Annotated in this window: 59 protein-coding genes, 1 pseudogene and 1 riboswitch (2 of these 61 only partly in view); of the genes and pseudogenes, 18 read left to right on the top strand and 42 right to left on the bottom strand. The window is 37.1% G+C overall.

Annotated features, from left to right (window positions below; genetic code table 11):
• The 6 genes from MLOOGBEN_RS11875 to MLOOGBEN_RS11850 all read right to left on the bottom strand — a co-directional run.
• Window positions 1-985 carry the 5' portion of an MDR family MFS transporter gene (locus tag MLOOGBEN_RS11875; protein WP_179158449.1) on the bottom strand. 524 nt of this gene lie to the left of the window's left edge, so only the first 985 of its 1,509 coding nucleotides appear in the window; it begins with the start codon at window positions 983-985; its stop codon lies beyond the left edge, outside the window.
• Between the two features lie 51 nt (window positions 986-1,036).
• Window positions 1,037-1,489: a cyclic-di-AMP-binding protein CbpB gene (gene cbpB / locus MLOOGBEN_RS11870; protein WP_179158448.1), complete on the bottom strand. Its 453-nt coding sequence runs from the start codon at window positions 1,487-1,489 to the stop codon at window positions 1,037-1,039.
• Window positions 1,490-1,626: 137 nt separating this feature from the next.
• A complete protein-coding gene (locus MLOOGBEN_RS11865) occupies window positions 1,627-1,863 on the bottom strand; it encodes a YkuJ family protein (RefSeq protein ID WP_045515459.1) in 237 nt (78 codons plus the stop codon).
• Between the two features lie 180 nt (window positions 1,864-2,043).
• The gene (locus MLOOGBEN_RS11860; protein WP_179158447.1) at window positions 2,044-2,547 is read right to left on the bottom strand and encodes a DUF3993 domain-containing protein; all 504 of its coding nucleotides are present in this window, start codon (window positions 2,545-2,547) and stop codon (window positions 2,044-2,046) included.
• Window positions 2,548-2,729: 182 nt separating this feature from the next.
• Window positions 2,730-2,969 (bottom strand): hypothetical protein, encoded by a 240-nt coding sequence (locus MLOOGBEN_RS11855; RefSeq protein WP_179158446.1) that lies wholly within the window; start codon window positions 2,967-2,969, stop codon window positions 2,730-2,732.
• A gap of 68 nt (window positions 2,970-3,037) precedes the next feature.
• Complete coding sequence (locus MLOOGBEN_RS11850; RefSeq protein WP_179158445.1) at window positions 3,038-4,249, bottom strand: EAL domain-containing protein; 1,212 nt, start codon at window positions 4,247-4,249, stop codon at window positions 3,038-3,040.
• A gap of 158 nt (window positions 4,250-4,407) precedes the next feature.
• Here MLOOGBEN_RS11850 and MLOOGBEN_RS11845 point away from each other — a divergent pair, with 158 nt between their 5' ends.
• From MLOOGBEN_RS11845 to MLOOGBEN_RS11835, 3 genes and pseudogenes are all read left to right on the top strand, one after another.
• The gene (locus tag MLOOGBEN_RS11845) at window positions 4,408-5,226 is read left to right on the top strand and encodes a C39 family peptidase (protein ID WP_256989056.1); all 819 of its coding nucleotides are present in this window, start codon (window positions 4,408-4,410) and stop codon (window positions 5,224-5,226) included.
• A 328-nt stretch (window positions 5,227-5,554) separates the two neighbouring features.
• Window positions 5,555-5,916: pseudogene (locus tag MLOOGBEN_RS11840) on the top strand (transposase); the annotation flags it as partial.
• 406 nt (window positions 5,917-6,322) lie between these two features.
• Window positions 6,323-7,201, top strand: coding sequence for a metallophosphoesterase (locus tag MLOOGBEN_RS11835; protein ID WP_179158444.1), 879 nt, complete (start codon window positions 6,323-6,325; stop codon window positions 7,199-7,201).
• A 32-nt stretch (window positions 7,202-7,233) separates the two neighbouring features.
• Here the strand turns inward: MLOOGBEN_RS11835 and MLOOGBEN_RS11830 are convergent, their stop codons facing one another.
• A complete protein-coding gene (locus tag MLOOGBEN_RS11830) occupies window positions 7,234-9,363 on the bottom strand; it encodes an EAL domain-containing protein (RefSeq protein ID WP_179158443.1) in 2,130 nt (709 codons plus the stop codon).
• Between the two features lie 240 nt (window positions 9,364-9,603).
• On the opposite strand from MLOOGBEN_RS11830, the gene MLOOGBEN_RS11825 reads away from it, so the two are divergent.
• The 3 genes from MLOOGBEN_RS11825 to MLOOGBEN_RS11815 all read left to right on the top strand — a co-directional run bounded on the left by MLOOGBEN_RS11825 (window position 9,604) and on the right by MLOOGBEN_RS11815 (window position 11,773).
• Complete coding sequence (locus MLOOGBEN_RS11825; protein ID WP_218781149.1) at window positions 9,604-10,080, top strand: YkyB family protein; 477 nt, start codon at window positions 9,604-9,606, stop codon at window positions 10,078-10,080.
• A gap of 166 nt (window positions 10,081-10,246) precedes the next feature.
• Window positions 10,247-10,447 carry a hypothetical protein gene (locus MLOOGBEN_RS11820; RefSeq protein ID WP_179158442.1) on the top strand — a complete coding sequence of 67 codons (201 nt, stop codon included), beginning with the start codon at window positions 10,247-10,249 and terminating at the stop codon, window positions 10,445-10,447.
• 168 nt (window positions 10,448-10,615) lie between these two features.
• Window positions 10,616-11,773, top strand: coding sequence for an aminotransferase A (locus tag MLOOGBEN_RS11815; RefSeq protein WP_179158441.1), 1,158 nt, complete (start codon window positions 10,616-10,618; stop codon window positions 11,771-11,773).
• Window positions 11,774-11,905: 132 nt separating this feature from the next.
• Here the strand turns inward: MLOOGBEN_RS11815 and MLOOGBEN_RS11810 are convergent, their stop codons facing one another.
• From MLOOGBEN_RS11810 to MLOOGBEN_RS11770, 9 genes are all read right to left on the bottom strand, one after another.
• Window positions 11,906-12,085, bottom strand: coding sequence for a hypothetical protein (locus MLOOGBEN_RS11810; protein ID WP_095247833.1), 180 nt, complete (start codon window positions 12,083-12,085; stop codon window positions 11,906-11,908).
• A gap of 68 nt (window positions 12,086-12,153) precedes the next feature.
• Window positions 12,154-13,032 carry an NAD(P)-dependent oxidoreductase gene (locus tag MLOOGBEN_RS11805; RefSeq protein ID WP_179158440.1) on the bottom strand — a complete coding sequence of 293 codons (879 nt, stop codon included), beginning with the start codon at window positions 13,030-13,032 and terminating at the stop codon, window positions 12,154-12,156.
• Window positions 13,033-13,188: 156 nt separating this feature from the next.
• Complete coding sequence (locus tag MLOOGBEN_RS11800; protein WP_179158439.1) at window positions 13,189-13,662, bottom strand: hypothetical protein; 474 nt, start codon at window positions 13,660-13,662, stop codon at window positions 13,189-13,191.
• A 91-nt stretch (window positions 13,663-13,753) separates the two neighbouring features.
• Window positions 13,754-14,539 (bottom strand): SDR family oxidoreductase, encoded by a 786-nt coding sequence (locus tag MLOOGBEN_RS11795; protein WP_179158438.1) that lies wholly within the window; start codon window positions 14,537-14,539, stop codon window positions 13,754-13,756.
• Between the two features lie 112 nt (window positions 14,540-14,651).
• Window positions 14,652-16,364, bottom strand: a complete 1,713-nt coding sequence (gene ptsP, locus MLOOGBEN_RS11790; RefSeq protein WP_179158437.1) for a phosphoenolpyruvate--protein phosphotransferase — start codon at window positions 16,362-16,364, stop codon at window positions 14,652-14,654.
• On the bottom strand, window positions 16,364-16,630 hold the full coding sequence (locus MLOOGBEN_RS11785) for a phosphocarrier protein HPr (protein WP_179158436.1): 267 nt from the start codon (window positions 16,628-16,630) through the stop codon (window positions 16,364-16,366). Before MLOOGBEN_RS11785 ends, ptsP begins: the two co-directional genes overlap by 1 nt.
• Window positions 16,631-16,991: 361 nt before the next feature.
• Window positions 16,992-18,647 (bottom strand): glycerol-3-phosphate dehydrogenase/oxidase, encoded by a 1,656-nt coding sequence (locus MLOOGBEN_RS11780; RefSeq protein ID WP_179158435.1) that lies wholly within the window; start codon window positions 18,645-18,647, stop codon window positions 16,992-16,994.
• 35 nt (window positions 18,648-18,682) lie between these two features.
• A complete protein-coding gene (gene glpK, locus MLOOGBEN_RS11775; RefSeq protein ID WP_179158434.1) occupies window positions 18,683-20,173 on the bottom strand; it encodes a glycerol kinase GlpK in 1,491 nt (496 codons plus the stop codon).
• A 65-nt stretch (window positions 20,174-20,238) separates the two neighbouring features.
• Window positions 20,239-20,433, bottom strand: coding sequence for a hypothetical protein (locus MLOOGBEN_RS11770; RefSeq protein ID WP_179158433.1), 195 nt, complete (start codon window positions 20,431-20,433; stop codon window positions 20,239-20,241).
• A gap of 221 nt (window positions 20,434-20,654) precedes the next feature.
• Between MLOOGBEN_RS11770 and MLOOGBEN_RS11765 the strand changes: the two genes are divergently transcribed.
• Window positions 20,655-20,843, top strand: coding sequence for a YkvS family protein (locus MLOOGBEN_RS11765; RefSeq protein WP_090758199.1), 189 nt, complete (start codon window positions 20,655-20,657; stop codon window positions 20,841-20,843).
• Between the two features lie 43 nt (window positions 20,844-20,886).
• Here the strand turns inward: MLOOGBEN_RS11765 and MLOOGBEN_RS29205 are convergent, their stop codons facing one another.
• A complete protein-coding gene (locus MLOOGBEN_RS29205; protein WP_221820470.1) occupies window positions 20,887-21,006 on the bottom strand; it encodes a DUF6254 family protein in 120 nt (39 codons plus the stop codon).
• 154 nt (window positions 21,007-21,160) lie between these two features.
• On the opposite strand from MLOOGBEN_RS29205, the gene MLOOGBEN_RS11760 reads away from it, so the two are divergent.
• Window positions 21,161-21,769, top strand: coding sequence for a CPBP family intramembrane glutamic endopeptidase (locus tag MLOOGBEN_RS11760; protein WP_256989062.1), 609 nt, complete (start codon window positions 21,161-21,163; stop codon window positions 21,767-21,769).
• Between the two features lie 43 nt (window positions 21,770-21,812).
• Here the strand turns inward: MLOOGBEN_RS11760 and MLOOGBEN_RS11755 are convergent, their stop codons facing one another.
• The gene (locus tag MLOOGBEN_RS11755; protein WP_179158432.1) at window positions 21,813-22,865 is read right to left on the bottom strand and encodes a YkvI family membrane protein; all 1,053 of its coding nucleotides are present in this window, start codon (window positions 22,863-22,865) and stop codon (window positions 21,813-21,815) included.
• Between the two features lie 202 nt (window positions 22,866-23,067).
• Here MLOOGBEN_RS11755 and MLOOGBEN_RS11750 point away from each other — a divergent pair, with 202 nt between their 5' ends.
• A complete protein-coding gene (locus MLOOGBEN_RS11750) occupies window positions 23,068-25,215 on the top strand; it encodes an ATP-dependent Clp protease ATP-binding subunit (RefSeq protein ID WP_179158431.1) in 2,148 nt (715 codons plus the stop codon).
• Window positions 25,216-25,257: 42 nt separating this feature from the next.
• Here the strand turns inward: MLOOGBEN_RS11750 and MLOOGBEN_RS11745 are convergent, their stop codons facing one another.
• Both MLOOGBEN_RS11745 and MLOOGBEN_RS11740 read right to left on the bottom strand, forming a co-directional pair.
• Window positions 25,258-26,952 (bottom strand): M3 family oligoendopeptidase, encoded by a 1,695-nt coding sequence (locus MLOOGBEN_RS11745; protein ID WP_179158430.1) that lies wholly within the window; start codon window positions 26,950-26,952, stop codon window positions 25,258-25,260.
• A 96-nt stretch (window positions 26,953-27,048) separates the two neighbouring features.
• Entirely contained in the window at window positions 27,049-27,489 is a 441-nt protein-coding gene (locus MLOOGBEN_RS11740; protein ID WP_179158429.1) for a MarR family winged helix-turn-helix transcriptional regulator, read from the bottom strand.
• A gap of 354 nt (window positions 27,490-27,843) precedes the next feature.
• Here MLOOGBEN_RS11740 and MLOOGBEN_RS11735 point away from each other — a divergent pair, with 354 nt between their 5' ends.
• Window positions 27,844-29,082 carry an MFS transporter gene (locus MLOOGBEN_RS11735; RefSeq protein ID WP_179158428.1) on the top strand — a complete coding sequence of 413 codons (1,239 nt, stop codon included), beginning with the start codon at window positions 27,844-27,846 and terminating at the stop codon, window positions 29,080-29,082.
• A gap of 24 nt (window positions 29,083-29,106) precedes the next feature.
• On the opposite strand, the gene MLOOGBEN_RS11730 is transcribed toward MLOOGBEN_RS11735, so the two are convergent.
• Window positions 29,107-29,634 carry a hemerythrin domain-containing protein gene (locus MLOOGBEN_RS11730; RefSeq protein WP_483296389.1) on the bottom strand — a complete coding sequence of 176 codons (528 nt, stop codon included), beginning with the start codon at window positions 29,632-29,634 and terminating at the stop codon, window positions 29,107-29,109.
• 196 nt (window positions 29,635-29,830) lie between these two features.
• Here MLOOGBEN_RS11730 and MLOOGBEN_RS11725 point away from each other — a divergent pair, with 196 nt between their 5' ends.
• Entirely contained in the window at window positions 29,831-30,178 is a 348-nt protein-coding gene (locus MLOOGBEN_RS11725) for a hypothetical protein (RefSeq protein ID WP_179158427.1), read from the top strand.
• A gap of 133 nt (window positions 30,179-30,311) precedes the next feature.
• Here the strand turns inward: MLOOGBEN_RS11725 and MLOOGBEN_RS11720 are convergent, their stop codons facing one another.
• The 4 genes from MLOOGBEN_RS11720 to MLOOGBEN_RS11705 are packed head-to-tail and all read right to left on the bottom strand — an operon-like array spanning window position 30,312 to window position 33,775.
• The gene (locus MLOOGBEN_RS11720) at window positions 30,312-30,596 is read right to left on the bottom strand and encodes a ferredoxin family protein (protein WP_075685099.1); all 285 of its coding nucleotides are present in this window, start codon (window positions 30,594-30,596) and stop codon (window positions 30,312-30,314) included.
• Entirely contained in the window at window positions 30,596-31,891 is a 1,296-nt protein-coding gene (locus tag MLOOGBEN_RS11715) for an FAD-dependent oxidoreductase (protein WP_133369543.1), read from the bottom strand. The genes MLOOGBEN_RS11720 and MLOOGBEN_RS11715 overlap by 1 nt, the downstream gene beginning before the upstream one ends.
• Window positions 31,875-32,915 (bottom strand): electron transfer flavoprotein subunit alpha/FixB family protein, encoded by a 1,041-nt coding sequence (locus MLOOGBEN_RS11710; RefSeq protein WP_179158426.1) that lies wholly within the window; start codon window positions 32,913-32,915, stop codon window positions 31,875-31,877. Before MLOOGBEN_RS11710 ends, MLOOGBEN_RS11715 begins: the two co-directional genes overlap by 17 nt.
• Before the next feature lie 32 nt (window positions 32,916-32,947).
• Window positions 32,948-33,775, bottom strand: coding sequence for an electron transfer flavoprotein subunit beta/FixA family protein (locus MLOOGBEN_RS11705; protein WP_179158498.1), 828 nt, complete (start codon window positions 33,773-33,775; stop codon window positions 32,948-32,950).
• Window positions 33,776-34,119: 344 nt separating this feature from the next.
• Between MLOOGBEN_RS11705 and MLOOGBEN_RS11700 the strand changes: the two genes are divergently transcribed.
• Window positions 34,120-34,851: a ZIP family metal transporter gene (locus MLOOGBEN_RS11700; protein ID WP_179158425.1), complete on the top strand. Its 732-nt coding sequence runs from the start codon at window positions 34,120-34,122 to the stop codon at window positions 34,849-34,851.
• 21 nt (window positions 34,852-34,872) lie between these two features.
• Here the strand turns inward: MLOOGBEN_RS11700 and MLOOGBEN_RS11695 are convergent, their stop codons facing one another.
• The 6 genes from MLOOGBEN_RS11695 to MLOOGBEN_RS11670 all read right to left on the bottom strand — a co-directional run bounded on the left by MLOOGBEN_RS11695 (window position 34,873) and on the right by MLOOGBEN_RS11670 (window position 39,878).
• Window positions 34,873-35,109, bottom strand: coding sequence for an aspartyl-phosphate phosphatase Spo0E family protein (locus MLOOGBEN_RS11695; protein ID WP_256989054.1), 237 nt, complete (start codon window positions 35,107-35,109; stop codon window positions 34,873-34,875).
• A gap of 266 nt (window positions 35,110-35,375) precedes the next feature.
• Window positions 35,376-35,909: a 1,2-dihydroxy-3-keto-5-methylthiopentene dioxygenase gene (locus MLOOGBEN_RS11690; protein WP_179158424.1), complete on the bottom strand. Its 534-nt coding sequence runs from the start codon at window positions 35,907-35,909 to the stop codon at window positions 35,376-35,378.
• A 26-nt stretch (window positions 35,910-35,935) separates the two neighbouring features.
• Complete coding sequence (locus tag MLOOGBEN_RS11685) at window positions 35,936-36,565, bottom strand: methylthioribulose 1-phosphate dehydratase (RefSeq protein WP_179158423.1); 630 nt, start codon at window positions 36,563-36,565, stop codon at window positions 35,936-35,938.
• Window positions 36,559-37,233: a 2-hydroxy-3-keto-5-methylthiopentenyl-1-phosphate phosphatase gene (locus MLOOGBEN_RS11680; protein ID WP_306430737.1), complete on the bottom strand. Its 675-nt coding sequence runs from the start codon at window positions 37,231-37,233 to the stop codon at window positions 36,559-36,561. The genes MLOOGBEN_RS11685 and MLOOGBEN_RS11680 overlap by 7 nt, the downstream gene beginning before the upstream one ends.
• A complete protein-coding gene (gene mtnW, locus MLOOGBEN_RS11675; RefSeq protein WP_179158422.1) occupies window positions 37,234-38,436 on the bottom strand; it encodes a 2,3-diketo-5-methylthiopentyl-1-phosphate enolase in 1,203 nt (400 codons plus the stop codon). It abuts the gene before it with no gap.
• A gap of 76 nt (window positions 38,437-38,512) precedes the next feature.
• Window positions 38,513-38,622: riboswitch (SAM riboswitch) on the bottom strand.
• Between the two features lie 77 nt (window positions 38,623-38,699).
• Complete coding sequence (locus tag MLOOGBEN_RS11670) at window positions 38,700-39,878, bottom strand: pyridoxal phosphate-dependent aminotransferase (RefSeq protein ID WP_179158421.1); 1,179 nt, start codon at window positions 39,876-39,878, stop codon at window positions 38,700-38,702.
• A gap of 116 nt (window positions 39,879-39,994) precedes the next feature.
• Between MLOOGBEN_RS11670 and MLOOGBEN_RS11665 the strand changes: the two genes are divergently transcribed.
• Entirely contained in the window at window positions 39,995-40,777 is a 783-nt protein-coding gene (locus MLOOGBEN_RS11665; RefSeq protein WP_179158420.1) for a carbon-nitrogen family hydrolase, read from the top strand.
• 37 nt (window positions 40,778-40,814) lie between these two features.
• On the opposite strand, the gene MLOOGBEN_RS11660 is transcribed toward MLOOGBEN_RS11665, so the two are convergent.
• The 3 genes from MLOOGBEN_RS11660 to MLOOGBEN_RS11650 all read right to left on the bottom strand — a co-directional run bounded on the left by MLOOGBEN_RS11660 (window position 40,815) and on the right by MLOOGBEN_RS11650 (window position 45,353).
• A complete protein-coding gene (locus MLOOGBEN_RS11660; protein WP_368737778.1) occupies window positions 40,815-41,891 on the bottom strand; it encodes an ATP-binding protein in 1,077 nt (358 codons plus the stop codon).
• 154 nt (window positions 41,892-42,045) lie between these two features.
• The gene (locus tag MLOOGBEN_RS11655) at window positions 42,046-44,340 is read right to left on the bottom strand and encodes a thiamine pyrophosphate-dependent enzyme (RefSeq protein ID WP_179158418.1); all 2,295 of its coding nucleotides are present in this window, start codon (window positions 44,338-44,340) and stop codon (window positions 42,046-42,048) included.
• Window positions 44,340-45,353: a 2-oxoacid:acceptor oxidoreductase family protein gene (locus MLOOGBEN_RS11650; RefSeq protein WP_179158417.1), complete on the bottom strand. Its 1,014-nt coding sequence runs from the start codon at window positions 45,351-45,353 to the stop codon at window positions 44,340-44,342. The genes MLOOGBEN_RS11655 and MLOOGBEN_RS11650 overlap by 1 nt, the downstream gene beginning before the upstream one ends.
• A 293-nt stretch (window positions 45,354-45,646) precedes the next feature.
• On the opposite strand from MLOOGBEN_RS11650, the gene MLOOGBEN_RS11645 reads away from it, so the two are divergent.
• Window positions 45,647-47,389, top strand: coding sequence for a B12-binding domain-containing radical SAM protein (locus MLOOGBEN_RS11645; RefSeq protein ID WP_179158416.1), 1,743 nt, complete (start codon window positions 45,647-45,649; stop codon window positions 47,387-47,389).
• 339 nt (window positions 47,390-47,728) lie between these two features.
• On the opposite strand, the gene MLOOGBEN_RS29200 is transcribed toward MLOOGBEN_RS11645, so the two are convergent.
• Both MLOOGBEN_RS29200 and MLOOGBEN_RS11640 read right to left on the bottom strand, forming a co-directional pair.
• The gene (locus MLOOGBEN_RS29200; protein WP_256989053.1) at window positions 47,729-47,860 is read right to left on the bottom strand and encodes a hypothetical protein; all 132 of its coding nucleotides are present in this window, start codon (window positions 47,858-47,860) and stop codon (window positions 47,729-47,731) included.
• Window positions 47,860-48,021 (bottom strand): hypothetical protein, encoded by a 162-nt coding sequence (locus MLOOGBEN_RS11640; protein WP_179158415.1) that lies wholly within the window; start codon window positions 48,019-48,021, stop codon window positions 47,860-47,862. Before MLOOGBEN_RS11640 ends, MLOOGBEN_RS29200 begins: the two co-directional genes overlap by 1 nt.
• A gap of 128 nt (window positions 48,022-48,149) precedes the next feature.
• On the opposite strand from MLOOGBEN_RS11640, the gene MLOOGBEN_RS11635 reads away from it, so the two are divergent.
• Complete coding sequence (locus MLOOGBEN_RS11635) at window positions 48,150-48,500, top strand: DUF3905 domain-containing protein (RefSeq protein WP_179158414.1); 351 nt, start codon at window positions 48,150-48,152, stop codon at window positions 48,498-48,500.
• 119 nt (window positions 48,501-48,619) lie between these two features.
• On the top strand, window positions 48,620-48,817 hold the full coding sequence (locus tag MLOOGBEN_RS11630; RefSeq protein WP_095251895.1) for an alpha/beta-type small acid-soluble spore protein: 198 nt from the start codon (window positions 48,620-48,622) through the stop codon (window positions 48,815-48,817).
• A 45-nt stretch (window positions 48,818-48,862) separates the two neighbouring features.
• Here MLOOGBEN_RS11630 and MLOOGBEN_RS11625 read toward each other — a convergent pair whose 3' ends face one another.
• From MLOOGBEN_RS11625 to MLOOGBEN_RS11600, 6 genes are all read right to left on the bottom strand, one after another.
• On the bottom strand, window positions 48,863-49,858 hold the full coding sequence (locus tag MLOOGBEN_RS11625) for an anti-sigma factor domain-containing protein (RefSeq protein WP_179158413.1): 996 nt from the start codon (window positions 49,856-49,858) through the stop codon (window positions 48,863-48,865).
• On the bottom strand, window positions 49,855-50,601 hold the full coding sequence (gene sigI / locus MLOOGBEN_RS11620; protein WP_179158412.1) for an RNA polymerase sigma factor SigI: 747 nt from the start codon (window positions 50,599-50,601) through the stop codon (window positions 49,855-49,857). Before sigI ends, MLOOGBEN_RS11625 begins: the two co-directional genes overlap by 4 nt.
• 126 nt (window positions 50,602-50,727) lie before the next feature.
• On the bottom strand, window positions 50,728-51,624 hold the full coding sequence (locus MLOOGBEN_RS11615; protein ID WP_179158411.1) for a DUF5667 domain-containing protein: 897 nt from the start codon (window positions 51,622-51,624) through the stop codon (window positions 50,728-50,730).
• Between the two features lie 127 nt (window positions 51,625-51,751).
• On the bottom strand, window positions 51,752-52,210 hold the full coding sequence (locus MLOOGBEN_RS11610; protein ID WP_179158410.1) for a hypothetical protein: 459 nt from the start codon (window positions 52,208-52,210) through the stop codon (window positions 51,752-51,754).
• Between the two features lie 100 nt (window positions 52,211-52,310).
• Complete coding sequence (locus tag MLOOGBEN_RS11605) at window positions 52,311-53,408, bottom strand: SDR family oxidoreductase (RefSeq protein WP_179158409.1); 1,098 nt, start codon at window positions 53,406-53,408, stop codon at window positions 52,311-52,313.
• Between the two features lie 133 nt (window positions 53,409-53,541).
• Window positions 53,542-55,122: a peptide chain release factor 3 gene (locus tag MLOOGBEN_RS11600; protein WP_179158408.1), complete on the bottom strand. Its 1,581-nt coding sequence runs from the start codon at window positions 55,120-55,122 to the stop codon at window positions 53,542-53,544.
• A gap of 185 nt (window positions 55,123-55,307) precedes the next feature.
• Between MLOOGBEN_RS11600 and MLOOGBEN_RS11595 the strand changes: the two genes are divergently transcribed.
• Together MLOOGBEN_RS11595 and MLOOGBEN_RS11590 are read left to right on the top strand one after the other, a co-directional pair.
• Window positions 55,308-57,044, top strand: coding sequence for an AAA family ATPase (locus tag MLOOGBEN_RS11595; RefSeq protein WP_483296388.1), 1,737 nt, complete (start codon window positions 55,308-55,310; stop codon window positions 57,042-57,044).
• A gap of 62 nt (window positions 57,045-57,106) precedes the next feature.
• Window positions 57,107-57,154 carry the beginning of a YkvA family protein gene (locus MLOOGBEN_RS11590; RefSeq protein WP_256989052.1) on the top strand. 357 nt of this gene lie beyond the right edge of the window, so 48 of the gene's 405 nt are visible here — the first part of the coding sequence; it begins with the start codon at window positions 57,107-57,109; its stop codon lies off the right edge, out of view.

Raw genomic sequence — 57,154 nt, 5'->3', positions numbered from 1 at the left:
GCATCCTTCCAGAAAGCGTCGAAGCAATTGGCCAGCCAATGGACATTGCTGTTAATGTAAATCCTGCAACGATTGGTGTTTGTTCCATTACCCCTTGAACAAATGTAGGAAGAAAACTTGAAATTCCTATCAACATTATACCGGTTGTTAAAGAGGTTACATTCGCAATAAAAATAGATCTTTCCTTCCAAATATTAAAGGGCATTACAGGTTCTTTTGCCCGTCCTTCGTGATAGACAAACAGACTAATCGTAATAATAAATAAGACAATTAAGCTGACAATTTGCCAGGAGCCCCATGACCAACGTCCTCCACCCTCCACTAACAAAAACATTAATGAGGAAATAGACAGTGTTAATAAGAATGCACCTATGTAATCAATTTTATGCTTTTTCTTTTCAACGTTCTCGTGAAGGTAAAATCCTATACCAATCAAAGAAAGAATCCCAAGTGGGATGTTTATCCAAAAAATATAATTCCAGCTTACGTATTGGACGAGTAATCCACCTACTGCTGGTCCTGTAACAGCAGAGATTCCCCATACACTTGCTAAATACCCCTGAACTTTTGCTCTTTCCTCAGCAGAGTAAATATCACCAACAATAGTGGTTGCAATCGGAGTAACCGCACCTGCACCAAACCCTTGGATTAATCGAAAAATAATAAGTGCTTCCATCGATGTTGCAAAACCGCAGAGGATGGATCCAATTAAAAAGATAATGATTCCAATAAAGAGAATAGGTTTTCTGCCGAATAAATCAGATAATTTCCCATAAATCAGGACCGTTACCGCATTCATTAATAAATACGCTGAAAAAACCCAGCTGTAAAGAGTAAAGCCACCTAAGTCAGCAACAATAGCTGGCATGGCCGTTGAAACGATCGTTGCTTCAATCGCTCCCATAAACATCGCTAGCATTACGGCTGCCAAAACAAGCGGTCTATTCGTCTTTCCACTCTTTGATTTAGAAAATGGATTAGCCATCACTACACCTCATGTTTCTCAATAAAATAATACAGCCCCCATATGGGAGCCTTATTTTTCACTTTTATTCATCTTGTTTACGTCCAAATTCAACTGCATTAACACTGTACTTCGAGGCAATATTCCTTCAAAATAACCATCTTCCGTATCAACACAAAGAAAAGGATGGTTTACTAAGAGCCTCAGACAGGTTTTGATTGAAGCAGTAATGTTTACTCGTGGAACAGATATATTCATAACCTCTTCCACTCTTTTTTTTTCTAATTGTTCAAATTCAATCCTTTCAAGTCCAAGAATTGAATCCATAATAATAGGTGTACTAATAAGACCATGTAGTTTATAATGCGGATCTAGTACGGGTATAGCCGTATATCCACTTTTAGTTAGGACTAATAATGCATGCTCGAGATTATTTCCAACCTGTACATGAGCAACACGCTCAGAAGGTATCATTAATTTTCGTATATCTATTTCTAAAAATTCACCACTGTGAAGACTAATCATCGCCGAAAACTCCTCAATGTTTGTTTTACCACATGTATATTCTACCATAGTTTTCGGAGAACTGGTTTTTTTTATGAAAAAGTAATAAATAAGAAATTTCGATATAAAAGAAAAAAATTAGGAACCGTTGCCGGCTCCTATTGAATTAAATCAAAAATTTCAATTGTAATCATGTCTACATTATCAAATTGATAGCGTTTTGGCTTTTCCTTTTCATTATATATTTCTAATTCAAATGTTTCTGTTTTTGGATGAAATGTTACTTGACACTTTCTTTCGCCATTTACTTCAAAATAGCGTTGTGCCGGCTCACCCCCATTAGACTGTTCCTGAAGGTTTTTTAACCGTGTTAATATCCCTTGAAGCTGTGACATATGCTCCGTCTCCTTTCAAACACAAGCAAACTTTCTACTGTTATGTTTCTCTTTTCGCATATTTCTATCCTTATGGATTTTTTCCAGCATAATTTCATCTGGTGAATATGCCAATATTAAAAGAATAAAATAACAGACAGCATCTGTCCATGTAAAAGTGAAAAAAGTGGAAACTTTTTTTTATTTATTTGAATTAGCTTTCTTCAAAATAGAATCAGGTATATTATTATACAAAAATTCATCCACCTTCCAGCCTCCATCGACTTTTCTTAATAAAACCCCCTCTAAATGATCTTCATAGCCAACTGGACCATCTGTAGCGGCAGGGAAAAATTCAAAAACATAAATGCTATCAGGAGAAAAGATTACTTTTGTCTTATCAGAATAGTGGAAAAAGGGAATATAAAAAAGTGCAAAATCTGAACCATATGTAACAAATTTCCCTTCTTCTTCAAAAACGTTCTCTTTCCAAAATAACTTTTGATAACCTTCAGAAAAGTAGGGATGTAATAAATCATTAATTTCTTCTTTTGTTCTAACCTGTTCACTCAAAGAGACCTGAACTTGAAAGGCTTCCTGAAGCATGCTAAAAATCTCTTTTTTAGTACTTAGATTTTCTTTTGCTGTTGGAGACAAAGGTATTAATAATAAAACGACAAGAAGTAATAGTAAAGTTTTCTTCATTTTCCTTTTCCTCCTCCCGGTAAAAGATTTAGGTTATTATTCATTTTAACAACAAATATTCCTGATAATTGCAAAAATAAATCGCAAAAAAACATCAGAAATAGACATTAACCCACAAATTATTAAAATTTCTAAGGTAACTCCCCGAAAAATCTTTATAAAAAATAGGCCTCAATGAGGCCCTATCGAAAAAAAGTGATTGCAACAAAAAGGATGATAAATAGAACTAGGGTAAAAAATATTCCATATGCCCAAAAAATCGGATTGCTCAAATAAATATGTCTTTGTACTGGCTCAGCTATTTTTGTATCCAGTTCTCCTTCAACTGCTTTTTTCTGTCTGGCCACTGACAATGTATAAATAAGCGAAACCGCAAGAATTCCAACAATAACTATTGAAAGAGCATTAACAAACAGATTCATGAGCGATTTCTCCTTTAATAATGTTTCTATTAAAATTCCACCGTATGAATTATTTTATACTCGTAAAGTTATAACAATTGGTCATTCTCGAATAAATACTGATAGGTAATATCAATAAATAAGTAATCACTTCCGTTTATAGGAATAGAGAAAGTTCGGATCGTCTCCCCAGTCTCGATATCACTGTATAAATCAGATAATATCCCCTTACGTTCATTTCTCATTTTAATGATATTTTCTAAAAAATAGGGACGCCAGCTCCAATTCTTTTCAATATATTCTTTTTGGGAATACCAGCCGCTCTCACCCTTAAAAATATTCGAGGATTTCTGAAAACCATCTTCATCACATACATACATCCGAAATGCAATTTGATCCATTTCTTTAATGAGCGAAGAAAACAACTCTTCATAATTAGCCTTTTTGTTCTTAATTAATATATCTTGTACTTTATTTTGAAAAAATTCTGCTGCTGAATATATTGCTTCCAGTTTCCTTTTCTCATATGCGATAAATTCATGGAATTTCCCTTTTAAACGCTGTTTTAGTAATTCACGCTCTATAAACTCCCGGGCAGGGGGATGCAGATAAAATCCTTGATAATATCTCCCGCCATTTTTCCATGCAAATTGAAGCTGATAACTCATTTCTATATTTTCAAAAAGTAATGTGGCTCCAATTTTCCTTGCTAATAATGATAAAGAAAACAAGACATCCGTAAAGCTTGCAGCCGTTGCATTTGATTTTAAAGCACGTAAATTTATTTTTATGATTTCAGGACCTAATTGGCCAATACGTTCAAAGAAATTTGTGTCACTATTTATACTTGCAATAGCAACTTTTATCCCATACGTTCGATAATATTGTAATAAATGATCTAGCTGACTAAAATCACCCTTATATTTACCTTCAGAAATTTCAAGGACTATTCTCTTTAAATTCAAGCCTCTTTTTTCAAAAGCCAGCAGTTCTTGTAAAAATGGCTCTCCATGTCGATACATGAGTAAATCGGCATCACGATTCAAATAGATACTAACATCATCTTCAAGATCAAATGCACGTTCTAACGCTTTTTGAACTAATAATTGGTCAACTTCGAATTTGTATTCGTCTGGAATACTATCATCATGGAAAAAGCTGCCCAAGCTGATGATGCTGCCCTCTGATTGATATCTACCTAAAACCTCATAAGCAATTACACGCTGCTCATCGGCACTAAAAATTGGTTGAAAATAAGGAATGACATTTTCAAGATCCGTTAGGATATCCAATGCATCCATTTATGCACCCTCCGCAAAAAAGATTTTCCTCATTATACCATAACCTTATATACAATACGCTCAACTTGCACATCATGTTCTTTTCCAAAAGAATACCATCATAGGCATTTCGAAACTGCCGAATGATAGTACCAAGTCCATAGAATGGAGGATAACAATTGAAAAAACTTTGCTTGTTAGTATCAATCCTTCCACTGTTTGGATGTAATAATGCATATGAAACAGTTTCTAAACAGCCAGATTCGCAAAACTACACAGAAATTTATGAACAAGTACCAAGACCTGAAATTCAAAAAACTAGAAATACCACCACTAATAGTGAAAATAAACCGAAGCCTATTACAAAAACAAACCAGCCAGTATCACAACCAGCTAAAAAGGATTCAATGATGCTGGATGTTGTCTTGATTAAACAAAATCCTGAGTTACGATATGGATGTGAAGTAACAAGCCTTGCGATGGTTTTAAACTTTGCTGGTGTGAAAACAGACAAAATGGATTTGTATCGCTCTATTCAGAAAGATCCTGACCCTATCAAAAGATCTTCTAATGGTGATATATTAAATTGGGGCAACCCTGCGGATGGTTTTGTAGGAGATATGACCGGTAAGCAGGCAGGTTATGCAGTATTTGATAAGCCAATGGAAGCACTTGTTAATCAAAAACTCCCAGGCAGAGCTGTTAACTTAACAAATCAGCCCTTTGAACGAGTTCTAGAGCATGTCTCTGCTGGTTATCCGGTAGTGGTATGGACAACAGGAGATTATCGATTACCCGATCGCTGGGAGTCTTGGTATCATGGACAGCAAGTTATTAAAACACCATTGGATTTGCATGCCGTTGTCCTAGTGGGTTATGATGCAAATTATGTTTATTTGAATGACCCTCTTTCTGGCAGAAAACAAGTAAGAGTTGGAAAAGAAAATTTTATCTCTTCCTGGAAAGCACTTCAAAGCAGGGCGGTAAGTTATAAATAGAAAAGTATCCAAAAGGCTGCTCAGACTGTCGAGAAACTCTCGACAGTCTTTTATTTTGGCTCTTCTATAATAGAATGTCGTTTTTTGTATACAAACGGACCGTTCCTTTCCGCTACAGGTGCTTGCTATCAATATTGATAATGGCACAATCTTTCAGAAAAGAAGACTTTATATCAACAACTTTTACGACTCACCGCGTTAATTTAGTACAATATAATTAATATTAATTGAACGGTGGATTAAATGTTTAAGCCAAAAAAAGAGATACAAAATGAAGCAGAATTTGTTTTTATTGATGATTTGGTGCCACAAGATCATCTTCTGAGAGGAATATAAATCTAATCCTAAAAAGTGTATCGACTGTCCACTCCTACAGGAGTGGACAGAGTCTAAAAATAAAACAAAAGTGGTTACAGACATGTTTGGGAGGAACATAAAGAGAAGGTTCGACTTAACCGACTTTCGAAGTCCGGTAAAATACTTTACAAATTTAGAAAAGAAAAAGTAGAGCGAAGCTTCGCAGATTCGAAAGAACTGCATGGGCTTCGCTATTGTAGGTTACGTGGGTTGCATAATGCGAGTGAACAAGTGTTACTCACCGCAGCATGCCAAAACATGAAAAAAATTGCCACACTCTTAACGAGGCTAGAGAAAGTGTGTGGCAATTCTAATTTAATGCTCCCCTGTTGATTGGAGCGGAAGGTGCGAAGACTCCTGCGGGAGTACGGGGCAGGGGGAGACCCCGCAGGCGCTTCAGCGCCGAGGAGGCTTCCCGGCACGCCCGCGGAAAGCGAAGCACCTGGAGTGGAAATTAACAGGCCATCTAGCAGGCACGAATTTTTTTAAAAATCGTAGGTTAGACTCTAATAAAATATAAAATTGCCGAGAAAAATACCCTTTCTCGACAATCTGAGCAGCCAAAAGGCTGCTTTTTATTAGGAATTTTTTATATATTTTAGAATATGAACTATTGTATACCTTTTTATCAAAAAATTCATTCTACCTTTTCGCTTGCAAAATTGTCCATTTTTAAAGAAAATACGAATGACTCTATTTTTACACAGAAAAAAATTGGAGATAGGTTGGTAATTAAATTATGCCTAAAAAAATGAAAAGGAGATCTTTCCTGAAAAGTACCTTTGGTACACTTCTTACAGTTTTCGGTCTTGGTTCAGGCGGTTACTTCTATGCCAATCGAATTGAACCTTCACTTCTTGAAATAAATCACCTTGAAATCAAGCACTCGTTAATTCCTGCAAGTTTTACTGGAGTAAAAATTGTTCAATTTAGCGACACACATTTAGGTTTTCATTACAATATAAACCAATTAAAGAAATTAGTTGACAAAATAAATCAACTACAGCCTGATTTGATTTTTTTTACAGGAGACTTATTGGACGAGCCAAATAAATATAATGAAATAAATAAAGTTCCTCCAATTTTGCAGCAATTAAAAGCAACAATCGGTAAATATTGTATTTATGGAAACCATGACCATGGTGGCTATGGTTCAGAAATTTATAAAAATCTTATGGAAATGTCTAATTTCACCCTCCTGTTAAACGAATCCCTCCCTATTAAGCAAATGGATGGAAGTTATATTTCTCTATTAGGTATAGACGATCGAATGCTGGGCAGACCTGATTTACAACTAGCAATGAAAAATGTACAAGAGAGCTCGTTTAAACTTCTTTTATCTCACGCCCCTGATGTTGCCGATGAAGCCTCCGCCTATCAAATACATTGGCAGTTAAGTGGACATAGTCATGGAGGTCAGGTGAAAATCCCTTTTGTGGGGGCTCTCGTCATTCCACCTTTTGCACAAAATTATCCCGAAGGGTACTATTCCATTGGTGAAATTAATCCATTGTCGTTATATGTTAATCGGGGTATCGGCACAACACGACTCCCATTTCGGTTCATGGCAAAACCAGAACTAACTGTATTTACCTTAATTTCAACGGAAACAGATTAAAAAATCCTTACCCAATAATCGGCAAGGATTTTTTAATTGCTTCTGCTATTTCCTTTAAGATTTTTTCTTGATAAAAACTTTTCCTCTAGCTCTTTTGCGGGGATTGGCTTTGAATAATAATACCCCTGAATCTTATGGCAATTTGCATTCTTAAGGAACTCCACTTGATCGCTATTTTCTACACCTTCAGCAATTACCTCTAATCCGAGGCTTCTCCCTAGGTGGATAATCGTAGACGTAATCGCTGCTGCTTTTTCATCATCAAGAATATCTCTAATGAAAGAACGATCTATTTTCAGCACATCTATCGGAAAGCATTTTAAATAGTTCAAGGAGGAATACCCAGTTCCAAAATCATCTACTGAAATGGTAATTCCAAGTTGCTTTAATCTCTTTAGAATGGGGATCGTTTCAGTTGTATCCTGCATAGCACCCTCTGTAATCTCAATTTCGAGTGAGGAGGCTGTAATACTATATTTCTTAATCATGGAACGAATAACATTAACAAGATTATGCTGTTGAAATTGGATTGCAGAAATATTTATAGCAACCCTGATATCATGATAGCCAAGGTTATTCCAATGTTGAATCTGCTTGCATGTTTTTTCAATTACCCAATGGCCAATCGAAATAATTAAACCGGTATCCTCTGCTAATGGGATAAAGAAACTTGGAGAGATCCACCCGAACTCTGCATTATTCCACCTGAGAAGTGCCTCAAAACTAGCTGTTTCACCAGAATTTATATCAATTTGAGGTTGAAATACCAAATGCAGTTCGTCCTTATCAATTGCTTTACGCAAATTTGTCTCTAATGTCACTATATTTGTGAAAACAGTATTCATATCACTTCGATAAAACTGATAATGTGCTTTTCCTTTCTCTTTAACCCTAAACATTGCCTCATCCGCATTTTTGATGAGCATTTCTGCATCCTTTCCATCATTCGGATACATGCTTATGCCAATGCTTGGTGAAATGTAATACTCCTGTGAATTGTAGTAAAAGGATTGGACAAATTGTGCAAAAACCTTTTGAACAAATTTAACTGTTGACTCACGGTTTATATTGACTAGAAGGATGCTAAACTCATCTCCCCCTTGTCGATAAACAAAACAGTTCTCATTTTGAAATTGTGCTAAGCGTTCTGAAACTCTTTTAAGAATTTCGTCACCAGCTATATGACCAAGTGTATCATTTAAGAATTTAAAACGATCCAAATCGATTGAAAGTAAGGCAAATTCCCTCCTTTTTGTTTCAGAACGATTGATGAGGTCATTTAGATGTTCTAGCAAGGCTCGTCTGTTTAACAATCCGGTTAACTGATCATGAAAGGCCATAAATTTAATTGTTTCCATGTTTTTTGCTTGCTCTGAAACATCTTTACACATAACGTAAACACCACTAATTTCACCATGAATAACAATGGGGACCGTTTTAAGATGTACAATGAGTAATTGGCCATTACTATGTAAGAGTTTATAATTTAAGGATTCTAAAGCATACCCTGTATATGTTTTTTCTAATTGGGCTTTAAATTCAACCATATCTCGTTCATTTATAAGGTTATAAATAGGCTTATTCATCATTTGCTGTTCTGCATAGCCTGTCATTTTAATTGCTGCGGGATTGGCCTCAAGAATTTGCCCATCAAGACTTATCATAAAAATAGCATCTAAATTATTATCCACAATGGAGCGGAATCGTTGTTCACTCTCGATAATCTTATTTTTCTCAATCGACCATGCTGTAACATCCCTTGTAACCGCTACCACATAGCTAATCCGTTTTTCCTCATTAAATATTGGGGTAAGGATGGTTTCCCCATAAATTTTTCTGCCATCTTCAAAATAAAAAACATCATCGAAGCAAATAATTTCTTTTTTTTGTGATAATTTTAGGTAATTTTTTTGTAGATTGATGGCGAATTCATAGGGAAGAACCTCTATCATCGTTTTACCAATAATATCTAATGGAAGGTTTGCTTTTTTCAAACCCGCCTCGTTAACAAACAGATAACGAAAAGAGGGACCCTCTTCTACCTTCATCACATAAACCATATCCTGGAGATGCTGAAATATTATATCAAAAATAATTTTTTGGATTTTCTTATTAACAGTATCCATTATTAATTCTTTATTAGATTCTTTTTTGAAATCCATTTTCTCATCCTTTAAACGTAAAAAGTTCTCATTTTTTACAATAATGTTTTTACTTTCTTGTATTTCTATTTTACAATTAAATCATAATAAAGATAAATAATTTAAAGAAAATAAAGACTATTTCACTAAAACTTCTAAATTGTCAATTATATCTTAAGTTGACCGTAAAAACCTAAAATAATATATGGAAATTATAGGAAATAGGTTTACTCTGTTTTTAATTAGAAAGGAGTACATATCTTGACTCACGAAAGGGAAATCCCCCATCCAAAGGGAAAGCTAACGATAGATAACCTCTCACAAGCTCTTTTTATTGTTAATCGCCATGCAAAAACAGCACCAAACCCCAAATATTTATATAAACTAAAGCATGAATCATTAAAAAAATTAATAGATGAAGGTAAGGCAAAAAAAATAGGACTTCATTTTTCGGAAAATCCTCGTAATAGCAAACAGCAGTCGGATGTCCTCGTTCAGTGCGGCCATTATACTTTTCATATTCCACCTTCTAAGTCTGATTTTGCTGAGCTTCCTCATTTGGGGAAATTAGATGGAAGTGTGAGAAATCCAAAAACCTCACTTTCTCTTAACCAAGCAAAAGGCATATTACAGCTATATACCGGCATTACAGAAATGGAACAGCCACCTTCAAATCATCGAAAAAACCGTCCATATCAAAAACCGATTTTTAAAAAGTTAGGAGAACGATATACGTAAAAAAGCCAAATTTAACTGGCTCTTTTACGTATTTTTATTTTGTACATAATTTCGCTACAGCTTATTGATAATTTTGTGAACTCACTCACAAGTCATAGACCCTTTTAACCAACAGGTTTACAATACAATCATAAGAAGACAAAAATCATAAAGAGGTGCCTTAGACATGAAAGGGACAGCGATTCTTTTTCAAGAGCAGAGGATTACATTTATTGAAGATGTTGAGCAGACAGTATTCGAAGAAATAAAAAACCAATGTGGCTGTGTTCAATGCAGCTGCAAGGTAGATAATAAAATTGTTACTTTCGATTCCGTCTCTCCCGTTTTCTGGCATGAAGATGAAGTTGATTGGGACTATGGTTATTAATAATACTCTATAATTTGATATAAACTCCCCCCCCTTTAAGAACAGCCTGATTATCATTCAGGCTGTTTTTATATTCTCACTGCACTCCCTTGTCCATTATTGTAGAATATTTCTATAAATCTGTTTATAATCAGAGTATTCATGAAAGCAATGGAAGGATGAACAAGGGTGGAGCATTTAATTAATACCAAAGTTCAAGGCATAGAAGTTTCAGGAATTAGAAAATTTTATAATATGGTAGCACACATAGACGATGTTATTTCATTTACAATTGGTCAGCCAGATTTTCAAACACCAGAGCATGTCAAGCTAGCCGGCATCCATGCAATAGAGGAAAATTTCACTTCCTATACACCTAATGCTGGAATCTCTGAACTACGAACTGCCGCGTGCGATTTTGTTAATAAGAAATATCGTCTTTCCTATGAACCAGATTCTGAAGTAATTGTCACAATGGGTGCAAGTGAGGCAATAGATATATCGTTTAGAACCATTCTAACGGAAGGTACGGAAGTCATCCTGCCAGGGCCTATTTATCCAGGATATGAACCGATTGTTCGTATGTGTGGAGCACTTCCAGTTCATGTTGATATAAGGAAGAATCAGTTCCGATTTACGTTAGAAATGATTAAGCCTTATATTACCGACAAGACACGCTGCATTGTTTTGCCATACCCATCAAATCCAACAGGAGTAAGCCTCACTGAGATTGAGTTAAAAGAAATCGCTGATTACTTGAAAGAGAGAGAAATCTTTGTCCTCGCAGACGAAATATACAGCGAGCTCACTTATGATCAGCACCATCTTTCGATTGCATCCTTTTTAAAAGAGAAAACAATCGTAATTAATGGATTGTCAAAATCTCATTCGATGACCGGGTGGAGAATTGGCTTCCTATTTGCTCCTAAAGATATTACCAAGCACATATTAAAGGTACATCAATACAATGTATCCTGTGCTAATTCAATTGCTCAGAAAGCAGCTTTAGCAGCATTAACCACGGGAATGGATGATGCTATCCCGATGAAAAGGGAATATATCCAAAGACGAGACTATGTTTACAATCGTCTTACTGCAATGGGGCTAAGTGTAGTTAAGCCAGATGGGGCATTTTATTTCTTTGTTAAAATCCCTGATTCAATCCCTTTGAATAGTTTTGACTTTTCTCTTGAGATGGTCCATCAAGCAAAGGTAGCAGTAGTTCCTGGAAGTGCATTCTCAGAATTCGGCGAAGGTTATTTTAGACTTTCTTTTGCCTGTTCACTTGAAACGCTGGAAATTGGGTTAAATCGAATGGAGCAATTTTTAAATAATCGGCTCTTTTAAACTTGGCTGTTGATTTGTGCTCCAGGCGCTTCGCTTTCCGCACAAATCAACAGAGTGCCAAAATATATAATAAGCTTTAACATAGCCAAATAATTAAAACACCCTCACTGCTAAAAAGTGAGGGTACGTCTGTTATTGACCTTTGTATTGTCCATTATTTTTGGATGCTTTTTCTTTTTTTGCTTTATCTTTATGAATTTTATTTGTTGCTGCTGATCCCATTTCATGAGCAAATTCTTCATTTAAGACAGCAGAATCAAATCCTTTTTTATTTTTTTGCTGCGGGTCATTCTTCTTTGTTCGTTTAGCCATATAAAGTTCCCTCCTATTTCAGCTTCTAGCTTATTTTTTGAAAATGGGAGGAATTTATACAACTCGTATTAGGACTTCCAATATTTATATAATGCCTGTGTTCCACTATTCTCCTCGCCCATTACAGTAAGTTGATCATACAGCGATTTTGCCAATGCTAAACCAGGAACTTTCATTTCCATTTGCTCTGCTTCATCTAAGGCGATTTTCATATCCTTAATGAAATGTTTTATGTAAAATCCTGGTTCAAAATTCCCGTTCAGCATTCTTGGAGCAAGATTACTTAATGACCAGCTTCCAGCAGCGCCAGTGGTAATACTTTTTAACACTGATTCTGGATTTAATCCTGCTTTTTCGGCATAAATGATGGCCTCACAAACACCAATCATATTTGAAGCTATCGCAATTTGATTACACATTTTTGTATGCTGTCCTGCACCTGCTTTTCCCTGATAAACAATATTTGTTCCCAGGAGACTTAGAAGTGGTCTTATCGCTTTAAAGTCTAATTCTTCTCCGCCTACCATAATGGACAGTTTCGCTTCCTGTGCACCAACATCACCGCCAGAGACAGGGGCATCAATAGTATGAATACCTTTTTCATTTGCAGCCTCATATATTCTCCTTGCAAGTGAAGGAGCGGAAGTCGTCATATCGATGAGATAACTATCTGGTCTTGCATGATTAACTAAGCCATTTTCACCTAAATAGATTTCTTCCACATCAGAAGGATAGCCAACCATTGTAATAATAACATTAGCCTTCTCTGCCATTTCTTTTGGCGAATCTACCCAAATAGCGCCTTTTTCTACTAGTTCATCTGACTTTTCCTTAGTTCTTGAAAAAACAATTAAGTGATACCCAGCTGCCATTAAATGCCCAGCCATACTTTTTCCCATAACACCTGTCCCAATAAAACCAATTACAGTATTTTCTGGAGTTAACAAAATAAATCAATCCTCCGATCACGAATTTTCACCTTTTATTATATATGGAATAACGCAAAAAAACCGGAACTAAGTACTTTCCGGTTATCGTGCTCAATCTCCAAATTTATGCACCTACATAGTTTCTCCTAGTTCAAATCATGATAAACACAAATTTCAAAGCTCTGATGAAAAATTTGTTAAGTAGACACGTCCAAAAACTTCCTGATTATTGTATATTTCAATCGAAACTGCTTGGTTTTTCTCAATCATATTCTCTATTTCATGAATGTGTAAGTCTTCCTTAAGGGGGAGCGGATCCATAAAAATATACTTTTCACTTTTTCCCTTTACCTCTAAATATTCCCCATTTAAAACTTGCTCTTCTCCGTATATGATTTCACGTTTACCAATTGCAGCAACAAGCTGATCATCATGTATCGTAACCTTTACTTTATATAACTCATGTCTATCTAAAATTTCATTATTAATTCTAAAACGGAATTGAAGTTCATTATTCTTCGTTAACAAGGCATCGGCGTAACGATTTACAATTAGTTCTTTTGATAGGGGTAATCCACAACCAGTAAGGATAGTTCCAATAAACATGATACACACTAGAACAAAAACCATTTTTCTACTTCTCCGCATGTTTAAACACTCCTTTATGTTTTTACCTTAACCAAATATTTTTGGTAATAAACGTAAAATGAGGTTGATTATTGGAATAATAACTATGAGGTTAAATAGCTTTAATCATGCCCCCATCAACTAAAAACGAACTCCCTGTCATATAGGTGTTAGCATCCGATAGAAGAAAAGCTGCTACGTTGGCAAATTCCTCAGGTGTTCCATATCTCTTAAGAGGAATTGTCTCTTTCATTGATAATTCAACCGTTTTTATGTCGACTCCTTGTTTATCCGCATTAATTTGATCTAAATGCTTAACACGATCAGTTGCTATGCGACCTGGCGCGATTGTATTGATTAAGATATTGTAGGAAGCAAATTCAGATGCTAATGACTTAGATAGTCCAACAATACCGGTTCGAAAGGTATTAGAGAGTATTAAGCCTGGTATTGGCTCTTTAATTGAAGATGAAGCGATGTTAAGAATCTTTCCTCCATCCTTTTTTAGGTAGGGCAATGCTTCACGAATGACACGTACATATGATAATAAATTTAATTCAAATGCACTTTGCCACTCATCATCTGTTAAGTCCTCAAAAGTTCCAGCAGGCGGCCCCCCTGCATTATTAACAAGTAGTTGAAGACCTCCAAATGTTTCTATTGTTTTTGATACAAGTAGTTTAATATCTTCTGTCTTTGTAATATCTGCTTTTTGGAATTCAACACTGCCCTTCCCGATGGATGCTAATTCCTCAGCCTTCTTTTTAAGTTTTTCCTCATCTCTGCCTGAAATCATTACATTGGCTCCTTCTTTTACTAACGCTTGTGCGATAGCATATCCCAGCCCTTGGCTGGAAGCAATTACGAGCGCTGTTTTCCCGCTAAGATTTAAATCCATCATACATCCCCCTTTAACTTGTCTATTTCTATTATACTAAAAATTTCCTCGTATTCATAAAACATGTACGACAAAAAGAGACAGAATCATTCTGCCTCTTTGAAATAAAGTATTATTTTGTTGCAGCATTAACTGCTTCAATTACTTGTGAAGTTGTTTGCATATTTAAAACCTGAGTGGCAAGCTTCTCCATTTCGGCTTTACTTAACTTTTTAATTTGAGACCTTGCTTTTAGGATAGACGTTGCACTCATTGAAAATTCGTCTAATCCTAGACCTAGAAGAAGTGGGATCGCTGTTTCGTCTCCAGCCATTTCACCGCACATCCCAGCCCATTTACCTTCTGCATGTGCAGCATCAATAACCATCTTCACCAATCGCAGAATAGACGGACTATATGGCTGGTAAAGGTAGGATACACGCTGATTCATCCTATCTGCCGCCATTGTATATTGGATTAAATCATTCGTTCCAATACTAAAGAAGTCAACCTCTTTAGCGAATTGATCAGCTAAAACAGCAGTTGAAGGAATTTCAACCATAATCCCTAGCTCAATATCTTCGGAAACCTTTTGGCCAGCAGAAATAAGCTTTTGTTTTTCCTCTTCAAGGATTGCCTTCGCTTCACGGAATTCATCCAAGGTTGCAATCATCGGGAACATTACTTTTAAATTACCATAACTGCTTGCACGAAGAAGTGCACGAAGCTGGGTACGGAAAATATCCTGCTCCTCCAAGCATAAACGAATTGCCCGGAATCCTAAAAAGGGATTAAGCTCCTTTGGTAATTGAAGGTATGGAAGCTCTTTATCGCCGCCGATATCTAATGTACGAACAACCACTGGCTTACCATTCATACCTTCTAATACAGCCTTATAAGCCTCAAATTGTTCTTCTTCAGTAGGAAGCTGGTCCCTTCCCATATAAAGGAATTCAGTTCTGTAAAGTCCTACACCTTCTCCACCGTTTTCGATTACTCCCTTTAAGTCATTAGGAGTACCAATATTAGCGGCTAATTCAACATGATGATCGTCCGCTGATACCGTTTTTTCATTTACAAGCTTTGCCCATTCTGTCTTCTGAGCTTCATATTGCTGATGAATGTTACGGTATTCCTCCACTAGTTCAGGAGTAGGATTAATATGTACTTCACCTTTAAGACCATCAACAATGACTAAATCACCATTGTTAATATCTTCTGTAGCACTTTTTGTTCCTACTACTGCTGGAATTTCCATGGATCGAGCCATAATCGCAGAATGAGAAGTACGTCCGCCAATATCAGTTGTAAACCCTAATACGTATTGTCGGTTTAGTTGAGCAGTATCGGATGGTGTTAAATCCTCGGCTACAATAATTACTTCTTCAGCGATCATACTTGGATTTACTAATTGTACACCTAGTAAATGTGATAGAACGCGCTTTGTAACATCACGAATATCAGCAGCACGTTCCTTCATGTACTCATTGTCCATTTGTTCAAACATCATAACAAACATGTCTGCTGTATCTTTTAATGCAGCTTCTGCATTTACTTTTTCTGACTTAATCTTATCTTCAATTGGTCCATTTAGTTCTGGGTCAGTTAGCACAAGTAAATGTGCCTCAAAGATAGCTGCTTTATCTGCACCAAGTTCAACCTGAGCGCGATCTCGAATTGCCTCAAGTTCTGCTTTAGATTTCTCTATAGCTTCCTTAAAACGAGATACCTCTGAATCTGCATCCTCTATTGTCTGTTTCTCAAATGATAAATTTGGTTCCACTAGCCGATATGCTTTTGCAATGGCAATGCCATTGGAAGCAGCGATTCCCTGTAAAAATGTCATTACTCAGCCAGTCCTTCTTTTTTCAATAATTCATTAAGGCTTCTTATTGCTTCTTCACTGTCACTGCCCTCTGCACTAATTGAGATATCTGCTCCTTGGCCAATTCCAAGAGACATGACACCCATAATAGATTTTAAGTTAACTTTTTTACCCTTATATTCTAAATTGATTTCTGAATCAAATTTGCTCGCGGTTTGTACAAGCAGGGTTGCAGGTCTTGCGTGGATCCCTGTATCAGCTGTTACTTTAAATTGTTTTTCTGCCATGTTAAATCAAACTCCTTCTCGTTAATGTAAAATGACACTCGCTATTACATATCTAACAACATTTAGTCAGATAAGTTTAACTGAACTAATTGTTATATTATCTCCAAGAGAATATGAAGTATGTAAACAGCACGTCCCATTTATTTTTTGAAATTCATACAATTGCTAGGATAACATTTTCGAACAATACAGACAACATAAAACCATTTATGTAAGCGCATTTAAAAATCGACATCTTGTTTTTTTGAAAAAGTTCACTATTTTGCCATAAATAATAGCCTAATTTTGTAAAAAAAGAAATAAGCTGACCTTTTAGGCAGCTCATTGTCTTCGTTTAGCTTTTTAATTTTTTGTCCTGCTATCAATCGACAGTACCAGTTGCAATTTTCAGGGCTGTTTCTAATTCTTCTGTGTATTTTTCTTTGGCTGTATCATCCCATTTTAATTTTTCGGTCATATATTCTATTACTTGTTTTTTATAGCCGTGGACATCACTAATATTGAAAAGAACCGAACCCGTTCTCCTTGTAAAGAAATCTATTGGTGTTGCAGCCATTTCACATTGAATGGAATACACTAGCTTTGCAAACAACTGGTTTGGAATGCCGTATTTTAACGCATCATTTTTATTCTCCAATAGTAAATCATAAACCTCATCAACATTGGAACCATACATGAGAGCTAACTGTTCTGACTCTAATGAAGTAAGTCCTTTTTCGATACCCTTAGCTGTTTTTTCAATGGTATAAGCAGGATAATTATCCGATCCTCCTACATGGCCACCAGAGATAGGCAAATTCTTTGTTTTACAGTTTTGATAACTGATACTTTTTTCCTTCCCTAGACTTACTGATATTCGATCAACAATGGCCTCTGCCATTTTTCGATAACCCGTTAATTTTCCTCCAGCTATCGTAAGCAAACCAGTTTTAGACTCCCAAATTTCATCCTTACGTGATATTTCCGATGCAGCCTTTCCTTCCTCATAAATGAGCGGTCGTAACCCAGCCCAGCTTGACTCAATGTCATCTTCGGTGATTGCCACCTTAGGAAACATATATTGAATTGATTTGATTAAGTATTCTCGATCGTTATTAGTAATGAAAGGCTGGAGCTTATCTTGATTATAAAAAGTATCCGTTGTGCCAACATACGTTTTTCCTTCACGAGGGATAGCGAATACCATCCTTCCATCAGGGGTGTCAAAATAAATGGATTGCTTCAAGGGAAAACGGCTTTGATCTATTACAAGATGGACACCTTTGGTTAATTGCAGGGTTTTCCCATTTTTAGAATGATCGAGTTCACGCACTTCTTCCACCCATGGACCCGCAGCATTAATAATTTTTTTAGCACAAATCTGATATTTTTCTCCTGTTAACTGATCCTCAACAATGACACCGGCAACCATTTGATTTTTATAAACAAAGTTAACGACTTTTGTATAATTTATTGGAGCTGCGCCGAATCGATATGCCTCTTTTATTATTTCCACTGTCAAACGAGCGTCATCCGTACGATATTCAACATAACAGCCGCTCCCCATTAAGCCTTCCTTCTTCAATAATGGTGCTTTTTCTAATGTTTGTTCTTTTGTTAACATGGTTCTTCGCTCAATACTTTTTACCCCTGCTAAAAAATCATAAAGTCTTAACCCTATCGATGTGCTCAGCCTTCCAAAGGTTCCTCCTCTATAAATCGGAAGTAACATCCATACAGGTTCTGTTACATGAGGACCGTTTTCATAAACAATTGCTCTTTCTTTACCAACTTCAGCTACCATTTTCACTTCAAATTGTTTTAAATAACGAAGTCCGCCATGAATCAATTTGGTTGAACGGCTTGATGTACCAGCAGCAAAATCCTGCATTTCAACTAGTGCTGTTTTCATACCTCTAGTTGCAGCATCTAGTGTAATCCCTGCACCAGTAATCCCCCCGCCAATAACTAGAACATCAAATTCCATATTTTTCAAGTTATCAATCATTTCATTTCTATTTATGTTAGAAAATTTCATCACTTTTCCTCCTAAATAGAAAAAGACTACCAATTTTATTTAAATGTAATCGCAGCCTTCACGGCCTTTCTCCAGCCATTGTATAGGCCGTCACGCTGGTCTACTGCCATTTTCGGTATGAATTTTCTATCGATTTCCCATTGCTTTGATATTTCTTCCTGACTTTCCCAGAATCCTACTGCAAGGCCAGCTAAATAGGCTGCTCCAAGCGCTGTTGTTTCACTTACTTTCGTCCTTTCAACTGGTACATTTAAAATATCACTTTGGAATTGCATTAACAAATTATTTTTTACAGCACCACCGTCTACGCGAAGTGTTTTCAGTTGTATTAAGGAATCTGATTCCATAGCTGAAAGTACGTCTTTGGTTTGATAGGCTAATGATTCAAGAGTGGCCCTGATAAAATGCTCCTTCGTTGTGCCTCTTGTTAAGCCAAAAACAGCACCTCGTACATCACTATCCCAGTAGGGTGTCCCCAAGCCAACAAATGCAGGAACAACATATACACCATCCGTGGAATCCACTCTGCCAGCATAGGACTCACTATCCTTAGCTTCCTTAAACATCCTCAAACCATCACGGAGCCATTGTATAGCAGATCCTGCAACAAAGATACTTCCTTCAAGACCATATTCGACCTTCCCGTTCAGCCCCCAGGCGATAGTTGTCAATAAGCCGTTTTCTGACCGAACTGCTTTATTTCCAGTATTCATCAACATAAAACAACCTGTTCCATACGTATTCTTAGCCATACCCGGCTCAAAACATGCTTGCCCGAAAAGTGCTGCCTGCTGATCTCCAGCAATCCCGGAGATTGGTGTTTCCCTGCCAAAAAAATGATAATCCACGGTCTTCGCATAAACTTGAGAGGAGGGCATCACTTCTGGAAGCATACATTTGGGAACATCCAATATCTTCAATAATTCATCGTCCCATTGGAGGTCATATATATTAAACATTAGTGTCCTTGATGCATTGGAATAATCGGTTACATGTGCACGGCCTCCGGATAGCTTCCAAACAATCCAAGTATCAATCGTTCCAAATAAAAGCCTGCCTTGCATTGCTCTTTCACGCGCTCCATCGACATGATCCAAAATCCATTTTACTTTTGTTCCTGAAAAATAGGCATCTATAAGAAGACCCGTTTTCGAGCGAAAAAGATCACTAAATCCATTTGTTTTCAATTCCTCGCAAATATCACTTGTTTGCCTTGATTGCCAAACGATTGCATTATATATCGGTTCTCCTGTTTCCTTATCCCAAATCACAGTAGTTTCCCTTTGATTGGTGATGCCGATACTAGCGATATGCTCTGGTTTTATTCCCGATTCAGACAAAACTTCAGCGATAACAGATAGTACGGAACCCCAAATTTCATTAGCATTGTGTTCCACCCAGCCAGGTCTAGGAAAATACTGAGTGAACTCTTTTTGTGCAGAAAAAACAATTTTCCCCTGCTTATTGAATAGAATAGCTCTCGAGCTTGTTGTACCTTGGTCTATAGAGAGAATAAATGTCTCCAAAGAAATCCCCCTATTCACTATATGGTTTATTTTCTATTAATAAAACTAGATGGGTAATTCTAATTTTAGCTTCTAGGCTCTTCCAAATATTGAAATAATACGTCTCCACCCCGCTGGCCTATGCCGCGAAAATGTTTAAAGTCATCCCTTTTAACAAGGAACTGACGAAATTCCATAAAGTCTTCCTTCTTAACATAGTATTCTGAAATTTCACCTGATTTAAGTTTTTCTAAAATATCGATCACATATTGTTCCTGCATATTCTTCATCACCTCTTTTAACATTTTATAGTAAGATTCATGATAATAGTCAACAATTGCCCCTTATTCCCATGAAAATAAGGCTATAAATGAAAACGATTGCAATTTTTACAAATAATTAACTAAATTGTCAAATAAAATCCTTTACGAAACTATGAAAGTAGTGCAAACTGTTATGTAAATAAGTATATACAATTTGTCAAGTAAAGGGAGAGAGACTTATGAAAAAAGCAGAAGTTGGAAATATCATTGAATTCCGTGGCGGATTAAAAGGGATTGTAGAAAAGGTAAATGAAAATTCTGTCATAGTCGACCTGACATTAATGGATAATTATCGTGATCTAGAATTGGATCAGCGGACAGTTGTCAACCATAAAAATTATAAGATAGTAAAAGAAAGCGCTTATTAATTTCATAACTTTGTAGATTAGGCAGCCAATGGCTGCCTTTTATTTACTTATCCTGTCCAGCTTCTTTTAGTAACTGGTCTTTTGATTTTACTTTTCCATGAGGATTTTGGTCTTGTTTACGAACAGTCCATTCCCGCTCTTGTTGACTTTTAGATTTGCTCATCGTCCTGCCTCCTTTCCATTCACCTTACTATTTTTTTCAATTTCTTCATTCTTATTAGTGAAATCATTCAAAAGTGTGAATGTAATCATTTCCTTTCATAATTCTTTTTTGTTAAAATAAATTTTATTGTTAGAAAGGAGGTAATCGATACTTGATGAATCGTTATTTTGATCCTCGGCTGATTACTGGGTTAATCATTTCCCACGCTCTTATGTATTTCACTTTTTATGACCGGGCAATATTCTGGTATATATTCACTGGCTCACTCCTTGTTTTAATCACTTATGCGATGTTTCAAGAAGCTGTGGATGATGAAGCATCATTTTTTAAATATCTCTCTATTGGTACAGTAACAGGATTAATCCTCTATTTTGTTTTTTGGATGGGGATTCAAGCCTTTGACCTTCTAAATCTGCCTTTTGGAAATAGTGTTAATAAACTTTATCGCTGGTTTGCTCCTGAATTATTTTGGCAATACCTCGCACTAATTTTAGTGGCAGCTCCTGGTGAAGAACTCTTTTGGCGCGGGTTTGTTCAAAAAAGACTGCTTCATTACTTCGGACCATTAACGAGTATTTTTATTGGTTCACTGCTTTATGCTTCCGTTCATGTTTATTCAGGTACACTAATGTTAATGCTTGCAGCATTCCTGTCAGGGCTTATGTGGGGTGCACTATATTTATGGAAGAGAAGTATGCCTTTAGTCATTGTTTCCCATATTGTTTTTGACATTATGATTTTTATTATTTTACCGTTAAAATAGGAAAAGCACCTGTCTAAAGTAATGGACAATGCTTTTCCTATTTTTATGATTTATTTACTTTATCGTTTAGAGGCTTCATCCATAAAAGGATAAAAAAGATAAGACTAATATAGCCAAACAATGGGTAAAGATTAGACAAAAGTTTACTATAGTCAATAAGACTGATGATATAAGAAACGATAAAGATAAAAGAAATCGTTACGAAAGTAGGGACATTAACAAATTGTTTTAACTGACGATCGAGTCCAAACACATTTCCAATGACTGAAGTGAAAATTTCCCCATAAATAACAAGGACAAATATCCAATAAAAAAATGGTGCTATCTGCTTCATAATTATCGCCATCGGTATCTCATAAATCTCTAAGTTTGGCAGCATAATCAAGGTGAAATGGCTTGAAATTAAAATGACAGTTAATGCTGTCCCTCCTAAAATCCCTCCCCATTTGATGGTCCAATCATCCTTAATTTCATTTGCAATCGGAACTAGCACAGCTTGTGCCAAAGCAAGGTTTAAAGCTGTATAAGAAAAAGGTGCTAAGATACTTTTCCAACCATCTTCTGCATGGGGTACAAATAATAAGTGATTTAAAAAATCTGGCTGTTTAATAGAAAGTGTCATTAACATAAGACTGAAGCAAATCATAATGGGAACCACAAATGAATTGACTGCAAATAGCCCCTTTGTACCAACAAGCATAACTAAAAAAGATAAAAAAATAGTTATAAACACTCCTAAATTCTTAGAGAAACCTAATTGTTCCTCAAACACGGCTCCTGCACCTGCAAGCATTACTGCACTTACTCCTAATAACATAAAAAGCATGATTATATTAATACCCCTGCCTGCCCATTTCCCAAACAAGTGTACATTAAATTCCTGATACGAAACGGCATTAATCCGAGCAGCAATTCTCATCAACTTTGACCCTAATACGATAAGGAAGTAGCCGCTCAATAAAATACTTAAAAACCCAATGAAGCCAAACCGTGAGAAAAACTCAACGATTTCTCTTCCTGTAGCAAATCCCGCACCGACAACTGTACCAACGTAGACTGCGGCGATTTGGAAAGCTGCTGACCAATTTCTTTTCACCTCATCTCCCCCTTAAATACAATATATGAGCGAAGGGACAAACAAAGACGAGCTTTTTTATAATGAATACAAATTCTCCTTTGAAGATATTACCATAAGCAGACTACTTGAAAGTCAAAAAAGGTCAAAGTATACTATTTGCATAAGGTCAAATATAGTCAAAGTCAAAAAATAACTATTTTATTTTAGGAGGGTTTATTTTATGCTTTGTCAATTGTGTAAAGAAAACCAAGCCACTGTTCAATTAAAACTAAACTTTAACGGATCTCATAGTGATATGAAGCTGTGTCATGAATGTTATGCTGCTAATAAAAATAAAATCAATTCTGGGTTTGTACCTAAAATGAGTTACTTCCCTGGTTTTCCTTTAGAAGATTTATTTTTGAATATGAAGCCTAATGAAATGATCCAGCCAAATAGCCAGCAGCAGGCTGGCGAGCGTAAGGGAGGTGGCTTTATTGATCAATTCGGGAGAAATCTAACCCATATGGCCAAAGCCGGTCTGATTGACCCAGTGATTGGTCGTGATGAAGAGGTTAAAAGGATTATTGAAATATTGAATCGCCGTAATAAAAATAATCCGGTGTTAATTGGTGAACCTGGTGTCGGGAAAACCGCTATCGCCGAAGGTCTAGCAATGAAAATTGTCGATAGACTAGTGCCAGCTAAATTAAAAAATAAAGAAGTTTATTTGCTAGATGTTGCTTCTTTAGTCACCAACACTGGTATTCGCGGTCAGTTTGAAGAAAGAATGAAGCAATTGATTGCTGAATTACAGGAGCGTAAAAATATTATCCTGTTCATTGATGAAATTCATCTCCTAGTGGGGGCTGGTTCAGCTGAAGGGTCTATGGACGCCGGTAATATCTTAAAACCAGCTCTCGCACGAGGTGAACTTCAGCTAGTAGGTGCAACTACTTTGAAGGAATATCGTCAAATTGAAAAAGATGCTGCTTTAGAACGTCGTTTCCAGCCCGTTCAGGTTGCAGAACCAACAGCCGAGGAAGCCATTGAAATTTTAAAAGGAATAAAGAAAAAATATGAGGACTTTCATGAAGTAAGCTATTCTGATGCTGCACTAAAAGCATGTGTTCAGTTGTCACACCGTTATATCCAAGATCGTTTCCTGCCGGATAAAGCTATTGACTTACTAGATGAAGCAGGTTCTAAATTAAACCTATCTTCAGATGGTAATGGCAAGGAGCAGATTGAGAACCGAATAAAAGAAATATCCCTTCAAAAAGAATCGGCTCTTAAAAATGAAAACTATGAACTAGCTGCAACACTTCGTGACGAAGAAGCTAAGCTAGAAAAGTCATTAAATGAAACATCTGAATTCAGTAGACCGGTTATCGAGATATCACATATCCAAGAAATTATTGAACAAAAGACCGGTATTCCTGTTGGTAAATTACAAGAAGATGAGCAGCAAAAGATGAAATACCTTGAAGAAAGTCTAAATATAAAAGTCATCGGTCAGAAAAAAGCTGTTGAAAAGGTGGCAAAGGCCATAAGGAGAAGCCGTGCCGGCTTGAAATCAAAGAATCGTCCGATTGGCTCTTTCCTTTTTGTCGGTCCAACGGGGGTTGGTAAAACAGAGCTCTCCAAAACACTCGCCGAAGAATTGTTTGGTTCAACTGAAGCAATGATTCGACTCGATATGAGTGAGTACATGGAAAAACACAGCATTTCGAAACTAATCGGTTCACCGCCAGGCTATGTAGGTCATGACGAAGCTGGGCAACTAACTGAAAAAGTACGAAGGAATCCATACAGTATTATTTTATTAGATGAAATTGAGAAAGCCCATCCAGATGTCCAGCATATGTTTTTGCAGATTCTCGAGGACGGGCGTCTAACAGACAGTCAAGGAAGAACCGTTAGCTTTAAGGATTCTGTTATTATCATGACTAGCAATGCTGGGGTAGGACACAAAACCGTTCATGTTGGTTTCGGTACGAATGAGGCAATAGCAGAAACTTCTATCTTAGATTCACTGGGCAGCTTCTTCAAGCCAGAGTTTTTAAACCGTTTTGATAGTATTATAGAATTTAACTCCCTTAATAAAGAAAATATCATGCAAATAGTTGATTTAATGATAAATGATTTACAGGAAACCCTAAAAGAACAAAATATTGAATTTACTATTACCCTAGAAGCAAAAGAAAAACTAGCAGAGTTAGGCTATCATCCAGCATTTGGTGCACGTCCGCTTCGTAGAGTGATTCAAGAGCATATAGAGGATAGAATCGCAGACTTTATTCTAGATCAGCCTGAGGAAAATCTTTTATCCGCTATCGTCGAAGATGGTCTTCTGAAAGTAACTTCAGGAAATATAGAAGTTTATTAATAAGGAAAGCGAAGCCTTTGTGGCTTCGCTTTTCATTTATGACTATAACTTTTGGTCCTCAACAGAATTTAACCAAACCTCGATTTCGCCAACAACAGATTGTACACAGCCATCCTCAAAAGGTGAGATTAGATTAGCTTCTTTCACAAGTCTTGTAAATGACATACTGCCACCAAGCTTGCAAAGATTTACATAATCAATCCAAGCCTCTTTTTGGTTTTCTCTCGAACGTTTCCAAAATTGGAAGGCACAGATTTGTGCTAAGGTATAATCAATATAATAGAAAGGTGAGTTGAAAATATGTCCTTGCCGCTGCCAGAAACCACCATTCTCTAAATACGTATTCCCGTCATACTCTTTATGAGGTAAATATTTCTTTTCAATTTCGCGCCATTGCTGCTTTCGTTCCTGCGGTGACGCTTCCCAATTTTCATATACCCAGTGTTGGAATTCGTCAACAGAAACACCATACGGCAAGAATAATAAAGCATCACTTAAATGTGAAAATTTATATTTATCGGTATCTTCCTTAAAGAATAAATCCATCCATGGCCAAGTAAAAAATTCCATACTCATCGAATGAATTTCACAAGCCTCGTAAGTTGGCCAATAATATTCAGGGATTTCAAAATTCCTGCTTGAATAAACCTGGAAGGCATGCCCTGCTTCATGTGTAAGCACATCAATATCCCCAGAAGTCCCATTAAAATTTGAAAAGATAAACGGAGCTTTGTAGTTTTCAATGAATGTACAATAACCTCCACCAGCTTTACCCTTCTTTGCCACAAGGTCCATTAGGTTGTTATCCTGCATAAATTGGAAGAACTCTCCTGTTTCCTTTGAAAGATCTTCATACATTTTTTGTCCGTTTTCAATAATCCATTCAGGACTGCCCTTTGGTACTGCATTGCCTGTTTGATATTTGAAGCCTTCATCATAATATTTTAATTTATCCACCCCAATTCGTTCCTGTTGCCGTGCTTTTAAAGAGGTCGCAATTGGAACAATAAAATCCTTCACCTGCTGACGGAAATTCGCCACCATCTCAGAATTGTAGTCTGTTCTCATCATTCGGTAGTAGCCAAGCTCAACAAAATTTTCATACCCCAACGCATGGGCAATTTCCGTTCTTACTTTAACAAGATCATCATAAATTCGGTCGAAATCTGCCTCATGCTCAGCTAAAAATCCAAATTTCGCTTCATTTGCACGCTTTCTCATTTCCCTATCAGTTGATTCAGTAAAAGGCTCTAATTGCGCAAGGGTGCGTTCTTCCCCTTCAAAAATAATTTTTGCTGATGCAATCAGTTTTGTATACTGTGTTGAAAGTCGATTTTCTTTTTGTAATAAAGGAACTATCTCCGGTTTAAAGGTCTTTAATTGTCCTTCAGCTAAGGCAAATAATTGTTTGCCCCATTTAGCTTCTAATTCGGTGCGAAACTTGGACAGAACAAGCGCCTGATAATATTTAGTAACCAGTCCCTCAATTTCTGGCTGCATTTCATCCATATAATCTTGCTCTGCTTTATAAAATTCATCGTTAGTGTCAACGGAATGGCGAATATAGCAGAGATTGAACATTGTGCCAATATCATTTCTAATTTCATTTACTTCGTTCATCGCCAAGCTTTGCTCTTCTACTGAATTTGCATTTTTAAATTTTTCTATTGCACCCTCGAATCGCCCTGTAATACTTTCTAGGTTGGGACGGGTATATGTATACTCTTCAAATCTCATTGAAACATCCCCTTTAGCTATAAATTTCAACTATATTCAATTCAACACTATCCATTAATATTCCTTTAAAAAGAAAAAAATACGGCATGAGCCGTATTAAAATTTCCCTGCTGGCAATCCAAGTTTTTTCAACAATTCAATCGCATCCTGTTTTTCAGAATCTGTCAAACTAGACATTAGTGAATGGATCTGCTGCGCATGTTCTGGGAAAACCTCTTGAATAAAGTCTTTCCCTTTATCTGTAATTTGTGCAAATGTAACACGTCGGTCATTTGGACAAGCTATCCTAATTAACAGTCCTTTTTGTTCCAATTTATCAACAACATAGGTGATACTGCCGCTTGCAAGTAAAATTTTCCCGCCAATCTGCTGCATTGGCTGATCACCTTTGTGATATAAAAGCTCTAATACGGCAAATTCAGTCGGGTTCAAGCCACTTGCTTGAATCACTTTATTAACATGTTCATTAATCGCCTTATATGCTCTTGAGAGAACAATAAATAGCTTCAACGATTTAGATACTGAATCATTTTCCATAAAAACTCATCCTTTTTATTAAGCTTCCGCTTTTCTTATTGTCTAGCTACAGCGCCTAGGGGCTCGGGGTCATAAGCCAATCCGTCAAGAAGGTAAAAAGACAACCTTCCAGCCGGCTCGTCTTATGCCTGTCGCCCCTGGGCAAGGCGCTTTCGCTTTTCTTATTATCTCGACTTCAAGATTATTATAAGAAAATTTTGAGTTGATGTCAATTTAACCTATTCTTACAATCGGTACTGTCCATTTAATTATATTTAATTATTCTGAACTTTGAAACAATCCGTTTCTCATTTTTACAGATTTTATGTAAGATAAGGTTATTAAAAGATTGATATAATATAAACGAGGTGAAATATGAGTCAACCAGCAGCAGTTACAGCAAAAGCACCAAAAACATCAGACGCAACAATGTTTAATATTCTTTTTATCATCGGGCTTTGTCATTTACTTAATGATGCCATACAAGCTGTTGTCCCAGCTATGTTTCCAATTCTAGAAAAATCAATGGGGTTATCCTTTACTCAGCTTGGAATTATTGCCTTTTCCTTAAATATGGTTTCGTCTGTGCTACAGCCAGTAGTTGGATTCGTCACAGATAAAAGACCAATGCCCTTCGTACTACCAATAGGACTTACCTTAACATTGGGTGGTGTTCTTGGAATGGCGTTTGCCCCTTCCTTCGGTATGATCGTTCTTTCAGTCATTTTTATTGGACTTGGGTCAGCTGTTTTCCATCCTGAAGGATCAAGGGTAGCCTATATGGCCGCAGGGAAGAGAAGAGGACTGGCACAATCCATTTATCAAGTAGGCGGTAATACGGGGCAGGCATTAGCTCCACTAATCACAGCACTCATCCTTGTCCCACTCGGACAGCAAGGTGCTTCATGGTTTTCGCTTGTTGCTGCATTGGCAGTATTGTTATTAATCTACATCGCTAATTGGTATAAACAGAGATTAGTTGAAAACCTGCCGTTAATAAAAAAGAAAAATTCAATGTCAACTAATAAAACTGGTCTTTCAAAAAAGGTTAAACAATCACTATTTTTAATTCTATTACTGATATTTGCAAGGTCATGGTATATATCGGGAATGACTAATTTTTACGCTTTTTTTGCTATAGAAAAATACTCCCTGACGATTAAGGAATCACAGCTTTTCCTATTTGCGTTTTTAATTGCTGGCGCCTTTGGTACTTTTTTTGGCGGCCCGCTGGCTGACCGATTCGGGAAGAAAAAATTAATATCTATTTCCATGTTACTGACTATACCATTTTCTATTCTTATTCCTTTTGTACCATCTTTTATTGCATTTATCTTTCTTACGCTTACAGGATTTATTTTAATGACCAATTTTTCAGTTACGGTGGTGTTTGCACAAGAGCTTGTACCTGGGAAAATCGGGACAATGTCTGGACTAACCGTCGGACTCGCCTTTGGTATGGGGGCTATCGGTTCCGTAGGACTTGGATTTATAGCAGATTTATTTAGTATGTCTGCCATGGTTTCTTCGATTGGTTTTCTGCCATTGCTTGGATTATTGGCCTTCCTTCTTCCAAGTGATCAAATGGTCCAAACATGGAATCATGAGAATTAGAAAAAGGATGGATTGGCCCCATCCTTATTTTATTTCTTGAATTTTTTGGTAAAGCTCTTCTTTTTCATCATCTGATAGCATACGCTCTGCCATAGGGAAGAGGACATTTTCTTCTTTAGCAAAGTGCTCCGTTAAAATGTAGTAAGCATTCTTAACTAATTCAGCTAAGTTTTTCTTTTCCTCCACTGTTTGGGTGCTATCAGCTTTTTCTAGAAATTCGTGAATTTTTGCCTTCGCTTGATCATGTTCATATTCCATAACAGCAATCGGTCCAGAGGTTGTGCCTATATATACACCCATCATTGGAAATAGAACTCCTTCTTCACGTTCTGAATGTGGATCGAGTGCTGCCTTAAATTCATTAACCTTCATGATCAATTCTGCAAAGGTATTATCACTAGTAGAATCCTCTTCGATTTCCTTGGTTAATTTGAATAATCCCTCTAATTGTGCTAATAACGGAGGATGCTCTGACTTTAATTGATTTAGTCCTTTACTTAGTTCGACAGGAGCCATTCCTCCAAAACTGCTCATACAACCACTCATCTGCATACACCTCTTATTCATTAACTTGTTTTTAGTATAAAAGTAAGTCATTTAAAATGTTGTGACACCGGTCACATCTATACAAATTAAGGAAAATGATATGAAGGCGCTTTTAATTTTCAAAAAATTTTAACATTTACCATCAAAAAATCTCATAAACTAGCATATAATATAGTTAGAACTAAAAAGGGAGGGCAAAAACATGAAAACCCCTAATTATCATGACTTTTATCAAAAGGCGTTGATACCAATCGGTTTCAATGACCTACTGGCAATAAAGGAATACGAATCTTATGACATTGATTCACCTTCTACACATTGGCTCATTGCTGTTGAAGGAGTGCAGCTCCCACAGGCAAAGATATACTTCCATTGGAAGGTAAGTATCTATCACTCTAATTATGATGGTGATTTTAATTGGAAGAAACCTTTCTATTGTTCTCCAATTATGAATTCTATGGATCGTGCACATGAGCTTGCCTGCTCATTGGCTGCAACAAGTAAACTAGATCAGCTTTCCACCTTAAACCTACAAGAAAAAATAAGTTAAACCTCAAAAAAATATCCCCTTCTGCTTCACCTTCTTTTTACCCTCACTTGTGAATAAACCCACAAATAGTGAAATCAAATTACATATGAATAAAAATAGGTGCTGCTCACAACCGCAAGCAACACCTTTAATATTATGCTAGACGGAACACAATTCCATGTCCACCCTTTGGATATTCCCATTTGATATTTTGGTACGGGCAGCCTATACGGCAGCTGCCGCATTCGTGACAGCCCTCATAACCAACCTGCATCCTTAAACCTTCCCACTTGTATACTTCAGCTGGACAGAAAATGGTACAAATTTTATCTGGGCATTTTGTGGCACAAATATCATCGTCCATTACGGTTAAATGTGACTTCGTATCAGCTTTAAAACGAAGAAGGTACTGTTTTTCTTCGATATTCTTAGTTGACATTATTTCACCGCCTTCCAAGCTCGATAAATATCTTGAATTACCTTAATCGTTCCTCTTTCTGATGTTACACTCTTCATAATTTCCTTTTGTTTATCCCGTTTCGGTGTTCCATCTACAGTGAAGAATTTGCTCATCGCTTTATTCATCATCGGAACATACTCTTTAAAATATTGCGGGTTATTCTCAAATGTATGTGTTGCATCTTTATATTTCTCTAAATCTTTGATGATGAAGCTATCATAAAGCTTTTGACGGTAGAGATTTAAGCTAGATTCCGAGAAATCTCCGCGGTACTTCGCCTCAATTACAGTTTCAGCAGCCAATAAGCCGGAGTGCATCGCCATGTTCGAACCTTCACGATGAATTGCATTAACAAGCTGTGCAGCGTCTCCTACAACCACTACACCATTACCAGCTACTTTTGGTACCGAACGATATCCACCTTCAGGAATCAGATGTGCTAGATACTCTGCGGACTCTCCACCTGCGAGCATTGGTTTTACCATTGGGTGTGTTTTTAAGTAGTCTAATAGGTCATAAGGCTTCAATTTTGCTTTTATCATACTGGATAGGGTTGTACCTACCCCGATATTCAAACTGTCCTTATTCGTGTATAGGAACGCTGTCCCAAGATTTCCTTTTGTTGAATCACCAAAAATCTCAATTGTACAACCTTGATTATCTTCTAAGTTAAAACGATCATTAATTTTTTCTTTTGGTAAATTGATTACTTCCATTACCGTTAAGGCCACTTCATCGGGACGGAATTCTTTATGGAAGCCCAACTGCTTGGAGAGCAGGGAGTTTACTCCATCCGCAAGGACAACAACATCTGCATAAACTTCGCCATTTGGACGGTCAGTGCGAATGCCAATTACCTTTCCGTTCTCAACAATACACTCCGTTACAACGGTTTCATTGATTAATAGAGCACCTGCTTCAACGGCTTTTTTCGCAAACCATTGGTCAAATTGCGCTCGTAATACCGTAAAGTTATTATATGGTTCAACACCCCATTCAAGACCTTTGTATCCAAATTGAACGACAGATTCCTTATCCATCATCCAAAAACGCTGCTCAATAACTGGTCTCTCAAGTGGGGCTTCTTTCCAAAACTCTGGAATCAACTCTTCCATTTGCTTCCGATATAGTACACCGCCCATTACGTTTTTGCTTCCAGGATATTCTCCTCTTTCAATAAGCAATACGTTTAAGCCTTTTTGGGCGCAAACAAGTGCACATGAAGTCCCAGCAGGACCTGCCCCTACGACAATAACATCAAATTTTTCTGGCATAGCTCATTTCACCGCCCTTTTCATTCCGTAGCTGTTTAAATTGCTCGATAAGTTTAGGTACAATTTCCAATGCATCTCCTACTATTCCATATGTTGCCACATCAAAAATTGGAGCATTTGGATCCTTGTTAATGGCGATGATTAAATCAGAGTTTTTCATACCGACCACATGCTGGATTGCTCCTGACAAGGCAATCGCGAAATAAATTTTAGGCGTTACCGTCTCACCTGTCTGACCAATTTGAAGCTCGTGAGGCAGCCAGCCTGCTTCAACCACATCACGTGTACCTCCAACTGTTGCACCAATTGTATCTGCAAGTTCATAGAGGATCTGGAAATTCTGCACGTCTCCCATCCCTTTTCCTCCGCAGACAATCACATGTGCATCAGCCAAATTCGCCTTTTTTGTTACGTCATTCACAATTTGCAGCACTTTTGTCCGCATATTTTCTTCTTTGAGATCTATGCTTTCTTCGATAATCTTCCCTGCTTTGCCTGAATCTGGCTCAAGTGCCTTCATTACTTTCGGTCTAACGGTTGCCATTTGCGGGCGATGCTTTTTACAGAGAATCGTTGCCATGATATTACCGCCAAATGCTGGACGGCTCGCTTCTAGCAAACGGCTATCTACATCCACATCGAGCATAGTTGTATCAGCTGTCAAACCGGTGACTAAATCTGTCGCCACAGCACTTGCTAAATCTTTACCATTGGGTGTTGCTCCGTATAAAATAATTTCCGGCTTATATTTTTCTACTAGCAGCATAACCCCCTGCATATACGATTCTGTCCGATATTGCTTTAACACAGGATGGTCTACCATGTAAACTTCATCTGCACCGTAAGCAATCACTTGCTTTGCTAATGGTTTAACTTCACTTCCTAGTAAAAAACCTGCCAGTGGAACTTGTAATTTGTCAGCAAGCTTTCGTCCTGCTCCAAGGAGCTCTAAAGAAACTCCCTCAATTTTTCCGTCATTTTGCTCAATGAAAATCCAGACACCACGGTATTCATCAAAATTCATGTAAACCCCTCCCACGTCAAAAAAAATAATCTTTATTGTTTAGATGCCTGTAATGTTAATACCTCTTTTTTCTCCATCAAGATATCCACGAGTTGTTTAACTTGCTCATCCGCAGAACCTTCGATTTTTTTCCCGCCTTCAGGACGTGGAGGTGTAAACATTTTTCCAACAATTGTTGGCGAGCCTTTAAGGCCAAGCTGGGAACGATCAACATTTTCAAAATCATTTACAGTCCAGATTACTGGTTCATATCTAGCTGCTTGTATCATATTTGGCATTGGTGAATATTCGATGTGATTAATTTCTTTTTCAACCGTTAACAAACAAGGTAATTCAGCCTGTATTAGTTCATAGCCGCTCGATAATTTCCTTTTGATTAAGACTGTTTTTTCTTTTAAATTGACTTCTGAGACTTCAATTACATTCGTTATAGGCGGAATATCCAACCTTCTAGCAATACCTGGTCCAACTTGGCCTGTATCTCCATCGATTGCGTGCTTACCGCAAATGACCATATCGACTGGGAGTTCCTTATTGATTTTTTCTAATGCTTTAGATAGGGCATAACTCGTCGCAAGTGTATCAGCACCTGCAAAGGCACGATCGGTAATCAAATATCCGCGATCTGCACCAATCTCAATACTTTTTTTAATAACAGCTGTTGCCTGCGGTGGCCCCATCGACAAAACTGAGATTGTACCTCCATTCTTATCCCTTATGCTTACTGCTTCTTGTACAGCATGAGCATCGTAAGGATTTAAAATGGCTGGTGCGCTGCGGCGGTCGAGTGTGTTTGTTTTAGGATTAATCTTTATGATTTTTGTATCTGGTACTTGTTTGACACATACGACAATGTGCATGTAGGACATTCCCTCCCCCATATTGGCTATGTTTGTTTGAAAGCGTTTGCCTTCCTTGGTTATAAAAAATGCCATATTACGATATATGACTCGTAACACAAGCATATTACCAAACAATGATAGATTTCTTTTTTTCAAAATTGATAAATTATAGGATTGAGGTAAATTCTAGAAGTATAAGATTTGATGGATATCGTGATGTGAGTGAGTTTTTTTAAAAAATAGTGTTAATTTAACTATAAGAAATATTCAAAAATAAACAATGATAAAAATCACAGTTTCTGTCTAATCATGTAGATAATTTAATTTACACTATTCATACAGATGAAAGTTGAGGCTAGAGAATGGTGGAAGTGTTTGTAGGAAGCGTACTTTCTGCTTTATCAACAGGTGTAGGAGCACTAATCATTCTTTTTATTAATCAATCAGTCACACACCGGTGGATGGATATGTTATTAGCATTTAGTGCTGGAATTATGATGGCTGCCTCAACAATTGGGCTAATCCCTGAGGCATTAAAATTGGGTGGTTTTGTCTCACTTGCAATGGGAGTATTCTTGGGGGTTTTGGCATTAACAACTCTGGAAAAAAGGATTCCTCATATAGACTTGGAACATAATCAATATGGAATTCAATTTGATGAAAAGGCATTGTTGATCATTGCAGCCATTACTCTGCATAATATTCCTGAAGGCTTGTCAGTCGGTGTCAGCTATGCTTCACAAACAGAGGATACGGGGAATTTGATCGCGCTGGCAATTGGTTTTCAGAATGCGCCAGAAGGCCTTCTTGTTGCTCTCTTTTTAGTTAATCAAAAAATCAGCAAATTTAAGGCCTTCTTGCTTTCAACCCTAACAGGTGCAATTGAGATTGTTACATCCTTCATGGGATTTTATTTAACCTCATTTGTTCAAGGGCTTGTCCCATATGGTCTTTCATTTGCGGCCGGTGCGATGTTGTTTATTATTTATAAAGAGTTAATCCCAGAAAGCCATGGTGATGGCAATGAGAGGGTCTCTACGTATGCTTTTATTACCGGTCTTTTAGTGATGGTTCTCATCATTGATATCTTCTAAGACTTTATTCAGGTGATTTCCTTAAACACATACCTTCGGCCAAATCATAATCATTTGATTAAAAGCCAGCTTTATTTCTTCATTTGGTCTTGAGAAATGCTGGGAAGCTTTTTGATACTCATTTATTAAGATATCAAGCTCCTGGCTGTATTTAATTGTTTCTTCACTTGTAAAACCTTTTGTATTCGCACAATTTATCATCATTGCACGCTTAATTTTTATTGCATTAAGCATCTCAGAAGGGCTATTACCTGACATATACAATTTCTCCACCTACTCCTACTCTTTTGCACTAAACCGCTAAAAAAATTGGTTACTTGATGAATTATGACAAGATTTAAGGCAAAAGTAAACACTTTCGCAAAAGTAGACAAAACAAGCATTTTACCCTATTTTTCGACAAAATTCATGTCTATTTTTCTGCTTTTACGACAATTTTCATACCCTTTTAGTGGAGTTTTAGTAAATATATTTACTAAAACTCCACTAAAAAAACTGGCTGTCTATCAGCCAGTTTAAATATATTATTGATGAATTTCTTCTTTCTCGTAAATTGGTACCCAGCCCTCTGTTGTAACAAAAATTCGAAGCGCTACTACTTTACGATCTTCTTCTAATGTAAAATAATGTCTTGTATTTTCAGGTACAGAAATTAAGTCTCCTGGATTTAGATGAACTTCGAAAAATTCTCCGTCCTTGCCTTGAATAACAAAAACTCCGTGGCCGCTCACAATAAAACGAACTTCATCGTCTGTATGGTGATGTTCATTTTTGAAGTTTGTTAGCAGTGTATCAAGATTTGGAGTATTATCAGATAATGAAATAACATCTTGAGCTTTATATCCTCGGCGTGCTGAAATATCTGAAATTTCTACTGAAAATACCTTTAGGATTTCTTCTTTCTCTTCATCACTCAAAAGATACTTCTCCACTAGTGATTGAGGAAGTTTTGTAATATCCCAATATTCATAAATAACCTCTTGTGATGCTAAAAAACTCGCTACTTCTTCTTTATTAAGAATTTGTTCTTCTCTACTTTGAAATGTAATGTATGCCATTATAAATCCATCCTCTCCTAAGAAATTTAAACTACTTTATTTAATTGGAATTGCTTATGTTCTAATAGACGTAATTGATATTTAAATAAGAACTCAGAAGCTTCTAGAAATTTTTTTGCCTCGAAAGCATTTCTTCCCCAAACAGTTATTCCGTGATTACGAATTAATACAGCGCCTGAATCTTCATTAATATGCTCCGAAAATGCATCTGCGAGGGTAGGAATATGAGCATAGTTTTTGATGATTGGAATCTTCAACACTGCGTCCTCTTCCCACATATTAAAAGCCTTAATCAGTTCCTGACCCTTAAATGTTACCTCCCCCTGGTTCCCATATAGCTCAGAAATCACGTTATTATCAATAGTGTGTACATGGAGACTACAGCCTGCATTCGTTCTTCGGTATATTTCGACGTGAAGCAGCGTTTCTGCAGATGGTCTCAAGTGTGTTTCTTCAACTGCATGCCCAAATTCATTAACCAGCAAAAAGTCCTCTTCTGTTCGTTTGCGTTTATCCTTACCACTTGCAGTTACCAGAAACTGTAGAGGATCATCACTAACCTTAATAGCAAGGTTGCCGCTAGTTCCCATAAACCAATCCCGCTCAGCCAGTTCATCTTTTATGTCAGCTAACTCCAGCCATTTTTCCTTTAACATGATGTCCTCTGCACCTCAATTCGATTTTTAATTTCTTCTATACAGTCATGAAAAGTAGTAAATCCTTTATAATTTAAACCCCATTCAGAACATTTTTCCTCTAGGAGATCTCTAGCCAACACAAAATCAGCATGTTTAGCTGCCTCAAGATCGGTGACCGAGTCACCAATTACGATCGTAAAGCATTCTTCATCCTGGTTTATCTTCCGAATAATACTAGGTTTGCAGCAGCCGCATTCGTTTTGACAGTAAGAATCACAAGTATATGGCCAAAGTATTTTTATGTTTTCCCCTGAAAAGTCACTGTGGTTACAATAAATCCCTTCAAAAGGGCCGAACTTTTCAAGAATGGGATATACAAAGAAATCAATTCCACCACTGACAACATAAAGGGGTATATCTTCGGTTCTAGCAAATTCAACAAATTCAGAAAATCCATCACGAATCTTAGCATTTTCGATCGCAAATTTTGTAATTTCATCTCTTTGGTTACTTGGTAATTCCGAGAATAATTTCCCTACACCCTCACTAATTGAAATTTTCTGCGATAAAATTTGGTCTTTAATTTCAATCCAATTAGCAGGTGCAAATTTTTTCATGATTGCGATGATATTATCACTTTCAGTAATCGTTCCATCAAAATCACAGTAAATGACTGGCCTCATCATTTATACTGACACCTCAGCATTTCCCCATAACTGCAGTGCAGTCTTTAGCTCAGGATACATTTCTGCCCCTTCCACTAATGTCTTTCCTTGAAGATTCACTTCAATAGCTTGTCGGAATGCTAGACCGCCGCCACGCGCACCATTAGGATGACCGTGAACTCCGCCTCCAGCGTTGATCACTGAGTCTATACCGAAATCCCGAATCAGGAGTGGTACCAACCCTGGATGTATTCCTGCAGAAGGGACAGGAAATGAATTTTTTATTGTATCTTTTTTTGTTAATTCTTCTGCGATTGATATAGCTGATGATTTCTCCAATGCCACAGTTCCATATGGTGATGGAAATAATGACAAGTCCGCACCAGCAAGCCGGAGCAGTTTACCTAATAACAAAGAATGTGAAAAACCATAAAACGCAGAGGATGTTAATGCACCACTTACAGCAGGATGAGCCATTAATGGTAAAGCAATTTGGTCGTCTTCACGCAGCTCCTGTAATACATCCAATCCATAAGCAAACACATTAAATAATAACAGGTCCGCTCCAAGCTCCATCGCTTTCCTCGCTTTGTCCTTTAGCTGGGATGTTCGGCCTGTTAGGTTTACTGCGTACAAAGTACGATGTCCTGTTTGTTCATAGACTTCCTGTAATATTTTATTGCCTGCCACTATTCTTTTTTCAAAAGGGGTTAATTCATTTTCAAAGAGAATTTCATCATCCTTAACAAAATCAACACCGCCTAGAGCTTGTTGCTTTAGCTGTTCAGTTAGGAAATTCAAGTCCTTACCAAGTACCCCTTTAAAGATGCTCATTAATAACGGACGATTATAAATACCGAGCTTTTCTCTTAATCCTCCAATACCAAATCTAGGACCAGGAAATTTATTTTTTAGTTCATCCTTAAACTGTAAGTCAAGTAATTTTATTTTTCCATCTAATGAAAGTTTTCCAAAAACAGTGGTCAGAATCGCAGGAATATCATCTGAAAAATTGATGGCTGGATAGGCAATATGTATGAGTGACTGTTCCTCTGTTAAACCTTCAGTCGACACAACCCTGCCTTTGTGCTTACGTAATTGACTCTGTTCTAGTTCTGGCAAGTTCGTCCATGAACCGACAGTCAAACCTAAAGCTATTTCCTCTGCTTTTTTTTCAAGATTTTTTTCACCGTGTACTAGATATGTGGCAATTATTTCAGACAATTTTAATCTTCCTTTCTTCGAAAAACATAAAAAAACCTCTTCGCAAAAGAAGAGGTTAGCATCGCAAACTAACATCTTCTCATCTTTCAGCCTTTTTGCTGCAAGATTTAGCACCGTGCTTAACATTGTGTTAAGTCGGTTGCCGGGCTTCATCGGGCTTTTCCCTCCGCCTGCTCTTGATAAGAAAACGATCGTATTATTTACTATTATCACGTTAATAAACTATATTTTGGATTATCCCAAGAATTATATTTTTTGTCAATCTATTTTTTAAAAATTTCCAACTTACTAATTCTTCTCACTGCTTCTTCTAAACGTTCCTCACTTGTGAGTAAACCGACTCGGACATAGCCTTCACCTAGTTCACCAAATGCAATCCCAGGTGCCACAGCAATATGTGCTTGTTCTAGCAGGATGTCAGTAAATTCAGTAGAGGTTAGTCCCTCAGGAACTTTTAGCCAAGCAAAAAACGATCCCTTTGGAGCCGTAACATCCCAGCCCAGCGAACGGAGCCCCTCAATCAAGACATTTCTTCTGCGCTCATAAAGATTATTTAAATCTCGAACACAATCCTGCGGACCTGTTAATGCTTCAGCGGCAGCTTCCTGAATACCGCCAAAAATACTGCAATAGAGATGGTCTTGAATAAGCTCAATCGCTGAAATAACACTGCTATTGCCTACAGCGAAGCCGACACGCCAGCCTGCCATGTTATAGGTTTTAGACAGAGTATATATTTCAATACCAACTTCTTTTGCCCCATCAATTTGTAAAAAGCTCAATGGCTTTTCCTCATCAAATCCTATTGCACCGTAAGCAAAATCATGAACAACACAAATATCATGCTGGTTTGCAAGATGAACAGTTTCCTCAAAGAACTCCTTAGTTGCTGCTGCCCCTGTTGGGTTGTTAGGATAATTAAGGAACATTAATTTTGCCTTTTCTATTGCCTCAGAAGGTAATTCACTAAAGTCAGGCAGAAAATTATTTGTTTCACGGAGAGGCATCGTTACCATTTCCGCCTTTGCGAGCGCTACCCCAGATAAGTAATCTGGATATCCTGGATCTGGTACAAGAATTGTATCACCAGGATTTAAAAGGCATTGTGGTATTTCCACCAATCCAGCCTTACCGCCAAACAAAATCGCCACTTCGTTATCAGGATTAAGGGTAACACCATACTCTCTTTGATAAAAGTCAGCTGCAGCCTGTTTTAAGTAGGTATGACCTTGAAAAGGAGAATACTTATGATTCGCAGGATTATCCGCTGCTTCCTGCATTTTTTTTACAATATGATGCGGGGTGGCCTGATCAGGGTTCCCTTGACCTAAATTAATAACATCATAGCCCTCTTCAATGTATTTCCCTACCTTTTTTACTAAAGAAGCAAAAAACTGCTTTGGAAGATTATTTAATATTTGCGATGTTGGAAATTGTTTCATCTTGTCACCTGCTTAATTTATTTCATTTTGTTGTTGAATTCTAGTCACAAATGATATAACTTTTAATACATCTTGTAAAGAAAAAATTCTAAAAAATTAAAATGAGGTGAATATTAGTGAAATTTAAAATATCTTGTTTGCAGATGGACATTGCCTTTGGTAATCCAACTGAAAACTATCAAAAGGCAGAAAGATTAATTAAAGAAGCAATGAAAGAAAATCCTGATATCATTGTTTTTCCAGAGCTGTGGACAACAGGCTATGATTTGACACGACTTGAAACGATCGCTGATAAGGGTGCAGCCAATACCATTGATTTTTTAAAAAGGGCAGCAATAAAATATCAGGTTCACTTTGTAGGCGGTTCTGTGGCAAATCAGGGTGAACAGGGAGTAAAGAATACCCTTCTTATCATCAATAATAAAGGGCACCTCGTCCATTCATATAGCAAACTACATCTTTTCAAATTGATGGACGAACATCTTTACCTCGAAGCTGGAGAGGAGATAGGGTTATTCGATTTGGATAATAACACTTTTGGCGGAGTAATCTGTTATGATATTCGTTTTCCAGAGTGGATTCGTGCACATTCCTCTAAAGGAGCTGAAGCCCTTTTCGTTGTTGCAGAATGGCCTGCCCCCCGTTTAACGCATTGGAGGTCGCTGCTCATTGCCAGAGCAATCGAAAACCAATGTTTCGTTATTGCATGTAATCGCTCAGGCAATGATCCAAATAATGAATTTGCAGGTCATTCTATGATTATCGACCCATGGGGAGACGTAATAGCAGAAGCAGGAGCGACTGAGGAAATACTGTCTTCGGTAATTGAGTTAGATTTAGTGAAAGATATTCGTAAACAAATACCAATTTTTGAAGATAGAAGACCTGATTTGTACTAATCTAAAAAACCACTTCCTTATATAGAAAGTGGTTTTTCTATTTATTTAATAAATGATTTATTGGTAATGTAATCTTAAATATTGTTCCCTTTCTCTCTTCACTTTCAACTTGAATATTCCCATTATGTTCCTCAATAATTCGGTAACTGACCATTAAACCTAAACCCGTACCTTTTTCTTTTGTGGTATAAAAGGGTTCTCCAAGTTTTTTTATTTTATCCTTTGGAATCCCCATTCCTTCATCTTGAATACATATTTGTACATTTTGTTCCTCTGTTTTATTTATCGTAATTGTAATTTGTCCACCGTTCGGCATGACTTCAATGGCATTTTTTATTAGATTAATAAAAACCTTTTTCAGTTGATTGGGCTCGCAGTAAACGAATGGCAAATTGGCTTCATAGTCTGTATTAAATTGAACATTGTAAAGCACCGCTTGAGCACTTAATAAATCAACTGTCTCCCTCATAATTTGACAGACGTCCTTCTCCTGAAATCTAATTTCCTGAGGTTTTGCTAGGATTAGAAACTCATTAATAATCGAATCAATTCTTGCTAACTCGGAGGTAATGACATCGTAATACATAGAATGTTCAGGTTTAATACTAGGCTTTAGTAATTGAATAAACCCCTTTAATGCAGTCATTGGATTTCTTATTTCGTGTGCAATTCCAGCAGCAAGCTCACCAACAATACTTAATCGATCAGACATTCTCAACTGTTCCTGCATTTTAGCTTTTTCCGTTACATCAATAATTACAGTTAGATTTAGACCATCAATAATTCGGCGCTTGGTCGAGTAATCAAAATGTTTAACTGTCCCGTCAATCATTTCCATTACCATTGTGGAACATTGCCTGCCAATCTGCGTAGCTTGTTCGATATGATTCATAATTTCCCGCTTTTTCTCTTCTACAGTATTAAATAAATCTAATAGGGACTTTCCTAACAGTCTATCTTTTGAAAGACCAAAGATTCTTTCTCCAGAGTAATTGATATCGACAATTTGATACTTGTCATTCCATAATATTAGTCCGTCCATCGAATCTTCAAAAATTCTTTGGAATTTTTGTTCACTAGGCAATGCCTCGTTCTGTTTCGCTGTATTTTCCACTAACTCACCCGCCTCACGAAACCCAAAATAAGGTAATATCATACTATACCTATATTCTACATTATTAAATAAAATCCTTTTTTACTTGACAAATTTATTACAATGAAAAACATAAAAAAGGTAAAGCGCAAAATTCCCGCTTTACCTATACCATTTAAAGGAATGGATTTTCGTGCTTTGCTTTTAGACGCTGCCATCTTTTTTCAACTTCTGCTTCAAATTCCTCTAAGATTGATTTGTTTTCTTCTTTAAGAAGGTGTTTTGTTTTACCCATGTATTTAAGCCACTCAGAAATAGTCACACGTTTGTTTTTATCTTCTGGGTTATAGGTAATGTTGGTAACACCTTGCTCTACCTCATATAGAGGGAAGAAACAAGAATTTACAGCTTGCTCCAAAATCGTTGCCCCATAGCGGTCCTCGGATTTCCAGTTAAGCGGACAGGTAATAAGGATTTTCCCATAAACCGTTCCAACGTTTTGTGCATACCATTGAGCTTTTGCACCCTTTTTAATTAAGTCTTGAGGGAAAGCTTCAGCCCCTGTAAATACATAAGGAATATTGGTTGCCGCCATAATTTGCGCAGTGTCTTTATGGTGGAATCCTTTTCCTTTCTGTGCCTTACCAACTCCCGATGTGCTAGTCATATGACCTAACGGAGTAGAATAAGACATTTGTGAGCCTGTATTCATATAACCTTCATTATCATATTCAAGCATAATGAGCTTATGTCCACGAAGAGCTGTACCAATAGCAGAACCCATACCAATGTCCATACCGCCATCTCCGGTAATCATGACAAACGTCGCATCATCAGCTACTTCTACTTCACCACGGCGTTTTAATTCAAGGAATGCTTCAAGTGTTCCTGATATTGTAGCAGCACCATTTTGGAAAAGGTTATGAATCATGGTTTGTTTATGAGAGCTATGCGGATATGAAGTTGTCGTAACATAGGCACATCCTGTTTGGAATAATGTGACGATATCACCTTCAATCCCTTTAAAGAAAAGTTCCAATCCTGCAAAAATCCCACAGCCTGGACATGCTCCGTGTCCTGAAGCAATTCGCTTAGGTTTACCAGTTAGTGCACGAAGAGGCGGGATTTTAACCTTAAGTTTATTTGTTTCTTCATCCATTTTCACATCAATTAAACCAGATTTGTATACATCACCATGCTGTGGTGTGATAACCGGCTTAAGAACTTTTTCCGGGTTGCCTGGTACATGACCATAATAATCAAATGGCTTTTCGGCAAATCCTTTTTCCATCGCCTCGATCGTCATTTCAAAGAATTTTTGTGCATCGGAAGCGTAGAAATCTTTACCCCCTAAACCGAAAACTCGACTTAAAACGATTGTTTGATTTTCCCGGTCTTCTTGAAGGGCAGATTTCACTTCATGGGTTAAATTCGGTCCATTTGCTCCATAGGAATCTGCACGTTCACCAACTAATAATGCTTTTACATTTTTAAGGGCTTCACGAATTTCCTTCGCTGGGAATGGACGGATAACATTTGGACTGATTACTCCAGCTTTAATTCCTTTAGCACGTAAATCATCAACTACATCTTTCGCTGATTCACCAGCAGAGTTTAAGAGGAATAATGCAACATCAGCATCTTCCATTTTATATAAATCAAGTACTGAATACTCACGGCCGGAAATACGGGCATATTCTGCTGCAACCTCTTTATAAACCTCACCCGCGGCGTAAATGGCTTCAGATTGCTGGAAATTGTTATTGATTAGGTCATCACCATTCATATGCGCACCAATTGTTACTGGATACTTTGGATCTCTCGCAAAATGATAGTCTGTTGGACATTCACCTACAAATTTCTGCACAACACTACGGTCCTTGAAATACTCAACTCTTCGCTTTTGATGTGAAGTGAAGAATCCATCGTAGGCAACGATAACCGGCAGACGGACCTTAGAATGTTCAGCAATTTTCAGAGCCATAATATTCATATCATAAACAGCTTGCGGCGTACTAGCTGTTAAGATAACCCAGCCAGTATTTAACGCAAAGTAAAGGTCAGAGTGATCACCTCTTATATCAAGTGGTCCACTGACTGCACGTGTTACAAGATTCATGACCATTGGAAAGCGGGTTCCAGATTGAACTGGCAGCTGTTCTATCATATAAAGAAGGCCATTTGCACTTGTTGCATTGAATACTCTAGCACCAGTAGCAGAAGCACCGTAGCAAATACCTGCAGAACCATGTTCACCATCAGCTGGAATCAGCTTAATATCATGCTCACCGCGGGCTTTCATTTGGTCCAAAAATTGTGCTACTTCTGTAGAAGGTGTAATTGGGAAATACCCCATAATATGATAATTAATTTGTGCAGCTGCCATAGCAGCCATTTCATTTCCGGATTCAAAGGTTGAAAGCTGCTCAGCGACCCCTTGACTCTTTAACTTTTCTTCTAACATTGCCATTATGAAATCCCCCCTGCTAAATACGGAAAGTTCTGTTTTACACGGTTAGCATCTGCATATCCAATCATTTCACGAAGATCACCTAACGCATCTGTTGGACAAGCTTCAACACATTTTAAACAGCCCTTACAATATTGATAATCAATCCCTTTAAGGAACATTTGTTTTCTGCCCTTCTTATCTTCGCCAGCTTCCCATACGAAGCAATAATCTGGACAGACATTATCGCAGGCAGCACAGTGGATACATTTATCCTGTTCAAACTGTGGAAGAAATCCTTGTCGTGAACCACTTAAATCTTTTAATATACTATTACCTTGAGTGGTCATTACCCCGCCGATTTCCTGGGTCATGTAACCTAATTGCGGCAATGCCCGCGAAAAACCTTTACCTTCTGCCCCTTCTGGCACATCATAGGTTTTAAATTGAACTTCATTATAACCACGGTCAAACGTGCGAATATTTGGCTCCACTAAATGCGGGTATTTTTTTTCAAATGTTTTACGAATAACGTTTCTCATAGAATCTGGATCTAGGAATTCACAAATACGATATAACGCACCGAGCATCGCTGTATTGACTTTTGTTTTTTCTTCAACTGCGATCGTTAAAGCGTCAACAATAGCAAGTGTGCCATATTCTAACTTTAGATCCTTTCTCACTTCATCAAACTCTCTAGCTGTATTTACAAGTGCGATTCCATCAGCATTTAATCCGCTTACGACATCGACTGTTCTATATAGTGCTTCATGAAAAACCGCCACAATATGTGGCTGCTCTATTGGGCTGTGATCTCTTATTTCTACATCTGGATCACAATAACGGATAAAACTTTTAACAGGTGAACCTTTCTTTTCTGAGCCATATGATGAGAAATTAGATCCGTTCAAACCTAGACCTAGTACTCCGGCTTCAGCTAACATTTTTCCAGCTAAATTTGCACCAAGACCCCCAATTGATTCAAGACGAATCTCAAAGAAACCAAGCTCATTTTTCTTTGGCAATATTGACATAATGTCCCTCCCCTTCTTGTACAAAAAAACACAAAAATATAAATTCCCCAAATTCATTGTAGGATAGATCTTTTTATTACGCTGTGACAAAAATCAAACATCAGCAAAAAAATTCTATAACACCTTTTAAAAATTTATTTAAAACGTTAATTTAAATGGTTTTTATTTAGCATTTTATGTATATAACAGTTTCCCTACTGTAATATAACAGGGTTTTTTTATTTCGATTTTGGATTTTTTCAAAAGTAGGATATAATATACTATTGTTTTTAATTTGCCGAAGGAGTTTTACGATGAACGTTATTTGCTGTACCTTAAATGCTAAATATATACATACAAATTTAGCGATTCGCTGCTTAAAGGCTTTCGCTGCTCCGGAATTTAACATCCAATTAAAGGAATATACGATAAAGGATCCGGTTATGAATATCGTGTCAGACCTCTATCAGCAAAAACCAACAATTATTGGATTTAGTTGTTACATCTGGAACATTGAAGAAACCATTAAGGTTGTCAACATGATTAAAAAAATTGATCCTTCTATTAAGATTGTATTTGGTGGTCCTGAAGTATCTTATGATACGGTAGAATGGATGGAAAAACTCCCAAGTGTCGACTTTATAGTGATGGGTGAAGGTGAACATTCATTTAAGCAGCTGCTTTCTGAATTGAACGGAGAGGGCAGCTATAAAAATGTACATGGAATTGCCTATCGCGAAAATGGAAAAGTAAAAGTGACACCCCAAATGAATAAGCTTGACCTAAAGGAACTCCCATCACCCTATCGATTTCCTGAAGATAAAGCTCATTTGGGTAAACGTGTCACCTATATTGAAACAAGCAGAGGCTGTCCATTCAGCTGTCAATTTTGCCTTTCTTCCATTGAAGTAGGGGTACGTTATTTCGATAGGGAGAAAATTAAGGAAGATATTCGTTATCTTATGGCTAATGGGGCAAAGACGATTAAATTTGTTGACCGTACATTTAATATTAGCAGAAGCTATGCAATGGAAATGTTCAGATTTTTAATTGATGAGCATCTACCAGGAACAGTTTTTCAGTTTGAAATTACTGCTGACATCATGAGACCTGAGGTTATTGAATTTTTAAATAATGAAGCACCTAAAGGCTTATTTCGCTTTGAAATCGGCGTTCAATCGACAAATGATTATACAAATGAGCTTGTCATGCGGAAACAGAATTTTGCAAAACTAACAAGAACCGTTACCATGGTGAAGGATGGCGGGAAAATCGACCAGCACCTTGATTTAATCGCCGGTCTGCCTGAGGAAGATTACGCATCCTTTCGGAAAACGTTTAATGATGTTTTTGAACTTCGTCCTGAAGAACTGCAGTTAGGCTTTTTGAAAATGCTTCGGGGAACTGGGCTAAGACTTCGCGCTGCTGAACATGAGTATGTTTATATGGATCATTCTCCATATGAAATTTTGGGGAATAATGTCCTTCCCTTTGATGATATTCTCAGAATTAAACAGGTGGAGGATGTGTTAGAAAAATATTGGAATGACCATCGCATGAATCACACAATAGAGTATTTGGTTACAAACGTGTTTCCTTCACCTTTCGACTTTTTCCAGGAGTTTGGGACCTATTGGGACGAGCAAGGCTGGTCAAGGATTGGTCACCAGTTAGAGGATTTATTTCAAAGATTGTTCTCGTTTCTTCAATACCGGAAGCTGAGTGACCTTGACATTATTGAAGGCCTGATGAAATATGATTATTTAATAAACCATAAGTACAAGCCGCGAAAGCCATGGTGGGAACAAAGCTTCAATAAACAAACAAGAACCGAAATTTATAAACAAATAGTCGATACCCCATCGCTGCTAGGGCAAATCTATGTGGAACTAGAACTTGATGAGAAAGATTTATATAAGCATACAATGATTGAGGAGCTTTCCTTTAATCTTGATGAATACTTATCATCTGGAAAAATCTTAAAGCAGTCTTCTAATTTAATCGCTTATTTTGATCCTGCAAACAAAGGAACACTAATCTTTTCATATAAAGGATAAATGTAGCCGGCATAAAGCTGGCTTTAGGCTGTCGAGAAACTCTCGACAGTCTTTTATTTTGGCTCTTCTCTAATAGAATGTTGTTTTTTGTATACAAACGGACCGTTCCTTTCCGCTACAGGTGCTTGCTTTCCGCGGGGAGGAAGTCGAGCCTCCTCGACGCTGTGCGGAGGAGCCTTCCCGGCACGCCCGCGGAAAGCGAAGCAGCTGGAGTGGAAATCAACAGGCCATTGAGCAGTCACGAATTTTTTTTAAAATCGTAGGTTAGACTCTGATAAAATATAAAATTGCCGAGAAAAATACCCTTTCTCGACAATCTGTAGCCGGCATAAAGCCGACTTATTTCTTTTTCGATGACTTTTTATTATCCTGATTATTCTGAAGTACTTCATATAGCTTAATTCCATTCACGTCACCAAATTCAATGCTAAATTCTTCACGTGTGTTTTGCACGCTTTTCTTATCTTTCATTAACTTCTTCCTTTTTTCCCAAGCTTTGAATTACGGTTTGCAAATCTGATTGCGTTGTTATTATCGGTAAATTCTGCTGAGAATTCACTTTCCTGTACATTCTTATGCGGCGTTTTAGAATATTTTTTTACTGCATCAAATTCTGCTTTTCGTTTAGCCATTTTTTCGTCCTCCCATCTTTATGTTACATCTTTAGTTTCTTCAAAATCAGGGATTCAATCACTTCCTTATTTTTCATAAATAAATTTGTTCATTAAGTGAAAAATAAAGAAAAATAGGAGTGAGTATGATGACCAATAAGAAAAAGCAAAAACTAGATAATCCAACGATGAATCAAACAATCCCACATCAAATTAATGCACCAAGTTTCGAAGGAACAGGAATTAAAATGCAGCCTCCATTCATAAATGAACATGGCGTTGTAATCGGAGATAGCTTATATTCTTCACCAAACTCTCCTTTAGAAAATTGGACTGCGAATACCGACCCTGAAATTATGGCCGGGGACGAATGGGTTCACCCAACAAATGATATTGGCTGGAATACAGCAGAAAACCGTGAATTGCTAGAGAGCAAGAAAAAACCACAAGCCTATCCCTTCATGCACCCTGACAAGGATGTTAGTAAGGGCAGTGATTAAAACAAATTTGTATCCATTTCCGCAAAACATTACCACTTATTAAAAAACAGAATTGAATCATAATACAATTACAGAGAAAAGAAATTTATCTCTGTATAGATACTAAGGAGTTGAAAAAAATGGCTAACAGCAGCAATAAATTATTAGTTCCAGGAATAGAGCAATATCTTGATCAGGTTAAATATGAAATTGCACAAGAGTTTGGTGTGAATTTAGGCTCCGATACAGTTTCCCGAGCAAATGGGTCTGTTGGCGGCGAAATTACAAAAAGGCTAGTACAACAAGCACAAGCACAAATGGCTGGTCAGCAACAATAATTTTAACTAAATAAACATGGAAAAAGTCCGGCAAATTTGCCGGACTTACTTTTTCCCATTATTCTCGTGTTTTATTGCTTTATTTTCATTATTTGTCTTTGGTTTTTCATGTTTATTGACATTTTTATTCTCTTTTGGTTTACCTTGATTATTAGTTCGATGTTCATTACCATGGTTATTTTTATCTGATGGTGAATTTTGCAAACCATCCCCATCTTGTGCAGCTTGATTGTTATCTTCACTTTGATTTTGATGTATATTACTATTATTCTGCTCTAGCTTTTTGACCTGACCCGGCGGCATGGTTGAATTTGTTGCAGGTACAGGGGGAGCATTATCTTTTTGCTTTATTTTTTCCTTGTTTTGTACCGAGTTATTTTTATTTTTATAATATACCCCAACTGGAACACCTAAGGCCTGTGCTTTCTCTAATTCTGCTTCAGTGGTTGTATACATTTTTATTTCAACTAGATGTTTATGAACGGTTTGTTTAATTTCAGCAATATTCTCCTGCAGTTTTATTGCCGCTTTATCTTTAAGTTGATGTGTCTTTACTGTTGAAATCACAACTGTTTCTGATTGGGAAATATATCCTTCATCTTTTAATTCTTCAATAATAATTGCAGTTAATTCCGAAGCATCTTTTTTCTCCCAATCATCCAACTGAGAAATGATTTGTTCTGCTTCTTTGTTAAACCCGTTGAGTTCAACTACCTGCATGTTTTTATTTAGTCCCATTTCAATACTAGTGTTAGCGTCAATAGACATATAGGCATATGCCTTATTATTTTGATATACTGGAATAATAGATCCTAAAGATATGATTAGAACAGCCATTGACATCCAAACCGTTTTTAAAGTTAAAAAGTTTTTAAATACAATTTTTTCTTTCCTTTTTTGATAATCAGTAACAGGATAAAAATCTATTTCTTCACCTATTGAATAAAGCCTATCCATTTTACGGGCACGTAAGAATTCTCCGTCTGAAGTTAATAGTGTCAAATAAGGATCATCAACTTCCATGACAATTCCCTTTCTCATGTCTCAAGCACCCCCCTTAAATAATCATTTAAATATACATAATCATTCGATAATATAAGTGCAATCGCAATAATATATTTTCGGTTTCGCTCAATCGTCTTTCTACTGACATTCACTTTTTTTTCTAACTGTTTTATCGGAAGGCGTTTTTTTTCAAATAGAGAACTTTTTAATTCCTTATCATCCACTAAAAGTTTAGCTACTAATATGGCATTCTCCCTTGCATCTGCATGTTTAGGTGAATTCTCAACTAAATCGCTAAAGCTTAAATCGAATGAAGTTAATAATGCTTGAAATTGTATAATTTCGTCTTTTCTTAACTCTTCATCAGATTTTTTCTTATATTCCTCGAGGGACAGCTCGTTCACAATTACCATACCTGCTGACTCATCCTCAAGTGATGAATAGGTTAAGTCGATACTGACGTGTTGATTTTTCGTTTGTTTCCGAATATAATCAATAACTCTCCTCTTAATTATGACTTCAGCAAAACTAAGCAGAGAGCTTCCTCTCTCAGGTAAATATTTTTCAATAGCCTCATTAAAGGCAATCAGACCAATACTAAATTCATCATCGGTTTCATAAATATATCGTTTACAAACTGTAGAAACATTTTTCGCAATAAAGGGTTTATAAGAATCTATTATTTCATTTAGTAGTAAGCGGTCCCCTTGTTGAATTAAAAGAACCGACTCTTCTAACGTTCGTTTTTTATTCTTGGTTAAAAACAATAAACCTAGCATTGCCTCACCTCACAATAACCCAATTATACCATACGGCGCACGCCTTGGATTTTATGGGGGTAAAGCGCATGAGAAAAATTAGCCCCAAGAAAGGCTATCTTTTCCTGTTTATAATCCTAGATTCTATTAATTTCCTTTTCCGTTATTCTCTTTTTTCTTTTCCTTAGTAGAATTCTTTGATTCTGCCTTTGCTTCTTTTGCTGCCGCCTTTGCTTCCTGCTTATTTTGTAGAATTGCCTGTTTTGCTTGTTTTTTCTCCTGTACCGCCGATTGTTGAATTTCCTTCTTAGTTGGTTGTGGTGCTGCTGATTCAGTTACTTCAGGAATAACTTTGTCTGAACTAGACTCTACAAGTGTCTCTGGAGAAGCTTCCGTGTCTTCTAGTTTATTTTTTTTTGTTATTTTTTCATTTTTCTTTTCCCATTTTTTTATTTTCTTCGAGACCTTTACATAGCTTTTTTCTATATTCTTTTGTAATGAAGCTTTCGCAACGGGGTTTTTCACCTTTTTCATGGCTGCGGTAAGGGCGATGATATTTTGGGATAAAACTTCTTTTACATCTCCAATTTCTTTATTCTCTTCACCTATTTCATCAGATGCACCATCATCTACAGCGGTCACTTGATCATCTGCACTTTCCATATTCTCAATTGCTTTTTCCATTGTTTCTATGGCTGCTTCTTCATCTCCATCAGCAAACAGCGCTTCCGCCTCTACAAGGCGCTCCGCTGCATAATCTGCAATTAACTTTGCTTCTTTAACATCATCTATCGTTAAAGCAAGGCGTATTTTTTCTATTAATATCTTCGAAAAATAGAAGAAGTCCCCTGGTAATAATGATGGTGTTTCTACTTTATCACTTTCAGAGTTTGAATCTTCTTGAAGATCTATTATAGCTGTCTCACTAGTTGTTTCATCAGCGAAAACATTTGCACCTGGAAATACTACTGTACTTGCAAGAATAATTGCTAGCGCACCTTTTGTGATTTTGTTTACTGACTTATGATCTGTTTTTTTCTCCAATTCATTCACCTCATTGTTTTTTAACACCCTTTTTCCACTAAAGATGTACGTTTAATTAGCATCCTTTTATGGGGGCATACAGAAAATTCTCAACAAAAAAAGCTACTAATCAGATTCTGATAGGCAGCTAATTTCGAGATTTTAATATCCACTTTATCAAAAATCCAATAAGTAACCCCGGAATGACAAATATCATGGGTAAAAAGACAGGACCTGGATGAACATTAAAAATGGTAACCTTTGGTGAAATCATTAATCCAACTGTGACAAAATAGGCAGAAAATACAAATGGTAAATAAGAATACTTTTCCTCAAGCGGCATTGCATGACGATATCCATCCCACATTGAAAACATATAAACACACGGATAAAACATCAGCCACTGATAATTTACGACCGATTCAGCCCTTTTAATTTCACCCAGGAAACTGTACATGATTGCACTATTAAAATGACTGTTCACATTTATAATAAATTCTAGTATCACAAACAAAATACCTTTGATGTACTGGCCGCTTAATAGCTGACTAAATCCCGGAAAGGCTATACTCCATAAGACTGCTTCTAATTTACTTATTTTTTTCATTTCTCTATCTCGCTTCTGATGTAAGTTACTTCCAAATTAGTTTTACCAGTAACAGACTGAATAAACGAGTTATGAAGAAATATTTTAACTCATGCTACTATCATAAAATGGGAATTTGATAATTAGGATTATCCTTTTGTTTTAGGTAAAAGGCAGTCATTGGCTTTAGACCATCTTTAAAGTCCGGACATATGATTCCTGATTCCTTCAAATCTTTCTCTGCCTGCGTGCAATCAAAATGACCCATCCAAGTAAAATAATCTAGGGCTTCTTTTTCAACCCTCAGATACTTTCTCATCGGCTTTATGGAAAGAAACCATTTTCCCACTGTTAATGGGAGGGTACCCATTGGTTTCTTGTTTATCAATTCCTCCATCATAAAGGTGTAAATTTCAGAAGCACGATAGGGTTGAGGATCCGTTAAATGATAGGTTTTACCAATCCCTTTTTCCAAAAAGCTAAGATAAGCAGCTGCCTGAATGATATAGTCTATTGGAACTAAATTTACATATGCTTCTCCCTTACCCAATTTCGGCAGCAGAGGAAGAAATTTTAATCGATCTAAAAAATTCATCATAAAATAGGGGCCATCAAATTTAATCGTCTCACCGGTTTGAGAATGACCTTTGACGATTCCAGGGCGAATAATCGTAATTGGAATTTCCCTTTTTAGTTTTTCCACCAAAACTTCAGCCTCATACTTTGTTTCCTCATAATGATTTTTAAAACTTGTCGGTCGAATAAGCTCTGTCTCGTATAGAGTTCCTTCACGGTCACCTACAACATATGCCGTACTAAAATATACATAACGTTTCAATTGCGGCAATCCTCTTACCCAGTTATTCACATTTTCTGTGCCATTTACATTGATTTTGCAGGCAGTATCCCTTGGTACTGCCAAATCATAAATGGCTGCAAGATGAAATACATGTGTTATCTTTCCATTTAGGATTTCATGGTTATCGGTAGAAATCATGAGTGATGGCTGGGTGATATCACCTTCTATAATGACAAATGCTTCATTCTTTAGACCTAGCTCTGTCATAATAGCTTGACGTTCTTTCCTTGCCTTATCCATCATCCCTTGAAGGACAAGAACATATATGACTCCTTTTAAATCATTCTTTTTTAAAACTTCTCGAATTAATTGGTTGCAGATAAAACCCGGAAACCCTGTAAAAAAGTACCCATTTACCATCTTAATCCCTCCTAAAAAATGTTAAATACATTTGTACTAATTGTATGTCGTTCCCAAAAATATAGTCAAGTTATTAGTCTGAATTTTCAGTAATTTATTTTAAAAAAAATGACGGGAATTAGTCCCGTCATTTTTAGTCCTGCTGATCCATTGGGTTATAAAGCTTCACACTTGGATTTTTTTCTTGGAACCAGCGAAGTGCAAAATCATTTTCAAATAAAAAGACATACTGATCAAAGCGATCCTTAACAAGGAGACTTCTAGAGCTTGAGAGATTTTCATCTACGATATCTCCTTCAACCCATCTTCCTATTTTAGATCCCATACGTTCCATCAATACCTCAGCATTGTATTCATTTCTCATCCGATGTTCAAAAACCTCGAATTGTAACTGCCCAACAGCACCTAACAAGTAATCATCTGTTTTCACTGTTTTATAAAGCTGAATGGCGCCTTCCTGAACTAGCTGCTGGATTCCTTTATAAAAAGATTTTTGTTTCATTACATTCTTAGCAGAAACCCTAACAAAGAGCTCAGGTGTAAATTGCGGTAGCCTTTCAAATTGGAAATTTTCTTTACCGGATGTAATGGTATCCCCAATTTGGTAAGTACCCGTATCGTAAAGGCCGATAATGTCCCCGCTGACAGCTTCATCAACCGTGCTTCTTTCCTCCGCCATAAAGGAAGTGGATTGAGAAAGCTTTATTTGTTTACTTAATCGTGGAATATTAACGGTCATTCCCCGCTCAAATTTACCCGAACAAATTCGAACAAACGCAATCCTGTCACGATGGGCTGGATTCATATTTGCTTGAATTTTAAAGACGAAACCCGAAAATTGCTCAGCGAGTGGATTAATTTCCCCAATGGATGAATTTCGAGCCATAGGAGCTGGAGCAAATTGCAGGTACGTCTCTAAAAAGGTTTGGACCCCAAAAGTTGTTAATGCACTGCCAAAGAAAACGGGGATAATCTTTCCATCAGCTACTTTTTCAGCAGAGAAATCATTACCAGCTTCGTTTAACAGCATTATCTCTTCCAGCGTTTGGTCATACAATCCAGAAACCTTTAAAGGATGGTCACCTTCTATTTCCCCATCACCATTCAATGGAATGAAACGATCTTCCTCATTTACTCTAAATTGTTCGATTCGTTTGTAATATCGGTCGTAGATACCCAAAAATTCTTTACCCATCCCGATTGGCCAGTTCATGGGATAGGTCTCAATACCCAGCACTTCCTCTAATTCAGCAAGCAGCTCTAATGGTGCTTTCCCTTGACGGTCCAGCTTATTAATAAATGTGAAGATAGGAATACCACGCATCCGGCACACTTTAAATAGCTTTAAGGTTTGCTCCTCAATCCCTTTTGCAGAGTCGATAATCATTACCGCACTATCTACAGCCATTAGGGTACGATAGGTATCTTCACTAAAATCCTGGTGTCCTGGTGTATCCAAAATGTTGACACGAAAATCATTATAGTCAAATTGCATAACGCTGGATGTTACTGAGATTCCACGTTGTTTTTCAATTTCCATCCAGTCACTTGTCGCAAACTTACCAGTTTTTTTTGCTTTTACTGTTCCAGCGTCGCGTATAGCTCCGCCAAACAATAATAATTTTTCTGTAAGTGTTGTTTTCCCGGCATCCGGGTGAGAAATAATCGCAAAGGTTCTGCGTGATAGTACTTCTTCTTTAAGTTTGTTACTCATTTCAAATTCCTCTCTTTTAACAATCAAAAAATTTTTCTCGTACCCTTAATCTTATAGTCTCGCGGTAAAATTTGCAATCCTTTAATGCTGCTCATCTGGAAATCCATTTCCACCCATTCCCACATCCTCTTTTGTTATTTTCCTTTTATAATAGAGTTAGACTCTTTATAAGGAGATGACTAGAATTGAATCAAAGTAAAAAACTAGTTTCAAAGATCATTCCGCTCATCGCAGCGATACTAATATTAATGGTAGGTATTACTTGGGTTATCCAAACTACAAAAGAAAAAATAGAAATTCCTTTTTCTTCAGTAGAAAATACAATTCAAAACCAAAATGGCAAATTAGTTACACTAACTGAGTATTCAGATGGCAGCCTTCAACTTGAAGCTGGTGACCAAAAATACGTATCAAATGTCCCTCCAAATAGCCAAATGGTTGACAAACTGGTTGAAAAATATAATATAAATTACTCATTTTCAAATAGCAGCACCTTTGGAAAGTGGATAATGGCTGGTATTTTACTTGCCCTTGTTGCAGCAGCTTTAGTACTTCAAAAAACAAAAGGTGGTTTCGGGCTTTCAAACTCGATGAAGAGCAGTGTTTCACAGGCACGCCCGCTTCCTTCCATTAGTTTAGAAGACGTTGGTGGGATTGGTGAAGAAATGAAGGAAGAAATACTACAAACACTTTCAACGCTTAAAGAACCTGAAAGGGCTATAAAACTGGGGATTAAACCACCAAAAGGAATTCTTTTATATGGACCTCCAGGTACAGGAAAAACATTACTTGCTCAAGCCATTGCCCGTGAACTAAATGCAGCTTTCTTCTCAGCCAGCGGTTCTGCTTTTAATGAATTATTCGTTGGTGTTGGTGCGAGCAGGGTACGCTCTTTATTCCAGACAGCAAGAAAACAAGGTCCTGCTGTCATTTTCATTGATGAAGTAGATGCCTTAGCCGGCAGAAGAAAAGCACATGGCGGTGAAGAAGCAGAAAAAACGTTAACAGAACTGCTCGTTCAGCTTGATGGCGGGCATTCAAATGATGGAATATTGTTTATTGCCGCCACAAACAGAAAAGATATGCTGGATGAAGCATTTTTAAGGCCAGGGAGAATAGATTTCACCTTCCAGATCCCACTCCCTGATACAAAAGGCAGAAGAGAAATTATTGATATTCATACAAAAGGGAAAGCACTCAGCAATAAAGTATTAGCCTCTTTAGATGAACTTGCTGAAAGTACCTCCGGCTTTTCTGGAGCGGAGCTGCAGTCATTATTTGAAACTGCCAGCAGACGTGCCGTACGAAACGGGCAGGATGCATTAACAAAAGGGGATCTTGATTATGCTCTTGACCGAACCATTTTAGGAAGTACTTCTCGTTCTTTACAGGACCTAGACACGAAGCGTCGGGTGGCCATCCATGAAGCGGGACATGCTATTGTCGCTTCGTTAACAAAGCCAGGTTCTGTAAGAAAAGCTACCATTATCCCACGTGGTGAGGCACTCGGTTATGTGGCACCAATACCAAAAGAACTTCATTTATCAACAACAAGTGACTTATTAGACAGAGTCGCCATGGTGCTAGCTGGCGGCGTCGCGGAAAGAATGCTTCTTGGCGAACATAGTATTGGTGTCAGTGGCGACGTACAGCAAGCTAAGCAGATTATCGAACAAATGGTAGATACCGGTATGCTTCAAGGAGGTTTCACCCTCACATTTAACAAACAGGACAAGGAAGTAAAGATGCAAGAACTGTTTGAAAAAGGGATAGAAAAAGCAGAGAATCTTATTAAGGGTCATTATCATCAGTATCAACATTTAGTTGAAAACTTATTAAAAAAAGAAACACTTGAAGGCTTTGAGGTTGAAGAAATTGTCTGTGGGAAGAATTCAAAAATAAATGATGATGTTTCTGCATAAATGAAATGGATGTTTCTGAGGTACACTAACTTTATGTATTTCACATAAGGAAGTGTATGTAAATGATCGACTCAAAAATAGATTTTGAAGCGAAAAAACACCAAGAAGGT

Origin of the sequence: Bacillus sp. EB106-08-02-XG196, from assembly GCF_013396335.1 — a bacterium.
In the GTDB taxonomy this organism is placed as follows: Bacteria; Bacillota; Bacilli; order Bacillales; family Cytobacillaceae; genus Neobacillus.
Note: the sequence above shows the minus strand (reverse complement) of the source record. Positions and strands in the feature narration are given on the sequence as shown.

Excerpts from the sequence above, each read along its gene's own strand:
- cbpB (WP_179158448.1), bottom strand. The coding sequence starts at position 1,489 with ATGATTAGTCTTCACAGTGGTGAATTTTTAGAAATAGATATACGAAAA.
- MLOOGBEN_RS11865 (WP_045515459.1), bottom strand. The coding sequence starts at position 1,863 with ATGTCACAGCTTCAAGGGATATTAACACGGTTAAAAAACCTTCAGGAA.
- MLOOGBEN_RS11860 (WP_179158447.1), bottom strand. The coding sequence starts at position 2,547 with ATGAAGAAAACTTTACTATTACTTCTTGTCGTTTTATTATTAATACCT.
- MLOOGBEN_RS11855 (WP_179158446.1), bottom strand. The coding sequence starts at position 2,969 with ATGAATCTGTTTGTTAATGCTCTTTCAATAGTTATTGTTGGAATTCTT.
- MLOOGBEN_RS11850 (WP_179158445.1), bottom strand. The coding sequence starts at position 4,249 with ATGGATGCATTGGATATCCTAACGGATCTTGAAAATGTCATTCCTTAT.
- MLOOGBEN_RS11835 (WP_179158444.1), top strand. The coding sequence starts at position 6,323 with ATGCCTAAAAAAATGAAAAGGAGATCTTTCCTGAAAAGTACCTTTGGT.
- MLOOGBEN_RS11830 (WP_179158443.1), bottom strand. The coding sequence starts at position 9,363 with ATGGATTTCAAAAAAGAATCTAATAAAGAATTAATAATGGATACTGTT.
- MLOOGBEN_RS11820 (WP_179158442.1), top strand. The coding sequence starts at position 10,247 with ATGAAAGGGACAGCGATTCTTTTTCAAGAGCAGAGGATTACATTTATT.
- MLOOGBEN_RS11810 (WP_095247833.1), bottom strand. The coding sequence starts at position 12,085 with ATGGCTAAACGAACAAAGAAGAATGACCCGCAGCAAAAAAATAAAAAA.
- MLOOGBEN_RS11800 (WP_179158439.1), bottom strand. The coding sequence starts at position 13,662 with ATGCGGAGAAGTAGAAAAATGGTTTTTGTTCTAGTGTGTATCATGTTT.
- MLOOGBEN_RS11795 (WP_179158438.1), bottom strand. The coding sequence starts at position 14,539 with ATGGATTTAAATCTTAGCGGGAAAACAGCGCTCGTAATTGCTTCCAGC.
- ptsP (WP_179158437.1), bottom strand. The coding sequence starts at position 16,364 with ATGACATTTTTACAGGGAATCGCTGCTTCCAATGGCATTGCCATTGCA.
- MLOOGBEN_RS11785 (WP_179158436.1), bottom strand. The coding sequence starts at position 16,630 with ATGGCAGAAAAACAATTTAAAGTAACAGCTGATACAGGGATCCACGCA.
- MLOOGBEN_RS11780 (WP_179158435.1), bottom strand. The coding sequence starts at position 18,647 with ATGAAATTTTCTAACATAAATAGAAATGAAATGATTGATAACTTGAAA.
- MLOOGBEN_RS11770 (WP_179158433.1), bottom strand. The coding sequence starts at position 20,433 with ATGCAGGAACAATATGTGATCGATATTTTAGAAAAACTTAAATCAGGT.
- MLOOGBEN_RS11765 (WP_090758199.1), top strand. The coding sequence starts at position 20,655 with ATGAAAAAAGCAGAAGTTGGAAATATCATTGAATTCCGTGGCGGATTA.
- MLOOGBEN_RS29205 (WP_221820470.1), bottom strand. The coding sequence starts at position 21,006 with ATGAGCAAATCTAAAAGTCAACAAGAGCGGGAATGGACTGTTCGTAAA.
- MLOOGBEN_RS11760 (WP_256989062.1), top strand. The coding sequence starts at position 21,161 with ATGAATCGTTATTTTGATCCTCGGCTGATTACTGGGTTAATCATTTCC.
- MLOOGBEN_RS11750 (WP_179158431.1), top strand. The coding sequence starts at position 23,068 with ATGCTTTGTCAATTGTGTAAAGAAAACCAAGCCACTGTTCAATTAAAA.
- MLOOGBEN_RS11745 (WP_179158430.1), bottom strand. The coding sequence starts at position 26,952 with ATGAGATTTGAAGAGTATACATATACCCGTCCCAACCTAGAAAGTATT.
- MLOOGBEN_RS11740 (WP_179158429.1), bottom strand. The coding sequence starts at position 27,489 with ATGGAAAATGATTCAGTATCTAAATCGTTGAAGCTATTTATTGTTCTC.
- MLOOGBEN_RS11735 (WP_179158428.1), top strand. The coding sequence starts at position 27,844 with ATGAGTCAACCAGCAGCAGTTACAGCAAAAGCACCAAAAACATCAGAC.
- MLOOGBEN_RS11730 (WP_483296389.1), bottom strand. The coding sequence starts at position 29,634 with ATGCAGATGAGTGGTTGTATGAGCAGTTTTGGAGGAATGGCTCCTGTC.
- MLOOGBEN_RS11725 (WP_179158427.1), top strand. The coding sequence starts at position 29,831 with ATGAAAACCCCTAATTATCATGACTTTTATCAAAAGGCGTTGATACCA.
- MLOOGBEN_RS11720 (WP_075685099.1), bottom strand. The coding sequence starts at position 30,596 with ATGTCAACTAAGAATATCGAAGAAAAACAGTACCTTCTTCGTTTTAAA.
- MLOOGBEN_RS11715 (WP_133369543.1), bottom strand. The coding sequence starts at position 31,891 with ATGCCAGAAAAATTTGATGTTATTGTCGTAGGGGCAGGTCCTGCTGGG.
- MLOOGBEN_RS11710 (WP_179158426.1), bottom strand. The coding sequence starts at position 32,915 with ATGAATTTTGATGAATACCGTGGTGTCTGGATTTTCATTGAGCAAAAT.
- MLOOGBEN_RS11705 (WP_179158498.1), bottom strand. The coding sequence starts at position 33,775 with ATGCACATTGTCGTATGTGTCAAACAAGTACCAGATACAAAAATCATA.
- MLOOGBEN_RS11700 (WP_179158425.1), top strand. The coding sequence starts at position 34,120 with ATGGTGGAAGTGTTTGTAGGAAGCGTACTTTCTGCTTTATCAACAGGT.
- MLOOGBEN_RS11695 (WP_256989054.1), bottom strand. The coding sequence starts at position 35,109 with ATGTCAGGTAATAGCCCTTCTGAGATGCTTAATGCAATAAAAATTAAG.
- MLOOGBEN_RS11690 (WP_179158424.1), bottom strand. The coding sequence starts at position 35,909 with ATGGCATACATTACATTTCAAAGTAGAGAAGAACAAATTCTTAATAAA.
- MLOOGBEN_RS11685 (WP_179158423.1), bottom strand. The coding sequence starts at position 36,565 with ATGTTAAAGGAAAAATGGCTGGAGTTAGCTGACATAAAAGATGAACTG.
- MLOOGBEN_RS11680 (WP_306430737.1), bottom strand. The coding sequence starts at position 37,233 with ATGATGAGGCCAGTCATTTACTGTGATTTTGATGGAACGATTACTGAA.
- MLOOGBEN_RS11670 (WP_179158421.1), bottom strand. The coding sequence starts at position 39,878 with ATGAAACAATTTCCAACATCGCAAATATTAAATAATCTTCCAAAGCAG.
- MLOOGBEN_RS11655 (WP_179158418.1), bottom strand. The coding sequence starts at position 44,340 with ATGGCAATGTTAGAAGAAAAGTTAAAGAGTCAAGGGGTCGCTGAGCAG.
- MLOOGBEN_RS11650 (WP_179158417.1), bottom strand. The coding sequence starts at position 45,353 with ATGTCAATATTGCCAAAGAAAAATGAGCTTGGTTTCTTTGAGATTCGT.
- MLOOGBEN_RS11645 (WP_179158416.1), top strand. The coding sequence starts at position 45,647 with ATGAACGTTATTTGCTGTACCTTAAATGCTAAATATATACATACAAAT.
- MLOOGBEN_RS29200 (WP_256989053.1), bottom strand. The coding sequence starts at position 47,860 with ATGAAAGATAAGAAAAGCGTGCAAAACACACGTGAAGAATTTAGCATT.
- MLOOGBEN_RS11640 (WP_179158415.1), bottom strand. The coding sequence starts at position 48,021 with ATGGCTAAACGAAAAGCAGAATTTGATGCAGTAAAAAAATATTCTAAA.
- MLOOGBEN_RS11635 (WP_179158414.1), top strand. The coding sequence starts at position 48,150 with ATGACCAATAAGAAAAAGCAAAAACTAGATAATCCAACGATGAATCAA.
- MLOOGBEN_RS11630 (WP_095251895.1), top strand. The coding sequence starts at position 48,620 with ATGGCTAACAGCAGCAATAAATTATTAGTTCCAGGAATAGAGCAATAT.
- MLOOGBEN_RS11625 (WP_179158413.1), bottom strand. The coding sequence starts at position 49,858 with ATGAGAAAGGGAATTGTCATGGAAGTTGATGATCCTTATTTGACACTA.
- sigI (WP_179158412.1), bottom strand. The coding sequence starts at position 50,601 with ATGCTAGGTTTATTGTTTTTAACCAAGAATAAAAAACGAACGTTAGAA.
- MLOOGBEN_RS11610 (WP_179158410.1), bottom strand. The coding sequence starts at position 52,210 with ATGAAAAAAATAAGTAAATTAGAAGCAGTCTTATGGAGTATAGCCTTT.
- MLOOGBEN_RS11605 (WP_179158409.1), bottom strand. The coding sequence starts at position 53,408 with ATGGTAAATGGGTACTTTTTTACAGGGTTTCCGGGTTTTATCTGCAAC.
- MLOOGBEN_RS11600 (WP_179158408.1), bottom strand. The coding sequence starts at position 55,122 with ATGAGTAACAAACTTAAAGAAGAAGTACTATCACGCAGAACCTTTGCG.